Origin of the sequence: Halomonas sp. 72, from assembly GCF_052379785.1 — a bacterium.
GTDB classification, from domain to species: domain Bacteria; phylum Pseudomonadota; class Gammaproteobacteria; order Pseudomonadales; family Halomonadaceae; genus Vreelandella; species Vreelandella citrativorans.
Genome location: NZ_JBQSYY010000002.1, coordinates 341830 through 398711 on the forward strand (window position 1 = coordinate 341830; position 56882 = coordinate 398711).

At 56.1% G+C, this 56882-nt stretch carries 48 protein-coding genes and 1 pseudogene (1 of these 49 running past the window's edge); 19 read left to right on the plus strand and 30 right to left on the minus strand.

Features of this window, described 5'->3' with window-relative positions; genetic code table 11:
* On the minus strand, positions 1–316 hold the 5' portion of the coding sequence (locus tag ACT3T6_RS03495) for an AraC family transcriptional regulator (RefSeq protein ID WP_087108063.1). It extends 470 nt beyond the left edge of the window; 316 of the gene's 786 nt are visible here — the first part of the coding sequence; its start codon is at positions 314–316; its stop codon lies off the left edge, out of view.
* A 107-nt stretch (positions 317–423) separates the two neighbouring features.
* On the opposite strand from ACT3T6_RS03495, the gene ACT3T6_RS03500 reads away from it, so the two are divergent.
* A complete protein-coding gene (locus ACT3T6_RS03500; RefSeq protein ID WP_193055382.1) occupies positions 424–1233 on the plus strand; it encodes a sulfite exporter TauE/SafE family protein in 810 nt (269 codons plus the stop codon).
* Positions 1234–1528: 295 nt separating this feature from the next.
* Here ACT3T6_RS03500 and ACT3T6_RS03505 read toward each other — a convergent pair whose 3' ends face one another.
* Genes ACT3T6_RS03505 through ACT3T6_RS03520 form a run of 4 tightly spaced genes read right to left on the minus strand, consistent with a single transcriptional unit; the run spans position 1529 to position 3737 of the window.
* Entirely contained in the window at positions 1529–1825 is a 297-nt protein-coding gene (locus ACT3T6_RS03505; protein ID WP_172118158.1) for a DUF1330 domain-containing protein, read from the minus strand.
* Between the two features lie 21 nt (positions 1826–1846).
* On the minus strand, positions 1847–2524 hold the full coding sequence (locus ACT3T6_RS03510) for a type 1 glutamine amidotransferase domain-containing protein (protein ID WP_193055383.1): 678 nt from the start codon (positions 2522–2524) through the stop codon (positions 1847–1849).
* Positions 2521–3165 carry a TetR/AcrR family transcriptional regulator gene (locus ACT3T6_RS03515; RefSeq protein WP_226912038.1) on the minus strand — a complete coding sequence of 215 codons (645 nt, stop codon included), beginning with the start codon at positions 3163–3165 and terminating at the stop codon, positions 2521–2523. Before ACT3T6_RS03515 ends, ACT3T6_RS03510 begins: the two co-directional genes overlap by 4 nt.
* A gap of 53 nt (positions 3166–3218) precedes the next feature.
* Positions 3219–3737 (minus strand): cupin domain-containing protein, encoded by a 519-nt coding sequence (locus tag ACT3T6_RS03520; RefSeq protein WP_193055384.1) that lies wholly within the window; start codon positions 3735–3737, stop codon positions 3219–3221.
* A gap of 486 nt (positions 3738–4223) precedes the next feature.
* Here ACT3T6_RS03520 and lldD point away from each other — a divergent pair, with 486 nt between their 5' ends.
* Both lldD and ACT3T6_RS03530 read left to right on the plus strand, forming a co-directional pair.
* Entirely contained in the window at positions 4224–5384 is a 1161-nt protein-coding gene (lldD, locus tag ACT3T6_RS03525) for an FMN-dependent L-lactate dehydrogenase LldD (protein ID WP_193055385.1), read from the plus strand.
* A gap of 133 nt (positions 5385–5517) precedes the next feature.
* Complete coding sequence (locus ACT3T6_RS03530; RefSeq protein ID WP_193055386.1) at positions 5518–6714, plus strand: Bcr/CflA family efflux MFS transporter; 1197 nt, start codon at positions 5518–5520, stop codon at positions 6712–6714.
* Between the two features lie 60 nt (positions 6715–6774).
* On the opposite strand, the gene ACT3T6_RS03535 is transcribed toward ACT3T6_RS03530, so the two are convergent.
* Entirely contained in the window at positions 6775–7338 is a 564-nt protein-coding gene (locus tag ACT3T6_RS03535; RefSeq protein ID WP_193055387.1) for a TetR/AcrR family transcriptional regulator, read from the minus strand.
* Between the two features lie 135 nt (positions 7339–7473).
* On the opposite strand from ACT3T6_RS03535, the gene ACT3T6_RS03540 reads away from it, so the two are divergent.
* From ACT3T6_RS03540 to ACT3T6_RS03550, 3 genes are read left to right on the plus strand one after another with little or no spacing between them, the layout of a single operon-like run.
* Positions 7474–8703 (plus strand): MFS transporter, encoded by a 1230-nt coding sequence (locus tag ACT3T6_RS03540; protein WP_226912039.1) that lies wholly within the window; start codon positions 7474–7476, stop codon positions 8701–8703.
* On the plus strand, positions 8700–8915 hold the full coding sequence (locus ACT3T6_RS03545) for a hypothetical protein (RefSeq protein WP_193055388.1): 216 nt from the start codon (positions 8700–8702) through the stop codon (positions 8913–8915). The genes ACT3T6_RS03540 and ACT3T6_RS03545 overlap by 4 nt, the downstream gene beginning before the upstream one ends.
* Positions 8909–10282, plus strand: a complete 1374-nt coding sequence (locus ACT3T6_RS03550) for an amidase (protein ID WP_193055389.1) — start codon at positions 8909–8911, stop codon at positions 10280–10282. Before ACT3T6_RS03545 ends, ACT3T6_RS03550 begins: the two co-directional genes overlap by 7 nt.
* On the opposite strand, the gene ACT3T6_RS03555 is transcribed toward ACT3T6_RS03550, so the two are convergent.
* From ACT3T6_RS03555 to ACT3T6_RS03585, 7 genes are all read right to left on the minus strand, one after another.
* Positions 10279–11121, minus strand: coding sequence for an ABC transporter ATP-binding protein (locus ACT3T6_RS03555; protein ID WP_193055390.1), 843 nt, complete (start codon positions 11119–11121; stop codon positions 10279–10281). The two genes, ACT3T6_RS03550 and ACT3T6_RS03555, sit on opposite strands and share 4 nt — an antisense overlap.
* Positions 11118–12191: a FecCD family ABC transporter permease gene (locus ACT3T6_RS03560; protein WP_193055391.1), complete on the minus strand. Its 1074-nt coding sequence runs from the start codon at positions 12189–12191 to the stop codon at positions 11118–11120. Before ACT3T6_RS03560 ends, ACT3T6_RS03555 begins: the two co-directional genes overlap by 4 nt.
* Positions 12188–13264, minus strand: coding sequence for a FecCD family ABC transporter permease (locus ACT3T6_RS03565; RefSeq protein ID WP_193055392.1), 1077 nt, complete (start codon positions 13262–13264; stop codon positions 12188–12190). Before ACT3T6_RS03565 ends, ACT3T6_RS03560 begins: the two co-directional genes overlap by 4 nt.
* Positions 13224–14216: an iron-siderophore ABC transporter substrate-binding protein gene (locus ACT3T6_RS03570; RefSeq protein WP_193055393.1), complete on the minus strand. Its 993-nt coding sequence runs from the start codon at positions 14214–14216 to the stop codon at positions 13224–13226. The genes ACT3T6_RS03565 and ACT3T6_RS03570 overlap by 41 nt, the downstream gene beginning before the upstream one ends.
* A 97-nt stretch (positions 14217–14313) precedes the next feature.
* A complete protein-coding gene (gene fhuE / locus ACT3T6_RS03575) occupies positions 14314–16542 on the minus strand; it encodes a ferric-rhodotorulic acid/ferric-coprogen receptor FhuE (RefSeq protein WP_193055394.1) in 2229 nt (742 codons plus the stop codon).
* A 192-nt stretch (positions 16543–16734) separates the two neighbouring features.
* Positions 16735–17241, minus strand: coding sequence for a hypothetical protein (locus ACT3T6_RS03580; protein WP_193055395.1), 507 nt, complete (start codon positions 17239–17241; stop codon positions 16735–16737).
* A 98-nt stretch (positions 17242–17339) separates the two neighbouring features.
* Positions 17340–17771, minus strand: coding sequence for a MerR family transcriptional regulator (locus ACT3T6_RS03585; RefSeq protein WP_193055396.1), 432 nt, complete (start codon positions 17769–17771; stop codon positions 17340–17342).
* A 71-nt stretch (positions 17772–17842) separates the two neighbouring features.
* On the opposite strand from ACT3T6_RS03585, the gene ACT3T6_RS03590 reads away from it, so the two are divergent.
* Complete coding sequence (locus tag ACT3T6_RS03590; protein ID WP_193055397.1) at positions 17843–18865, plus strand: SO_0444 family Cu/Zn efflux transporter; 1023 nt, start codon at positions 17843–17845, stop codon at positions 18863–18865.
* A 68-nt stretch (positions 18866–18933) separates the two neighbouring features.
* Here ACT3T6_RS03590 and ACT3T6_RS03595 read toward each other — a convergent pair whose 3' ends face one another.
* Positions 18934–20340 (minus strand): PQQ-dependent sugar dehydrogenase, encoded by a 1407-nt coding sequence (locus ACT3T6_RS03595; RefSeq protein ID WP_193055398.1) that lies wholly within the window; start codon positions 20338–20340, stop codon positions 18934–18936.
* Complete coding sequence (locus ACT3T6_RS03600) at positions 20337–20765, minus strand: DUF2231 domain-containing protein (RefSeq protein ID WP_193055399.1); 429 nt, start codon at positions 20763–20765, stop codon at positions 20337–20339. Before ACT3T6_RS03600 ends, ACT3T6_RS03595 begins: the two co-directional genes overlap by 4 nt.
* Before the next feature lie 461 nt (positions 20766–21226).
* On the opposite strand from ACT3T6_RS03600, the gene ACT3T6_RS03605 reads away from it, so the two are divergent.
* From ACT3T6_RS03605 to ACT3T6_RS03615, 3 genes are all read left to right on the plus strand, one after another.
* Positions 21227–21949 (plus strand): MIP/aquaporin family protein, encoded by a 723-nt coding sequence (locus ACT3T6_RS03605; RefSeq protein WP_193055400.1) that lies wholly within the window; start codon positions 21227–21229, stop codon positions 21947–21949.
* 113 nt (positions 21950–22062) lie between these two features.
* Positions 22063–23568, plus strand: a complete 1506-nt coding sequence (glpK, locus tag ACT3T6_RS03610) for a glycerol kinase GlpK (protein ID WP_193055401.1) — start codon at positions 22063–22065, stop codon at positions 23566–23568.
* Between the two features lie 286 nt (positions 23569–23854).
* Positions 23855–24607 carry a potassium channel family protein gene (locus ACT3T6_RS03615; RefSeq protein ID WP_018917951.1) on the plus strand — a complete coding sequence of 251 codons (753 nt, stop codon included), beginning with the start codon at positions 23855–23857 and terminating at the stop codon, positions 24605–24607.
* Between the two features lie 63 nt (positions 24608–24670).
* Here ACT3T6_RS03615 and ACT3T6_RS03620 read toward each other — a convergent pair whose 3' ends face one another.
* Positions 24671–25573: a LysR substrate-binding domain-containing protein gene (locus ACT3T6_RS03620; protein ID WP_193055402.1), complete on the minus strand. Its 903-nt coding sequence runs from the start codon at positions 25571–25573 to the stop codon at positions 24671–24673.
* 182 nt (positions 25574–25755) lie between these two features.
* Between ACT3T6_RS03620 and ACT3T6_RS03625 the strand changes: the two genes are divergently transcribed.
* Positions 25756–26334, plus strand: a complete 579-nt coding sequence (locus ACT3T6_RS03625; RefSeq protein ID WP_193055403.1) for an NAD(P)H-dependent oxidoreductase — start codon at positions 25756–25758, stop codon at positions 26332–26334.
* A gap of 47 nt (positions 26335–26381) precedes the next feature.
* On the opposite strand, the gene ACT3T6_RS03630 is transcribed toward ACT3T6_RS03625, so the two are convergent.
* The 5 genes from ACT3T6_RS03630 to ACT3T6_RS03650 all read right to left on the minus strand — a co-directional run bounded on the left by ACT3T6_RS03630 (position 26382) and on the right by ACT3T6_RS03650 (position 32843).
* Positions 26382–27518 carry an MFS transporter gene (locus ACT3T6_RS03630; protein WP_193055404.1) on the minus strand — a complete coding sequence of 379 codons (1137 nt, stop codon included), beginning with the start codon at positions 27516–27518 and terminating at the stop codon, positions 26382–26384.
* A gap of 104 nt (positions 27519–27622) precedes the next feature.
* Complete coding sequence (locus tag ACT3T6_RS03635; protein ID WP_193055405.1) at positions 27623–29704, minus strand: FUSC family protein; 2082 nt, start codon at positions 29702–29704, stop codon at positions 27623–27625.
* Between the two features lie 3 nt (positions 29705–29707).
* Positions 29708–30616, minus strand: coding sequence for an efflux RND transporter periplasmic adaptor subunit (locus ACT3T6_RS03640; protein ID WP_193055406.1), 909 nt, complete (start codon positions 30614–30616; stop codon positions 29708–29710).
* Positions 30617–30628: 12 nt separating this feature from the next.
* Positions 30629–30847 carry a DUF1656 domain-containing protein gene (locus ACT3T6_RS03645; RefSeq protein WP_193055407.1) on the minus strand — a complete coding sequence of 73 codons (219 nt, stop codon included), beginning with the start codon at positions 30845–30847 and terminating at the stop codon, positions 30629–30631.
* 208 nt (positions 30848–31055) lie between these two features.
* The gene (locus ACT3T6_RS03650; protein ID WP_193055408.1) at positions 31056–32843 is read right to left on the minus strand and encodes a S8/S53 family peptidase; all 1788 of its coding nucleotides are present in this window, start codon (positions 32841–32843) and stop codon (positions 31056–31058) included.
* 229 nt (positions 32844–33072) lie between these two features.
* Between ACT3T6_RS03650 and ACT3T6_RS03655 the strand changes: the two genes are divergently transcribed.
* Together ACT3T6_RS03655 and ACT3T6_RS03660 are read left to right on the plus strand one after the other, a co-directional pair.
* Positions 33073–34728: an FMN-binding glutamate synthase family protein gene (locus ACT3T6_RS03655; protein WP_193055409.1), complete on the plus strand. Its 1656-nt coding sequence runs from the start codon at positions 33073–33075 to the stop codon at positions 34726–34728.
* Between the two features lie 195 nt (positions 34729–34923).
* Positions 34924–36819, plus strand: a complete 1896-nt coding sequence (locus ACT3T6_RS03660) for a mechanosensitive ion channel family protein (protein WP_226912040.1) — start codon at positions 34924–34926, stop codon at positions 36817–36819.
* Positions 36820–36931: 112 nt separating this feature from the next.
* On the opposite strand, the gene ACT3T6_RS03665 is transcribed toward ACT3T6_RS03660, so the two are convergent.
* Both ACT3T6_RS03665 and ACT3T6_RS03670 read right to left on the minus strand, forming a co-directional pair.
* Positions 36932–37531 carry a nitroreductase family protein gene (locus ACT3T6_RS03665; protein WP_192537554.1) on the minus strand — a complete coding sequence of 200 codons (600 nt, stop codon included), beginning with the start codon at positions 37529–37531 and terminating at the stop codon, positions 36932–36934.
* A gap of 247 nt (positions 37532–37778) precedes the next feature.
* Entirely contained in the window at positions 37779–41261 is a 3483-nt protein-coding gene (locus tag ACT3T6_RS03670; RefSeq protein WP_193055410.1) for an acyl-[ACP]--phospholipid O-acyltransferase, read from the minus strand.
* Between the two features lie 137 nt (positions 41262–41398).
* Here ACT3T6_RS03670 and ACT3T6_RS03675 point away from each other — a divergent pair, with 137 nt between their 5' ends.
* Positions 41399–42145, plus strand: a complete 747-nt coding sequence (locus tag ACT3T6_RS03675; RefSeq protein ID WP_192537552.1) for a helix-turn-helix domain-containing protein — start codon at positions 41399–41401, stop codon at positions 42143–42145.
* A 145-nt stretch (positions 42146–42290) separates the two neighbouring features.
* Positions 42291–43166, plus strand: coding sequence for a putative RNA methyltransferase (locus ACT3T6_RS03680; protein WP_192537551.1), 876 nt, complete (start codon positions 42291–42293; stop codon positions 43164–43166).
* A gap of 137 nt (positions 43167–43303) precedes the next feature.
* On the opposite strand, the gene ACT3T6_RS03685 is transcribed toward ACT3T6_RS03680, so the two are convergent.
* Entirely contained in the window at positions 43304–43510 is a 207-nt protein-coding gene (locus ACT3T6_RS03685) for a cold-shock protein (protein WP_018917934.1), read from the minus strand.
* A 272-nt stretch (positions 43511–43782) separates the two neighbouring features.
* On the minus strand, positions 43783–44946 hold the full coding sequence (locus tag ACT3T6_RS03690; RefSeq protein WP_192537550.1) for an MFS transporter: 1164 nt from the start codon (positions 44944–44946) through the stop codon (positions 43783–43785).
* A gap of 136 nt (positions 44947–45082) precedes the next feature.
* Here ACT3T6_RS03690 and ACT3T6_RS03695 point away from each other — a divergent pair.
* Positions 45083–45937 (plus strand): annotated as a pseudogene (locus ACT3T6_RS03695) (helix-turn-helix transcriptional regulator).
* On the opposite strand, the gene ACT3T6_RS03700 reads toward ACT3T6_RS03695, so the two are convergent.
* The gene (locus tag ACT3T6_RS03700; RefSeq protein ID WP_192537548.1) at positions 45938–47548 is read right to left on the minus strand and encodes an ABC-F family ATP-binding cassette domain-containing protein; all 1611 of its coding nucleotides are present in this window, start codon (positions 47546–47548) and stop codon (positions 45938–45940) included.
* A 320-nt stretch (positions 47549–47868) separates the two neighbouring features.
* On the opposite strand from ACT3T6_RS03700, the gene ACT3T6_RS03705 reads away from it, so the two are divergent.
* Both ACT3T6_RS03705 and ACT3T6_RS03710 read left to right on the plus strand, forming a co-directional pair.
* Entirely contained in the window at positions 47869–49143 is a 1275-nt protein-coding gene (locus tag ACT3T6_RS03705; RefSeq protein WP_192537547.1) for a dicarboxylate/amino acid:cation symporter, read from the plus strand.
* A 26-nt stretch (positions 49144–49169) separates the two neighbouring features.
* The gene (locus tag ACT3T6_RS03710) at positions 49170–49643 is read left to right on the plus strand and encodes a nucleoside deaminase (protein ID WP_192537546.1); all 474 of its coding nucleotides are present in this window, start codon (positions 49170–49172) and stop codon (positions 49641–49643) included.
* 140 nt (positions 49644–49783) lie between these two features.
* Here ACT3T6_RS03710 and ACT3T6_RS03715 read toward each other — a convergent pair whose 3' ends face one another.
* Positions 49784–49957: a YqaE/Pmp3 family membrane protein gene (locus tag ACT3T6_RS03715; protein ID WP_192537545.1), complete on the minus strand. Its 174-nt coding sequence runs from the start codon at positions 49955–49957 to the stop codon at positions 49784–49786.
* A gap of 182 nt (positions 49958–50139) precedes the next feature.
* On the opposite strand from ACT3T6_RS03715, the gene ACT3T6_RS03720 reads away from it, so the two are divergent.
* Positions 50140–52188, plus strand: coding sequence for a TonB-dependent receptor family protein (locus ACT3T6_RS03720; RefSeq protein WP_192537544.1), 2049 nt, complete (start codon positions 50140–50142; stop codon positions 52186–52188).
* 102 nt (positions 52189–52290) lie between these two features.
* Here ACT3T6_RS03720 and ACT3T6_RS03725 read toward each other — a convergent pair whose 3' ends face one another.
* From ACT3T6_RS03725 to ACT3T6_RS03735, 3 genes are all read right to left on the minus strand, one after another.
* Positions 52291–54816 carry a glucose/quinate/shikimate family membrane-bound PQQ-dependent dehydrogenase gene (locus tag ACT3T6_RS03725; RefSeq protein WP_192537543.1) on the minus strand — a complete coding sequence of 842 codons (2526 nt, stop codon included), beginning with the start codon at positions 54814–54816 and terminating at the stop codon, positions 52291–52293.
* A gap of 253 nt (positions 54817–55069) precedes the next feature.
* Positions 55070–56074: an NADP-dependent oxidoreductase gene (locus ACT3T6_RS03730; RefSeq protein WP_018917924.1), complete on the minus strand. Its 1005-nt coding sequence runs from the start codon at positions 56072–56074 to the stop codon at positions 55070–55072.
* Positions 56075–56287: 213 nt separating this feature from the next.
* Complete coding sequence (locus ACT3T6_RS03735) at positions 56288–56668, minus strand: septal ring lytic transglycosylase RlpA family protein (protein ID WP_192537542.1); 381 nt, start codon at positions 56666–56668, stop codon at positions 56288–56290.
* Between the last annotated feature and the right edge of the window lie 214 nt (positions 56669–56882).

Below are 56882 nucleotides of genomic sequence, written 5' to 3' on the forward strand. Positions count from 1 at the left end.
GGGGCGTCACGACCAGCACCTCACAACTGCAAGTCGTGCGTGGCGAGACACGGGGCTCGATATACAGGCTTCGGGTGCTCACCCCGTTCATACGTACTTGGTGGCGCTTGCCCGCAGGCAGCCAGACTCCGCTATAGGGCGGCACCATCCAGGTGCCGTCATCCGTATTGACTTCCATCACGCCTGTCATGCCATAGAGAAACTGGGCGCGGCGATGGGCATGAAAGTCAAGAAGCGTACCGGGGCTGTAATCAGTGCCGATGGCCACCATGGGCCGTGCCACGTGATCCACGTCGGATAAAAGAGTATTGAGCATAATCGTTATTCTGGCCGAAATGCGATGATTGTTGTCCAAAAATCGAAGGTCAGCCAGTTCTAGTCGGCATATTCTCCCTGCTGTTGAATTTCATCAGGAGAGTGGCGGTGTATAGCGTATTACTTCTTTGTGGCGGTTTGGCGGGCGTCACCACCGTGTTGTTCGGTTTCGGTGGTGGGTTTGTAGTGGTTCCCTTGCTGTATACCTTGCTGATTGCCGTCCATGGGCCAGATAGCGTGGCGGGTATGGCAGCCATGCATATCGCGGTGGCTACCTCGACGGCGCTGATGATCTTCGCGGCTTCAATGGCAACATGGCGTCATCATCGGCGACAGACCGTGCAGTGGCATCTAGTGCGTCCGCTGGTTGGTTATATCGCCATGGGCGCTGTGTTGGGCGCGGCGGTTGCCGTGTCGTTGAGCGGGGAGTGGGTACGCTGGGCGTTTATCGGCTATCTGGGTATTACGATTGCGGATGCTATTCTGCGGCCCGGTTTTCTGCGTCAGTCAGGGAGTGATGTGCGCCCTATGGGGCGTGGGGTAACGGCAATGGTGGGTACACTGATTGGTGCGGTGGCTGCTTTGCTGGGCGTGGGTGGCAGTGTAATGACCGTACCGCTTATGCGGCGAAGAGGCGCGAGCATGACGGCGGCCACCGCCATGGCCAATCCGTTGTCGTTGCCCATGGCAGTGAGTGGCACCGCGACATATGTGTTGCTGTCGGCAAATCACTCAGCGTTAGGAAACTGGTATGCCGGTTATGTGGATCTGCGTGCCTTGCTGGTACTTGCGGTAGGCTCATGGCTCGGTATCCGCTTGGCGTCAGTCTGGATCGGGCGCATTCCTGACCGTATTCATGCCAAGGTGTACCTGTTATTGCTGACAATGGTGCTGGTGGTGATGGTTTTTATGCATTGAATTGAGTCAGGCTGTGGCGATGAACTGTTTTATCCCAATGTGGTGACTCGGACAGCGCATCTGCTTTACTTCGTGATTAAAGGCCGATGGTAACAGTGGCGCTGGCGCTCTTAGTCGCACCACCTCAAAGGAAAAACTCCGCTATTGGCCGTTAGAGCAGTTCATTGGTGAATAAGCCAAGAGTGATATTGCTATTCAGCCATTAGGCACAGATATGCTGGTCTTTAAAAAGATAAAAGGGCCGTTCGTAACCACGAACGGCCCTTTGTGCGTCTATGCGTAATTGCAAAAAGGCTTACGTCTCTTCAACCCCATCCACAATAAACACGCGGTAGTCGGCACCCTGGAAACGATGCTGGCGAGCTTCTTGGTAGGCGTCGCTTTGGTACCAGGCGCGGGCGGCGGCCATGTCGGGGAAGCGCAGAATTACCGCGCCTTCCATGTCGCTGCCTTCCATTACTTCAAAGTCACCGTAGAAGGCGAGTGGCTTCGGGTCGTGGCCTTCGCGGGCGGCTTTGGCCTTGGTGGCGTATTGCTCCATTTCTTTCGCGTCGTGGGTGCGTTCACGCGTCAGTACAACATAAGCCGGCATTCCATTCTCCTTGGGTAATTATCAGGAAAGCTTCTTTAACAGCGCTTGGGCGGTGGCTTCGGATGAGCCGGGGTTTTGTCCGGTAATCAGCAGGCCGTCGACGAGCACGTAAGAACTCCAGTCATCGCCTTTACTGTACTCACCGCCGCTCTCTTTGAGCATATCTTCGACCAAAAACGGTACCACGTTTGTCAGGCCAACGGCGTCTTCTTCGCTGTTGCTGAAACCGGTCACTTTACGGCCAGCGACCAGCGGCTTGCCGTCGCTGCCTTTCACATGACGCAGCACACCGGGGGCGTGGCATACCGTAGCAACAGGCTTGTTGGCGGCAATGGCGTCTTCAATCAGGCGCACAGATGTAGCGCTCTCGGCCAGGTCCCACAGCGGGCCGTGGCCGCCGGGGTAAAATATGGCGTCGAACTCAGCAATATCGATATCGGCAAGCTGATGGGTGTTAGCCAGCGCCGCTTGGGCGTCGAGGTCCACTTGGAAGCGGTTAGTAGCCTCAGTTTGAGCATCCGGTACGTTGCTGTTGGGGTCGAGCGGCGGCTGGCCACCAGCGGGCGAGGCCAGGGTTAGCTCGGCACCTGCATCTTTACACGCATAGTAAGGCGCGGCCAGCTCTTCGAGCCAGAAGCCGGTTTTATTGCCGGTATCGCCAAGCTTGTCGTGTGAGGTAACCACTACGAGAATTTTCATGATTGAGTCCTTTGCAGGCTGAGAGGGCGGCTGGGGTCGAGGTTTAACAAAGCGTAGGTGGCTTTAAAGGCGGCATCCAGCGGCACCCGGTCGCGGGTAATTTTAGCGCGCAGGCTGGCACCCAGCCATAGCTGGTAAAGGGTGGTGGCTAGTTCCAGGGCACTGCTTTGAGCGCTAACGGATTGAGGCAGCGAGCCATCGGCAGCGGCGGCTTCGATTGACTGGGCTAACCTGGCAATAATGCGCTCAGTACCGTGTTGCAGCACGCGGCGCATGCGCTCGGAAAGATCGCTGACTTCGGCGGCAAGCTTCACCGCCAGGCATTTTCCGCTGGGGTCGCAATGGTGCTGGGTATCCCGCCAGTGCGCCCAGTAGCTGAGAAAACGCTCAGCGTGAGAAGCACCCGGCTGGGCAAGGCGTTCTTCAATTTGCGCGAGATAACCACTGAAGTAGTCTTCCAGCAGTGCTTCGCCAAACGCTTCTTTGGAGCTGAAGTAGTGATAAAAGGAGCCTTTAGGCACCTCGGCGGCTTTGAGAATCTCGTTAAGACCTACCGCCGAGAACCCCTTACCACCGATGATGACCTGGCCGGTGTTAAGAATGCGCTGCCGGACATCGCCGGTGACGGGTGTCATGTTCATAGCGACTAGCTTACGCCTGATTAGACCAGTCGTCTAGATAGGGCTCGCCGTTTCTACGACGATGGTTTCCACAGAGGCTGGAGTGGCCCGCCCACCGGGGCAGTCTCCGGCACGGTTACGGAAGCCACCCGCGCTTGTGCTGCCGAAAGCTCGGCCGGGTCGCCGCGCTCGTTCTCCGGGTTTTGCCCCGGCGGGTAGGCGCCGACCATGCAAAAATCGTCGTCCGCCTCTACGCAGGCATGACCCACTCCGGCGGGCAGTACCAGTATATCCCCCGCGTAAAGCATCACTTCTTGGCCATTGGGGCCGCCCAGCCGCGCTCTGGCTTGGCCCTGAAAAATGCCTAGCGCCTCGTGGGCGGTGGAGTGAAAGTGGTCAAAATCATATAAGTAGTAACGCCATGCGGGCGGCCAGCCGTGCTGTTTGAACATGTTTTCAAAGGTATCGGCCCGCGCTTCTGCGCTACTGAGGTCGAGAACCTTGCGGTATATCAGTACGGGTAGTGGGGAGTTGGGATAGCCGCTCTTTTCATCGCTATCAAAAGTGAGTGTTTCGGGCTGTGGGATGCTCACCGTGGCCTCCTTGCCTATGCCTTTTTGAGCTCGGTATGAAGTTTCAAGATTCTGTTTTCAAAGCTTTGTTTTCAAAACTCTGCTTCCAAGACTCTGTTTTCAAAGCTGTGCTTTCAAGACTGTGCTGCCGTTCTCTTGTTTGATCAGATACGCAGGGTGGGGCTTCTCGCTATCTTTGTGGGCCACCTAGCCTTTTGCTCAGTGATCAGCCCATTTCATTTCACCCACCCGCGTTGCTTGAAGTCCGCCATTGCAAAACTCCGTTGCTACACACACTGTTCAAGCATTGTTCGTTTTAGGCGTTTCTGCAATGTCGGGCTCGATGGGGGCGGAGGCATTCCGCGTGGGAGAAACGCTCATAGACTAAAGTTCAGCGCAGCGAATGGCTATAGAGGCGGCGTAACATGTTACGCTAGTTGGAGTTAGCACCAAGGTTTCTAACATACGGTCACTTCTCCGTTTCCCGTGTCGAGTTAAGGCGAATTCATGATCATTTCAAGCCCTTCTGATTACCGGCAAGCCGCCAAGCGGCGTGTTCCTCGTTTTTTGTTTGATTACCTTGATGGCGGCTCGGTCACGGAAAGCACGCTGCGCAGCAATGTGGAGGCGTTGCAGGCTATTCCTTTACGTCAGCGCGTGCTGCAGGGGGGCGGTACGCCGTCGCTTGAAACTGAAATTTTAGGCAGCCAGTGGAAAATGCCGGTTGCGCTGGCACCGGTGGGCGCCACGGGCATGTATGCTCGGCGCGGCGAAGTGCAGGCTGCGCGCGCGGCAGAAAAGGCGGGGATTCCTTATACACTCTCCACCGTTTCGGTTTGCTCGATCGAGGAAGTGGCGAAAAATGCCTACGGCGAGCAGTGGTCGCAGCTTTACGTGCTGAAAGATCGCGGCTTTATGAAAAACGCCCTGGAGCGCGCCTGGGAAGCAGGCATGAAAACGCTGGTGTTTACCGTGGATATGCCGCTGCCGGGGTCGCGCTACCGTGACCGTCGCTCGGGTATGTCAGGCCCCAATGCCAAGCTGCGCCAGTACGCTCAGGCAATCACCCACCCGCAGTGGGCGTTTGATGTAGGGCTTAAAGGCAAGCCACTGTCGTTCGGTAACATCGAGGCCTACACCGGGCGCGAAATGAACATGGACGACTACATGGGCTTTCTGGCGAAAAACTTTGACCCCTCCATTAGCTGGAGCGAGCTTGAGTGGATTCGTGAGAGCTGGAAGGGCAAGCTGATCATCAAAGGGTTGTTGGATAAAGAGGATGCGCGAGATGCGGTACGCATGGGGGCCGACGGTATCGTGGTGTCCAACCACGGTGGGCGCCAATTAGATGGGGCTATTTCTACCGCCCAAGCGCTACCGCATATTGCCGAGGCCGTGGGCGATGAACTGACGGTACTGGCGGATTCCGGCGTGCGCTCTGGGCTTGATGTGGTGCGTATGCTGGCGCTAGGCGCCCAGGGCGTTCTACTGGGCCGTGCTTACGTTTACGCCTTGGCCGCACGGGGCGAGCAGGGCGTTTCCCATCTGTTGGATCTAATCGCCGCCGATATGCGTGTCACCATGACGTTGATCGGCGCCAACTCGCCCGCCGAGATCAACTCAAGCCACTTGGATGCTGTGGTTAAAGAGATGAAAAGGAGCGAGTAGCACACGCGGACTGTTGGATGGCCCAACGTGGTGGCTTGGTAGCCACTTCCAGGCGAATGTTGGCTGATGATGGCGTCAATCGGTATCATATTACGAATGCTGCTATCATTAAGCCATCTTACCGCGAGCTTCTATGACCCAATCTAAAACGCCCTTCATTGTGGTACTGAGCCTGGCATTGACCATGATGCTGGGTCCGTTTTCCATGGATACGTACTTGCCGGCCTTTCCGGTCATTGGCGAGTCGCTGGGGATATCTCAGCAGGCCGTATCGTTAAGCGTTTCGGTGTATGTGTTCGCGATGGCTGTGGGGCAGCTCATTGGCGGGGCGCTTTCGGACCGCTTCGGTCGCCAGCGTGTATTGATGAGCGGGCTGGCAATTTTTGCGCTCGCAAGCATTGTCATCGGCATGGCGGAATCCTTGAACACTCTGCTTAGCGGGCGGGCCGTTCAAGCCATTGGCGCGGGGTTAACGCTGGTGTCGGTACCGGCACTGGTGCGCGACCGGGTGGCGGGCCGTGATGCCGCGAAGCTGTTCTCGATGATGGGTTTTATCATGGTGCTGGCGCCGGGTATCGCCCCGAGCGTTGGTAGTGCGATTTTGGCGGTGGGTTCCTGGCACAATATTTTCTTTGCCTTGGCGATTTACGCGGTGCTGCTGGTGCCGTTACTGGTGCGGGTGCTTTTTTCCGGGAAGGGTAAAGTGTCGCGATCGAAAAGCCCCAAAATGAGCCTGCTGGCGCGTTACAAGCTGGTGCTGTCGACGAAACCAGCTTTACCGTTTATCGCTTGGCAGGCCGCCTCCTTCTCCACCCTGATGATGTTCATTACCTACGCTTCCTTTATCTATCAGGGGCATTTTGGCCAGTCGCCCTCAAGCTTTTCGATGCTGTTTGCGGCTAACATCGTCGCGATGCTTTTCTTCAATATTTGCAACCGTGTACTGCTTTCCAGAATATCGTCGCTGCGTATTCTGCAGTTGGCAACGGGCTGCCAAGCGGTCGGCATTGTATTGTTAGTGATGGCTGCCTTTATGGAGTGGCCAATGTACGCTTTCCTGTTCGCCATGATGCTGACCATCGGCACAGTAGGGGCGATCTCGCCCAATATACAGGCCTGCTTTTTGGAGTTTTTCCCCACTAGCAGTGGTACCGCCGCCGCGCTTTTGGGCGCCGCCCAGTTCGGTATCGCCGGGATTTTGAGTGCCCTGTCTGCCATGCTGCCGCATACGCTTGAAGCGGTGGTGTTGGCCATGGCCGCCTGTGGCTCGGTCGCGTATCTGCTGCTTGCCCGCTCAATGATCAAAGGGCGTGCCGCGGTCGAGGCGTAATAAGCCCAACAGCGCCCCTTGCCAAAAGCCCCGTGTTATCCAGAACACGGGGCTTTTTTATTAAGCATCTGCTGAGCTTACTAATTGTTCGAAAAGTGCTTCTATGGCCTGCGTAGTCGGTGTTTCGTTGGCAAACAGGATGCGGTACATCAGAGGCGCTACCACTATTTGAGTGACCCGCCCTATATCCATCGGCTGCTCTCCTCTGGCAAGGCCGCGTTCGTTGATTACTTCGATCTGCTGACGCAAGAAGCCATCACATTTACCCGCGCTGGTATGGCCTTCTGTGCCTAGAACATCGCGGAGCATCGCCCTCCCTGGGGCTGATGACATCTCCTCAAAGTACTCAACAAGCCAGGCTAACAAGTCGCTACGCACACTTCCCGTATCGGCTGGCGGCTGCTCTGGCTGTAGTTGCTCGACGGCAACGTCGGCCAGTAACTGGGTAAGGTCACCCCAGCGACGGTAGATCGTCGAGGGGGTGACGTCAGCGCGTGTGGCGATGGCGGGTACCGTAAGCCCGGCCCGGCCTTGTTCTTGTTGCAGATCTCGAACGGCTTGATGAACGGCAGCCTGAATACGAGCGCTGCGGCCCCCTGGACGAGGAGTGGGTTTGTTGGTCATGTGTCCCTTCAGTACCTATTCGTCGGCACGGTTTCGTCGGTACGGTGCAATAAATCACTAAAGCAAAATATTTGCGTTAGCGATTTATTGAGTTTATGCTCTTTAAAGCTAATATTTTGCCTTTTGGGAGAGGTCATGTCCATCAACGTTTCTGATACTGTCCGCCGTTCCTCTAGCTGGAGTTTGTCTCCCGCCCGTACCGTTTTCCTGCACACAGCGATAATGATTGCCTTTTTAGCAGCATCGAGTGCGCCTACCCCGCTGTACCAACTTTATCAGCGGCAGTGGAGCTTTAGCGCAACACTGCTGACGGTGGTTTTTGCCACTTACGCGCTGGCTTTGCTTTTGGCACTGCTGGTGACGGGGAGGCTGTCCGATCATATTGGTCGACGTCCGGTTATTGCCATGGCGTTGTCGCTACAGATCATCGCTATGGTGGTTTTTTTGGGTGCGGCCGGGCCGGGTTGGCTGGTTGGTGCGCGCGCTCTGCAAGGCTTTGCCACGGGTATGGCCACTGCGGCAGTTGGCGCGGCGATACTCGATGTTAGTCGGGAGAGGGGGGCTGTGATTAACAGCATCTCACCGCTGCTTGGTATGGCAGCTGGCGCGCTAGGCAGTACCTCGTTGGTCGTGTTGGCGCCTGATCCGCTGCACATGGTGTACGTGTTGCTGCTGGCTATTTTTCTGGTGATGCTGGGCTTGATTTGGCTGGCACCAGAGACGGTGACATATCGCCCGGGTGCATGGGCAAGCCTGAAACCACGCATTACCGTGCCGCTGCAAGCGCGAAAAACGCTGTTATCTGTCACTCCTGCAAACGTGGCTGTGTGGATGCTAGGTGGTTTTTATCTATCGCTTATGCCATCGCTGATCGTTGACGTTACGCATGTGAGCACGCCATGGCTGGGTGGTCTTGTCGTCGCAGCGCTAACGCTCACCGGCGCCACAGCGGTTCTGGCGGCTCGCAAGCTGAGCTCTTTTACAACCCTCTTGTCTGGCGAACTTGCCTTGGTCGCAGGGCTGGTTGTCATTTTGGTCGGGGCTAACCAGGGAAACGCTGTCTTGCTGTTGGCCGGGTCGGTCATTGCGGGGTTTGGGTTTGGCGCGAGCTTCCTCGGGGCTGTACGCAGTGTCCTGCCGTTGGCTGAGCCCCATGAACGTGCCGCGCTGATGGGCGTGTTCTATATCGAAAGTTATCTGGCCCATAGCGTGCCCACGATGGCTGTCGGCTTCCTGGCGCAGAAGGCCGGTTTGCTGGCCGCAGTCAATATCTATGGTGCGGTGATCACAGCACTGGCCTTGCTCGCCATTATCCTGCTGCTTATGCAAGCGCGCACTTCAATGAAGAAAGGAAATCAAGCATGACTGCTCAAAATGTCTCTCCTATGTCTGCCGAGGAAATCCAGGCTCTGGCTACCAGCCTGGGGCTGCCCCTGAACTCTGAACGTGCGCCACTGATTGCGGGTGTACTGCATCACATACACACGGTCATTGCCCGGCTTGACGAATTACCTATCGATGAATCATGCACTCCTTCATTTGCCTTTGATGCTAGCCAGGGGAACCAACCATGCTAAATCCATTGAACCTGACACTGGCCCAAGCCAGTGCCGCCATCGCGGCACGCGAACTGTCGCCAGTAGAATTGTTGGATGCGGCCTTGGCGCGTATTGGTGCGCGAGAGCCAGAGATCAACGCTTTTGTATCTGTATGGGAAGAAGCCGCCCGTCAGCAGGCACTTGAGGCCGAGCGAGACATTCAACATGGCCGTTACCGTGGGCCGCTGCATGGCATTCCTATCGCGCTGAAAGACCTGTTCGATGTTGCTGGCCAACCCACCACTGCCAGCTCCCGTATTCGGGACGGACACCTGGCCGAGGCCAACAGCGCGGTAACGGATGCCTTGCTGCGTGGCGGCGCCATACTCTTGGGCAAGACCCATTTGCATGAGTTCGCTTTCGGCCTGACCACACCTCAAACGCGCAATCCGCTTGATCCACAGCGCACGTCGGGGGGCTCCAGTGGGGGCTCTGCCGCAGCGGTTGCTTACGGCGGCGCCTGGGCAGCCATGGGGACCGATACCGGTGGCTCGATTCGGGTGCCCGCAGCACTTTGCGGGCTGGTCGGGTTCAAGCCTACGTATGGCTTGGTCTCTCGCCACGGCACTATGCCCCTGGCCTGGTCGCTCGATCATGCGGGCCCTATGGCACGCACGGTAGAGGATGTTGGCCTGTTATTGCAGGCAGTGATGGGCTTTGATGCGCGCGACCCCGCTAGCCGTACTCCTCCTGCCGCTTTTGATACCAACGCACAGTCGAGTGTGCATGGGCTGCGTGTTGGTATCCCACGCAACTACTATTTTGACCACGTTGCGGAGCCAGTCGCCGCGGCTGTTAGGCGTGCGGCAGCGCATCTGGAACAACAGGGCGCCGTGCTGGTGGAGGTGGATATTCCGCTGGCTGACTACCTTATTCCGACTCAGTGGGGCTTGATGGTGGCCGAGGCAGCAACCGTACACGCCAAGGACATACGCCAATCAGCATCGCTATACGGTGATGATGTACGCACCTTGCTCGAAGCCGGACAACTGCTGCCAGCAGGCGATTACCTGAAGGCGCAGCGTGCCCGAGGCCTCATCGCTAAGCGCTGGGGTTCCCTGTTTTCAGACATCGACGTTCTACTGACACCCACCGTGCCCCAGACAGCAGCACGCTTGGAGCAGGAGACGTTTGATTGGGAAGACGGCAGCCAAGAGAGTGTCTCCGAAGCGTATGTGCGCTTATGCGCACCCGCCAATGTGACCGGACTACCTGCGCTGACGGTGCCATTTGGTAAAGATCATCAAGGGCTGCCCGTAGGCGTCCAGATTATGGGCAAGGCATTTGATGACGCCAAAGTGCTACAGGTTGGGCGTGCCATTGAGCAGCCTCTTTCCCCCATTTAACCGGCCTGTGTCTCTCCCTCGGCAGTGGGTGCGTGCTTACGCTTGCATGCCCCATGCCGCCCCAGCGGTATCATCATGGGTTTTCCCGTGACCGGGTCGTCGATAACGCGGCTTTCCAGGCCAAATACGTCGCGTACCATCTGTTCGGTAAATACGTCTTCCGATGGGCCAACGGCGTAGATGTTGCCGTTCGCCATGGCGACTAGCTTGTCGGCGTAACGGGCGGCCAGGTTCAGCTCGTGAAGCACCATCACAATGGTGGTGCCGCGCGTTTGGTTTAAGTCGGTGAGCAGGTCGAGCACTTCGATCTGGTGGTTGATATCCAGAAAGGTCGTGGGCTCATCCAGCAGTAACACATCAGTTTGCTGAGCAAGGGCCATGGCGATCCACGCCCGCTGGCGCTGCCCGCCGGAGAGTTCTTCTACGGCGCTGTCGGCCAGGTTAGCCATGTGAGTCGCGCTTAAAGCATCGGCCACGGCGGCTTCATCGGTAGCGCTCCAGCGTTGGAAAAGCCCTTGATGCGGGTGGCGGCCGCGGCTCACCAGCTCCAGCACAGTGATGCCTTCCGGCGCGATAGGCGACTGAGGCAGAAACCCCAGCTGTTGCGCCAGGCGGCGGGCGGGGAGCTTATGAATGGCGTTACCATCCAGCAACACGTTGCCTTGCTCCGGTGTCATGAGACGCGAAAGCACGCGCAACAGCGTCGATTTTCCACAGGCGTTAGCGCCCACAATAGCGGTTGTTTGCCCCGCTTGAACGGTTAGGCTCACGTCATTAAGAATGGTCCGTTCGCCGTAACCTGCGGTCAGGTGTTGGGCGAGAAGCGACGAAGCGCTCATAGGGTGCCTCTGCTTTTATTGTCGCGAGTAATCAGGTAAACGAGATAGGGGGCGCCTAATACGCCGGTCACAATGCCGACCGGATAGCGGGCAGGTAGTAAAAACTGGCCCGCGTAGTCTGCCAGAAGCACCAGCAGCGCGCCTACCAGTGCAGAAGGAATCAGCAGCGAGCCGTTGCGCCCCACCAAACGTGCCGCAATGGGGCCGGAAAGAAACGCCACAAACGCAATCGGGCCGGTCACCGCAGTGGCAAAGGCGACAAGTGCCACGGCGGTAACTACCACAGTAATTCGCGTGAGGGCTAAACGAACACCCAGCCCCACCGCGATATCGTCACCCATGCGCAGGGTTTCCAGGTCACGGTGGCGGCTTAACAACAGCCCGCCAAACAGTAGCAGGGCGATAAACAGCGGCAGTGCTTGGTCAAGCTGCATACCGTTAAGGCTACCCGCCATCCAGCGCAGTGCTTCCTGCAGTGACCAACTGGGCGCACGCATTAGAAGATACGCCGTGACGCTTTGTAGCATCGCGGCCAGGCCAATGCCGATGAGAATTAATCGAGTGCCAGTTACGCCTTGCTGCCAGGAGAGCCCGTAGATTAACAGCGCCACGCCTAGCCCAGCCGCAATCGCAATGATTGAAACCGCCGTGCCGCTGAGTGATAGCACTACAATGGCAAACACCGCGCCGGTGCTCGCGCCGGTACTAATACCGATAATGTCGGGGCTTGCCAGCGGGTTACGCAATAGGGTTTGAAAAGCGACACCGCCCAGTCCAAAACAGGCGCCTGCCAGCACCGCAACCACGGCCCTTGGTAAGCGTAATTCTCGCACGGTAAAACTGGCCCCGGGTACCTCAGCGCCACCCAGAATGCGCAGCACCGTGGTGAGTGGCGTAAAGGATTGTCCCAGCATCAAGGTCAACACTACGCCTGCCAGTAAACAGGCGGCCAATACCGCAAGTATCCGCCCCCGGCGCTTGGCGTGTGCCCGCCGCATCTGCCCGTAAGAACGGTGCCCATGGCGTTGAGAGGGGGATGAAGGCGTGGCGTTATAAGAGGGCGGGTTCATAGCGCGCCTACTTTGCGGTTGCGTACAATCCAGATAAACACGGGAGCACCGATAAAGGCGGTAACGATGCTCGCATCAAGCTCTGCAGGATGCGCTACCAGCCGGCCCACCACATCTGAAAACGTTAACAGCACGGCGCCACCCAAGGCGGAAAACGGCAATAGCCAGCGGTAGTCACCACCGACTAATAGGCGGCAGGCATGCGGCACCACCAGCCCGACAAAGCCGATGGGGCCACAGATAGCCGTAACCGGGCCGCATAGCAGTACTGCGCCCAACGCCGACATGGCTCTGGCGATGGCGACTTTTTCGCCCAGGCCCGCAGCGGCATCGTCGCCCAGTGCCAGCAGGTTGAGCTTGCGTGCGGCGAGTAACGTGATCACAAAACCTGCGAGCAGAAAAGGCAGCACGGGCATGATCTGGTCGTACGTCGCGCCGCCAATACCGCCCACCAGCCACGACTGCGCCAGCCCCGCAATATCGCCGCGTGGCAGTATAACGGCCGTCGCCAACGAGCTTAGCGCCGCCGTCGTAGCGGCCCCGGCCAACGCCAACCTGAGCGGTGTAGCGCCCCCGCGGGTCAGGCTGGCAATAGCGTAAACCGCCACAGCGGCAAGCCCGGCACCCAGAATAGCTGTCCAGATGTAGGTCGTGGTTTCATCCATCCCAAACCACGCGATTCCTATGACAATGGCCAGCGCCGCCCCGGCGTTAACGCCTAACAGGCCGGGGTCGGCAAGCGGATTACGGGTAAGCCCTTGCATAACGCCTCCTGATACGGCGAGCGCGGCGCCTGCCAGCACTGCCAGTAGAGTACGCGGCAAGCGGCTCGCCACGGCGGCATCACCAATGTTTTCTACCTGCCCGCTTAGCGCCGCCATTACCTCTGGCCAACCCACCGTGCGAGCGCCAAACGCCACAGAAAGCGTTAGCGCCAACGCAAGCAGCGCCAGCAGCAGTAGGCCTCCAGCAAGGCGCGTGCCTCGCTTATTACGTTGCCGGGTAACGCTAGCGGCTGGCGCAGCAACAACGTTACTCTGCGTGGCGTGCGGCTTCTGAGAGCAGGTCAGCATAATCGTCTAATAACCATGAAATCGACATGGGTGTCGGATTGGCCGCAGTACCCAGCGGACTATTGTCGAGCAGCACAATGGCGCCGTTTTCAACGACGGGCAGCCGAGAGGTCAACGGATGGGCTTCGAGCTGTTCAATCAGCGCTTGTCCGCCGTAGGTGACCAGAATATCCACGTCTGCCAGTTGGTCGATTAGCTCAGCGCTGATTTCGCCTGAAAACGTGCCCGGTGCCGAGTTGGCTTGAACGATCGCTGGCGAGACCAGCCCCAAGTCATGGAAGAATCGCACTCGCGCATCGTTATCGGTGTAGAAAGAGATGCGCCCCAGGTTGGTGGGGTCGAGGTGCGTCACGAACATGGCTGTTTTGCCTTCTAGTTCGGCATGCGCCTGGGCAGTTTCAGCAATTTGGCGTTCAAGGCGTTCAATCAGTGCCTGGCCTTCGTCGGCCATGCCCATGCCAGCGCTATTGAGAAGAATCATATCGCGCCAGTCTGTCGCCCACGGGCCTTCGGAGTAACCGATGACGGGGGCAATTTGGCTCAAGGTGGTGTAGTCCGCTTGGCTAAGCCCTGAATAGGCCGCAAGGATTACATCAGGCTGGCTGGCCGCAACGGCTTCAAAATCAATGCCGTCACCTTCATCGAACAGGGCGGGGGGCGTTACTTCAAGTTCTTCAAGCCGGGCTTCCACCCAAGGCAGCAAACCGTTGCCGTTGGTATCGCCAAAGTTGGCGGCAGCAAAGCCGACCGGTACAACGCCTAACGCCAGCGGCACCTCATGGTTCGCCCACGCCACGGTCGCGATTCGTTCCGGTTTTTCCTGAAGGATGGTGGTGCCAAGGGCGTGTTCGATTTCTAGCGGGTACTCTTGGGCACCCGCGAGGGTTGACCCTAAAGTAAGCGTTGCAACGGCCGCAAGGCCTAGTGCTTTACTGCTACGTAGCCAGGTCATTATGCTCTCCGGTTCAATTATGCAATCGCCTCCATTCGGGCAGGGCGAATGGAGGCGGTGGTATCAAGGCGACGCCATCATTGCTAACGCCTGTGCATTAGAACGAATAGCGCAGCGTCGAGGAGATGCTGGCTGGTTCGCCATAGACGCCGTAGCCACCGACATTGCTGTAGTACTTTTCGTCGAACAGGTTCTTGATGTTGACCTGAAGTGATAGGTCTTGATTGAACTGGTAGCGGCCAAAAAGATTGGCAAGCGTATAGCTGCCTTGCTCATACTCGGTAGGTATACCGGCGGGGGTGGTGAGGTCGCTAGCCAACAGGCTGCTCTGCCAGTTAACGCCGCCGCCAATCGTTAGCTCACGCTTTTGTGGCACGTTATAGCTGGCAAAAAGATTGAACAGCGAGCGTGGCTGATTGGTATTGAACGTGCCTTCTTTGGCTTTCGCGGTGAAGTGGGAGTAGCCGATCGTCATATCAAGATCATCAGTGACCGCACCACTTAGTTCCACTTCAAAGCCCTCACTCACTACGCCGCTAGCGGCGGAGTAGTACGTCTCGGTTTGCCCAGGAAGCCCCGGGTCTGCCGTGGCAACGTTGTCTTGCTCTATTCGGAAGACTGAGAAAGAGCCGTTAACCAGGCCATTAAGCCAGGCCGCCTTGAGGCCGGTCTCATAGTTTTTGCCTACCACCGGGTCCAGGTAGGCGCCACTCGCATCGCGGTAGTTTTGCGGCTCGAAAATCTCGGTGTAGCTGGCAAAGGCTGAATAGGTATCGTTGAGGTCGTATACGATTCCACCGTAAGGTGTTACTTCGTGCTTGCTCTGGCTATCCAGGCTACGGAATAGCGTCATTCCATCCCATTCGGTATAGCGTGCGCCGAGAATCAGCGTTAACGGATCAGCAAGTGAGAATCGTGAAGCGGTATAGACGGCTTTCTGACGAGTGCTTGATGCTTCAGAAGGGGTAAATTCGGACCAGCCCTCGTTAGGTGCCGAGCCACCCCAGTTGTTGAAGTCATCAACCGTGAAGAGACCATCAATGAAGCTGTTTTCGTAGTTGTTCTTCTGGTCGCTGTAGCTACCGCCTACGACCAGTTCGTGTTCGCGTCCCAATAGCTCGAATGGCCCGCTGACCTGGGCATCTACAGAGTTAACTTTCCGATGCCCCTTGTTCCATCCGGTATAGAAGCCGACGCCACTGCCATCCATTTGGTCTGGCAGCATTCCTTCCACGTAGGGATACGCCAGCTTGCCATCCATATCGGTTTTTTCGTGGGTGCCCACTACACGAGCCTGCCAGTCATTAGCAAACCGATGGTTGATTTCCGCGAAGACTTTTTCAGATTTGAAGTCGTAGTAGGACCAATCCGGCGCCACGCTGAACGAGCGTGAGTAATTGGTTGGCGTGCCGTCGCTGAACCACAGCGGTAGACCGCCCCATGTGGGTGAAGAGGTGTGGCTGTCCTGGTAATCAAAGCCCAACGAAAGCGTGGTGGCGTCGGTTACGTCTGCATCAATAACGCCGTAGCCGAACATGCTTCGCTTATCCTGACGGTCAAGGTGGGCACCCCCTTCTTCATAACCGCCGATAAAGCGCGCCCGCACATTGCCCGAGGCGGTTAGCGGTGTGGTTATGTCAACAGTGCTACCGCGTTTATCCCAACTGCCCAGCGTGCCAGAAACGGAGCCAGTAAATTCCCGGCTCTCAGCATGCTTGCGCACAAAATTAACCGAAGCGCCTGGGTTGCCCGATCCACTAACCAGCCCGTTGGCGCCACGTATTACTTCAACGCGGTCATAAATAGCCGTATTGAGCCGACCTTCACCAAAATACCAACGGTTATCCGTGTTTAGCGTAGGGATGCCGTCGTACTGAAAGCTGTTAATACGAAAACCACGGGAGGAAAAGCCGACACGATCACTATCGACATTACGCGTTGAAATACCCGTGACGTTACTTAATACCGCCTCGACGGTATCCAGGTTTTGGTCCTGCATTCGTTGTTCAGTAACGATGCTGATGGCTTGTGGCAGCTCTTTTTGGCTTAGTGTTAAACCGGTACCCGCGCTGGTGGTGCGGCGCGTATAGCCAACGTTGTCATAAAGGTTTTCGCCCGTGACCGTCACGGTTTCCAGCGCTTCTGGGCTAGCGGCGTCAGTGGTTTGCGCCGCAACACCTGTTGAAGCCAGCAGCGACGTAGACAAAATGGCGGTAAAGGTGACTTCTCGAAAGGATAGTGCGCTTTTAGTGAAGAGTTGGGTGGGCCTGGAGATAGAGCCAGCGAAGCGTGTCGTGTTTAAGGCATGGAGTAAAGGCGTTTTCATATAATCCCTTGCATCGCGCCTATGGGCGCTTGCTCGTTAGTATTATCAGTAATACAGAGGGATCATATAAAAACAGTTCTCATATGTAAATGATCATGAGAACGCTTATTGTTTGAGATGCTGACCTGTTAGACAATACTGAAGATACAATAATGCAAAGCGCAGCAAGCCAGCACCTTTCGCTAGTATGCTCTATTTGGGTTCTATCGAACCCGTTACTGGCTGTAAGTCGGCGCGGTTACTCTCCAGTGTCGCCAGCGCAATTTTATAGCAATCCTCAACATGGCTATTGCCCATATACTTCATCGCCGTAAAGCTGATGCCCCCCGCCACGGCGCTGCCGACAAAGGGTACATATTTAGCCACACCGGTGGCGGCTACTTTGACGCCCATCTTTTGAAGCAGCGATACCACCAGTTTTTTGGTGATGTACTTCCCGGCCATCTTGCTGCCGACATTGGAAATAGCGGTCATCACCATCACTTTTGATTCGGTATCCAGACCTTCGATTTGCTCGGGCGTTAAGCCGAATTTATCGTTTATTTTAGGAATGAGCCTTAGCAATATGGCAACGTCTGACCCGATATCCACGCCGGGAATGGGGATGATCGCTGTGCCAGCAGAGAGACTCGAGCTTCTTGTCACCATTGAATGGCATGTTTTTCTGATGGCTTCTAGCTCTTCGCGTGATTCGATCATTTAAAAGTCCTTTTTACGATGCGCTAACACCATTGTAGTCGATAGCTACTTGAGGAAGAGGGGCGCCTCGCCACGCTTCTACGCATCGTCGCCTCTATTTATCCACAGCCGTGCTCGCTGCAGGCAAGCGTGTGGTCGTATAGCGTTTGGATGATCTGGCAGTCGGCGGTTTTGCCACCCCGGCATTGCTGTACTACCTGGCGTAGCTCAGTAGCGAGCGCTTGCAACTTGGCAATGCGCGCTTCCAGATGCTGAAGGTGCCGAGTGGCGATGTCGTCAGCCGCGCCGCAGTCGGTGTCCGGGTGGTCTGAAAGTGCCAGTAATTCCTGAATGCTAGGTAGGTCGAGACCGAGGCTGCGGCCGTGACGAATAAAACCGATACGCGCAAGCGCTGCTTGGTCGTAATGCCGGTAGCCTTGCTCGCTGCGTTTGGCGGGTGGCAGTAACCCGAGCTTTTCGTAATGACGAATGCTTTCCGGTGAGCAGCCTGTGCGGGTAGCCACTTCACCAATGCGATACGTGTTTTTCATCGGCTTGACCCTGTAACGATTACAGGGTTTAGGCTAGCCCCTATTCCCTCTGTGGACAAGCAGGTGATGACATGACGCTGGTTATAGAGCTATTGCAAATTGCGTTAACGGCGGCCCCGTGGCTGCTGTTGGGGTTGGTAATTGCTGGGCTAATTAAAGCATGGCTGCCGGAACACGTGCTGCAGCGCTGGATGGGAGGGCGTGGCTTGGGCAGCATTGTGCGGGCGGCCGTCATTGGTATGCCCCTGCCGCTGTGTTCGTGTGGCGCGATTCCTACCGCTATTGCTTTGCATCGGAGTGGTGCAGGGCGTGGGCCCACGACGTCTTTTTTAATCAGCACGCCGGGGGTGGGCGTTGATTCCATTCTACTGACCAGCGTACTGCTTGGTCCGTTGATGGCCGTCGTGCGCGTCATCGGTGCCTTGGTAACGGCCATTGTCACCGGGCTGCTAGTCGGATTAACGCGTGAACCTGCAACTCCCGCCCCTGCCACGCTTGGCGGCTGCTGCGCTTCCTCCGGCTGTCATACGCCCACCACGAAAGCCGACGAACCCAGCGGTTTGAAGGCCGGGCTGCGTTATGCGTTTAGTGATCTGTTGGATGATATCAGCGCATGGGTGTTTGCCGGACTGTTGCTGGCGGGCGTGCTGGTAACGCTGGTGCCGCCTGATACGCTGGCCCATTACTCAGGTGGGCTGCTGGCGCTTGCGCTGATGGCCGTGGTGGGCATCCCACTCTACATTTGTGCGGCAGCGGCCACGCCGGTTGCCGCTGGGCTGCTGTTAGCGGGGATTTCACCGGGTATGGCGCTGGTTTTCCTGCTGGCGGGGCCGATCACCAGTCTGGCGACGTTAGCGATATTGCGTCGCGAACTGGGCAATGCAGCGTTGGCGGTTTATCTCGCCAGCGTGCTTGTCGTTACTGTGCTCGTAGGTTGGACAGTAGATAGCGTGCTGGGAGTGACGGGCTGGAACGTGGTCGATCAGGCAAGCGAGGTTCAGGAACTACTGCCTGTTTGGCTGGAGTGGTTGGCGCTGGCAGTGCTGGCTTTGGTGGCTATTCGCCCCGTGCGTAAGCGCTTGCTGGGGTTTTAAGCATTCACCGTTTGAGACAGCGTGATGAAGCAGCGACGGGCAGGGAGTACCTGCCCGACGCTTGGTGGTTAGTCAGCCTCTTGGGGCGTTGATGGCTGCTCGGGTGGTTCGGTGGATGTTGGCTCGGGCTCCTCTGGCTCAGAAGCGTTTGCTTCAGGCTCCTGCTCCGGTGGGGCGGGCGGATTATCCGGCGTAACCCGCCAAATCGCATTGGTCAGGTCATCGGCAATAATAAGCGCGCCATCCGGATCAATAGTGACACCGACCGGGCGGCCAAGTGCTCTGCCATCATCGGTAAGAAACCCACTGGCAAAATCAATCGGGTCGCTGTCAGCAAGTTGGCCGTTGCTAAAGGGGATGAAGCTTACCTTGTAGCCAACCGGGTCCGCGCGGTTCCAACTGCCGTGCTCACCTACAAAAACGCCCTCGGCGTACTCTTCGCCCATGGCGGGCGTAGAAAAAGCCAGGCCAAGCGGGGCTACGTGAGAGCCAAGGCTGTAGTCCGGTGCAATAGCGGATGCCACTTTTTCAGGATCTTCCGGGCGTACGCGAGGGTCAACATGCTGCCCCCAGTAGCTGTAGGGCCAGCCATAAAAACCGCCTTCCTGAACCGAGGTAATATAATCAGGTACCAGGTCCGGACCGAGTTCGTCACGTTCGTTAACCGCTGCCCAAAGCGTGCCGGTATCGGGTTGGGTGGCTAGCGCTGAGGGGTTGCGCAGGCCGGTGGCATAGGGGCGGTGCGCGCCCGTGTCGACATTGATCTCCCACACTTCGGCGCGATTAACCTCCGCCTCCATGCCCCGCTCGGTAATATTGCTGTTCGAGCCGATACCGACATAAACAAACTGCCCATCGGCGCTGGCGGTCATCGCCTTGGTCCAGTGGTGATTGATCGCTGAGGGCAGTTGCGCAATGACCTCTGGCGGCCCGCTGGCCTCTGTTTGGCCCTCGTCATAATCAAAGCGCACCAGCGCATCCTGGTTGGCCACATAGAGGTTGTTGTCTATCAGAGCCAGCCCATAAGGCGCGTTAAGGTCTTGGGCGAAAATCATCTGTTCGTAGCTGCCGTCGCCATTGTCATCGCGTAGCAGGGTTAAGCGGTCGCCGCCCTCTACAGCGGTGTTGCCTTGGTCCTTGATATACCCAGCGATCACATCCTTGGGCTTTAATGCCGGTGCATTACCGCCGCTACCTTCCGCCACCAGAATATCGCCATTGGGTAGCATGATGGTTTGCCGGGGCACCTTGAGATCAGAAGCGATCCTGGTGATGGTATAGCCCTCGGGCACTGTAGGCAGCTGGCCGCCCCATTCGGCGGGTTCGGGAACCGTCATGTCTGGCAGCAGCCCGCGCTGCGGTTCGGGAAGCGTGGGGTTAGGGCCGAAAGGCTGTTCTACATCAAAAGCATTAGCGCCGCTGGCAGCCAGCAGCAGTGCCAAAGGCGTTGTATAACGAAGTGCGAAATATTTCATGACGTTGCTCCGACGGTGCGCCGAGAAAAACCGATCCAGATCGCCGCGACGGTCAGTACGGTAACGATGATCGAAAGAATAAGGCCGGTGGGCATCATGGCCCAGGCATCACGGGCATGAACGAGCGCATTGATAAAGCCGAGTACCCAGATGACCAGCAAGAGCAATGGATAAACCAGCATAAGCCCGCGGCGATGCTCGGCACGAAACAGGCCGATAATCGCACATAGAAAAGCTAGGCCTGCGAAAACAAGCCCTCCAGCAATTAACCAGGAAGAAAACGTGCTCCACTGGATATGAAAGCTTTTCGAGTAAGCGTAATCACTTAATGTGGCGCCAAGAAAAAGTGGAAAAGTACTCGCAAGTAATAGGGCATGGAGCGGATGGATTCCGCTTAGATAGGCCGTCGGTGTAGACCTCGACATAGCACGTTCCTCCTTGATAAGTGACCCCAAAAAAAGCGTGGTCAGGCCCGTTTTCAATACGGACTTGGGGTGGGCAGCTTAATCGCTGCCAACCTGAGTATAGGTCACGTTTTACGAACCCAAAACTAACGGCGTTTACGCTTTCATAAACATACGTACAGAAGTCCACTATTCGATAACTGTCCAGTCTTAAATGTTCGTTAATTGACAATGTTGGCGTTATCGATGAACAAGATCATGGTGATTTCGTTCAATAATTGCGTCTTAAACTAATGTCTATATTTATTAAAAATATATTTATAATCAACTGGATATGGTTGTTATCTGATTGTGTTCGTTTTTTTATATTGTTTTTTTAAATACCCGCTATAGGATGCCAAAAAAGAAAACGAATTTTCAAAATAGAACATCCGGCTGCTTCAAAGAGTGACGAGTCGGTCAAACGGGGTAGCTGAGTGGCAATGCTTGAAACAATTTTTCTACACGAAATAGCCGGTACGGCCGTATTAACGCTGCTGGGGTGTGGAGTAGTCGCTAACGTACTGTTGAACAAAACCAACGCTAACAGTAGCGATAGTGTCGTTATCTTTTTTGGTTGGGGGCTAGCGGTTTTTTGCGCGGTTTATGTCGCCTACGACACCGGCGCGCATATAAATCCCGCCGTTACGCTTGCGTTGCTGGTAGGTCCAGCGAATGAGTATGCCCCCGGTATTCCTATCAACAGTGTGACCACCAGCGCCTACTTTACCGCTGAAGTTATCGGTGCCTGGTTGGGTGCAACCGTTTGCTACCTGGCCTATAAAAAGCATTACGATGCTACCGAAAACGCTTCAAGTATATTGGCAACGTTCTCTACAGGCCCGGCCATCCCGGCTTATGGATGGAATTTGGTCACTGAGATCATCGGCACGTTTGTGCTGGTGTTTGTCATTATCATGTTTGGTCATACGCCGTCTGGGCTTGGCCCGCTGGCAGTGGCTCTGCTGGTAGTATCGATCGGTGCTTCGCTAGGGGGGCCAACAGGCTACGCGATTAATCCTGCTCGGGATTTGGGGCCGCGTATCGCCCACGCGCTTCTCCCCATCAAGCATAAAGGGACGAGTAACTGGTCCTACGCTTGGGTGCCCGTGCTCGGGCCCGCTATCGGCAGTGTGCTTGCCGGGCTTGCCGCCTATGTTTATTAAAATCGCCGGGGTTATTAAATCGCCGGGGTTATTAAATCGCTCGGGTTTATTAAATCAGCCTGCTGATTTGATTTTAAAATAATCGTTTAACGTTAACGCTTGAGAGGCATTTCATGAGCCAGAAAAACTACGTCCTCGCTATTGATCAAGGTACCACCAGCTCGCGGGCGATGCTATTTGACCATGAAGGCCGGATAGCCAGCGTAGCGCAGCACGAGTTCGAACAGATTTTTACTCGCCCTGGCTGGGTCGAGCATTGCCCCCGCGAAATCATGACCAGCGTGCTGACCACCTTGACCGAGGTGATTAATAACAGCGGCGTCGATGTCTCCGAAATTGCTTCCATCGGTATTACCAACCAGCGTGAAACCACCGTGGTATGGGACAAACATACTGGTCAGGCCGTGCATAACGCCATTGTCTGGCAGTCGCGTCACTCCGCCGAAATCTGTGATGATCTGCGTGAAGCTGGCCACGCCGATATGATTCGCGATAAAACCGGCCTGGTGATTGACGCTTACTTCTCTGCTACCAAGTTGAAGTGGATTTTCGAGAACGTAGCGGGCGTTAAAGAGAAAGCCGAAAAGGGCGACCTGCTATTCGGTACCATCGATTCATGGCTGGTGTGGAACCTGACCGGCGGTGCCGTGCATGCGACCGATGTCAGCAACGCATCCCGCACGATGCTGTTTAATATCCGTGATCGACAGTGGGACCCGGAGCTGCTAGCGCTCTTCGGCGTGCCGGAGTCGATGCTGCCCGAGATTAAATCTAGCAGTGAAATCTACGGCAATGTGCTGCCTAAGTTTCTGATGGGCCAGGAGGTGCCGATTGCCGGTATCGCTGGCGACCAAAACGCCGCACTGTTCGGCCAGGCCTGCTTTAAACCGGGTATGGCGAAAAACACCTATGGCACCGGCTGTTTTACGCTAATGAACACCGGCACCCACGCCACGCCCTCCAAGAACGGCCTTCTTACTACGGTTGCTTGGGAAGTGGACGGCACGCTGGAATATGCACTGGAAGGCAGCGTGTTTGTGGCGGGCTCCGTTATCCAGTGGCTGCGTGATGGCCTGAGAATGCTGGGCAAGGCGTCTGATTCTGAAGCGTACGCCACGCGCGCTAAAGACAATGACGGCGTTTATATGGTGCCTGCCTTTACTGGCCTGGGCGCACCTTACTGGAATTCCAACGTGCGCGGCGCCATGTTTGGGCTTTCGCGAGGCACCCAAAAAGAGCACTTTGTGCGCGCGGCGGTAGAATCGCTTGCCTATCAAAGCGCCGATGTTCTCAAAGCCATGCAGGCGGATGCCGATATTGCGCTGACCGAGCTGCGCACCGATGGCGGGGCGATATCCAATAATTTTCTTGCTCAGTTCCAGGCCGACATACTGGGGGTGGACGTACTGCGCTGCGAAGTGAGCGAGACCACCGCGCTGGGTGCGGCTTATCTCGCCGGGCTCGCCGTCGGGTTTTGGAAATCACGCGATGAAATCGTCGAACAGTGGGCGTTAGAGCGGCGCTTTACGCCACAGATGAAAGATGCAAAGCGCGACGAACTCTATGCGGGTTGGAAAAAAGCCGTCAACGCGACCATGGCGTTTCACGTAGAGTCCTAAGCTCGACGCTGCAAGCTCAGATGTTTGACAAGCCCCCGGCCCAGGCCGGGGCTTTGCGTTAAAGGCATCGATAGCGCGTCGCTAATCACCGGCAAGTCGCCATGCCTTTTTCTTTACAATCGATTGTGCCTTCGGGTTTACTTGGATGTAGTTAATAATAAAGTGGTTATAACCATTAAAAAGCCCAAAGCTCGAGATGACCAAGGGAAGAAGCGCCTGAATATTTATGCCACCGTGGCAGTACATCGATTGATTTGCGTCAACCAGCGCCCGCTGGAGCGAGGGCATGAATAAAGCCGAACTCTATCACCAGTTAGCACCTGAAGCCTGGCATGAGAAGGGGTTGTCGAAACTCAATCAGCTTATCTGTGTGTTAATTCTGCTTGCCTCCCTTACCGCTATACTGGAAACCGAGTCGGCACTTCGAGCGATGGCGCCAGGGCTATTTACAGTACTGGAGGCTGTGTTTGTCGGTGCATTTACGATTGAATATCTGCTGCGGCTGTATGCGATAGGTGAAGACCCGCGTTATCGCGGTGTTACAGGGCGTATTCGCTATATTTTCTCGTTTTGGGCGCTGGTGGATTTGCTCGCCATTCTGCCTTTCTTCCTGGGTTTCATATCTCATAACAACGCCTTTCTACTGCGGCTGCTGCGTTTGGCGCGCATATTACGCTTGGCGCGATTGGGGCGGTTTAGTCAGGCGTGGTCGGCCTTGGCGAGCGCTCTTAAATCGCGCACCCATGAGCTGTTGCTAAGTGCCGGAGTGGCAGGTTTGTTACTGCTGTTTTCATCCTGCTGCCTATATGTGGTGGAAGCCGCCGCCCAGCCGGAAGCCTTTGGCAGCGTACCACGCGCGTTATGGTGGAGCATCGCTACCCTGACCACCGTGGGCTATGGCGATGTCACGCCGATTACCGCACTGGGTAAGTTTTTTGCAGGCCTAACCGCAGTGGCAGGCATCGGGATTATCGCCATGCCCACAGGCATTCTAGCCGCCGCATTTAGCGATGCGCTGCAAAATAAGCACAGTTCTTAAAGGGAATATCGGGCGTCAGGTTCAGAATGGCTGGATACTTTAGTTAATTCACTACTGACAGTTTTAGCCCTGCAAATACTCCCCCGGCAGGCGTTCGGCCAGAAAATCCATAAACAGCCGGGCGCGCTGGGATAGCGTGGCCTGACGGTAGTAGACGGCATTGACGGCCTGCATTTGACGTTCGGTATGATTGGGCAGTACATCGACCAATGCACCTGCCTTGCGGGGCGTGATGGTCATGAAGTCGGCTAGACAGACGATCCCTTCGCCTTTAAGCGCGAGCTCAATCAGCGTGCTGCCGCTGGAGGCGGAGAGGGCGGGCGTAATGCGTAAGTATTCACCATCGGCACGGCGCAGCGGCCAGCGATTAAGGTGGTCAAGCTGGCTGAAGCCGAGCAGGCTGTGGCGCTCAAGGTCTTCAATGCTTTGTGGAGTGCCCGCGCGCTTAAGGTAAGCGGGGCTTGCTAGAATACGAAGCGGGCTATGGCCCAGGCGCCGTGCATGCAGCGATGAGTCGTCAAGCTCTCCAATACGAATGGCTAAATCCACACGCTGTTCCAGCAGGTCTACAAAACGGTCGTGGGTGTCCAGCTGTAGCGTTATGCCTGGGTAGCGGGCGCGAAACTCACCAAGCACTGGCACAATGACGAACTGCATGAAGCTGGGCGCGGCGTTCACCCGCAGCCGCCCTTGAGGCTGGCCGTGGTGATCCTGAACCGACTCTTCCGCGGCCTCTACTGCGGTTAAAATGCGCCGGCAGTGATCTAAAAACGTTTCGCCCTCTTCGGTTAGCTCCAGGCGCCGCGTGGTTCGGCGCAGCAGAGTAGCGCCAAGCTTGCGTTCCAGGCGATTAAGCGCCCGGCTGACGCCTGACACCGTAATGCCCAACCGTTCGGCGGCGCCGGTGATCGAGCCGCTGTCCACCACGGTGATAAATGCCTGCTGCTCTTCAAGCGTGGTTTTCATGAGCGTTACTCGCACCTGTTCGGTTAACACATGTTTGTTGATTTTATATCAAAAGTCTCTTGCCAGGGGGCGGGTTTTTCCATGTCGGTGAGCATCCCATAATAGCCAACATTCAAGCCATGCAGGTGGGACTATCGCCCATCGACAGGTAAGGTCATCTATTGGGTAAGAGGTTTTTAACGATGAAGATTTTGTTAATCAATGGCGGTAAGCCGTTCGCCCATTCTGGCGGTGAACTCAACAATACTCTGCATGATGTCGCGTGGCGTACGTTAGCCGAGCAGGGCCATGAGGTTCGCGAAACGGTGATTGAACAGGGTTACGAGGTAGAGGCCGAGGTGGAAAAATTCCTCTGGGCGGACACCATCGTCTATCAGATGCCGGGCTGGTGGATGGGCGCGCCCTGGAGCGTTAAACGCTACATTGATGAAGTCTTCACCGCCGGGCACGGCTCGCTCTACGCAAGCGACGGCCGCTCACGCCAGGACCCTACCAAGCAGTACGGCAGCGGCGGCTTATTACAAGGGCGGCGCTATATGCTTTCGCTCACCTGGAACGCGCCGCTGGCCGCCTTTGATGAAGCGGATAACTTCTTTGAAGGGCGCGGTGTCGATGGCGTTTACTTCCCGTTCCACAAGTCTCAGGAGTTTGTTGGCCTGGAAGCGCTGCCCACGTTTATCGCCAACGATGTCATCAAGGCGCCGGACGTTGAGCGTGATATGGCGGCCTATGCCGATCACCTAGCGCGCCTGTTCAGCTAAACAATCTGCCCCGGCCTAGGTGGCATCTGCGCGTGTAGAAACAGGCGCTAGAAGCGCTCAAGCGATGAAGCAATAAACACGATGCACAGTGCCAGCAGGCCAAGTATTCCAAATGCATAGTGCAGCGAGATGAAGTGGGCGGTAAAGCCGATCAACGGCGGCCCGAGCAGCATGCCGCCATAGCCTAGCGTCGCTACGCTTGCGATGGCGACACCAGGTGGCGTATCGGGGTCATTGGCCGCGCGCGAAAATGCCAGCGGCATGATGAGCGCGTAGCCGATACCCAGAAAGAAGAAGCCAAGCAGCGCTGCCATGAAAGTGGCGGGAATGACGGCGAGAAGCACGCCGATGGTGGCTGAGCACCCGGCAAAGCGTGCCGCGTTGGTCGGGCCTAGCCAAGAGATCACGCTGCCACCGATCAAACGCATGATGACCATTGCCAGCGAGAATACGGCGTATCCTATCGCCCCTTGGGCGGTGGTCGCCGAGGTAACGGTGACCAGAAACAGCGCGCTCCAATCGGCGATGGCGCCTTCGCCGAGCGAGGCGCACAGGGCAATAATCCCGACCCAGAGGAGAACGCCATGAGGCAAAGGGAAGCGTTTTGCACCCGCCTGACGTGGCCGCGTTTCAGATTGCCAGCCGATACTCGCAAGCCAGATCATGCTCACATACATCACGATGCCGATAAGTAAAAAGTGGGTAAGCAGCGACAGTTCCAGGCTGATCGTCATATAGCCTGCCGCGGCACCGACACCCGCGCCCAGGCTCCACATGGCATGTAACGATGACATGACCGGCTTTTCGATAAAGCGCTCTGCCTCGCCCGCCCAGCTGTTCATGGTGACATCCATGGCGCCGTGGCCAGCACCGAACAGAAACAGCGCCGCCGCCGTTAGCCAGAGGTCGAAAGCGCAAGCGATCAACACGAGAGCAAGGGTATAGGCGGCTGCAATCGCGAGTGTGGCGCGCGCAGCACCGAAAGTATCCGAGGCTCTGCCCGCCAACGGAAACGAGATCAGCGCGCCGGAGGCCAGCACGAGCAGCAGCAGGCCGAGCCGCCCGCCATCCAGGTCGTGCTGCAATGCCACCGTAGGAATGCGCGAAGCCCAGGTGCCGAACAGCCCGCCATTGAGAAAGAACATGGCGGCTACCGCAAGCCAGACCCTGCGTGGACGAGACATGCAGCACCTCCTTTGCCAAGTGACCAACTTCCGTCGCGTCTTCCGAATTAGAACCAGCGGTTTTGCTTGCATCCCTACTGAATAAGCCGCTTTCTATCACTTGTTTAGTGGTCTTTTACTTCTTGAGTAAAGGGCTTGGCCGGCGGTTGAGGCTCACGCTGCGGGCGCTCGGCCATAATGCGCGCCAAGCGCTCAAGCGAGAGTTCCAGACGCTCAATCAGGCCTTCCAGCAAGACGCGGCGGTCGGCGGGGATATCGCCGTGGGTGGCAATGGCATCTTCCAGCCGTTTTCCCGCTTCACGAATGCCTTGCGGCGCATGGCCGGTCGCGCTGTCTTCAAAGCCGACCGCTAACGCGCGCAGCACATCTTGATGCGCTTCACGAATAAGTGGATGCGGCGCATCGTCAAGCCGGTCGCGCAGGCGCAGGGTGGCGGTGCCTAAATCAAGCCCGGTCAGGCCAAGAATAAACAGATGGCGCTGTTCTTCGGGCAGCATATCGTCGTGCTGAGCCAGGTGCAGCAGGCGGTCGGCCATATGGCCGCTGAACCGGGTTTCGGCGTCGCGAATGGAGCGCCGTCTAAGCTCGTGAATATCGTTGGATATTGCCTTGATCAGGCGCCGCCGCCTAAGCCGAGTTCCCAGCCCCGGCAGCAGGCGAAAGCCCATGACGACGCAGCTCAGGCCGATTACCACTGCAACGACCCGGTTGGCAAAGCTATCGAAAGCGAAGTCCATGCCGTTGCCGGGCATCGTCAGCAGGATATTGAAGATGGTAAAGGCCAGACAGTAGCCCATCGTGGCCGGGTTGGTCGCACCTAACAGGCCTAAAAATAGCGGTGTCCCGAAAATCAGCGCCAGTAGTGGAAAGCCGTTGGCCTGAGAAAGCAGCACATGGCCGAACAAAAACGCGCTGGGAATGGCCGCCAGCATGCCTTTGTAGAACATCATGGTAATCGCTATGGGGTTGTCACGGCTGGCAAAGAAGGCCGAAAACAGAGTGCCCAGCATCATGGCGATCATGGCACTCTGCCAGGCGGTCACAATCCAGAAAACCGCGAGCAGCGAGAACACAATCCCTGAGCGTAACGCATTGATACCCGCCGCCAGGTGGTCGCGATGCCAGGCCAGCGGAGACGAGCGCAATTGATAGCGCCCCGGGGAGGCGATCGCTTCGCGGGCATCAAGCATCACCATGGCGTGGCCAATGGACTCACGTAGCCCCAGACGCAGGCGGCGATCCAGCGGTGCCAAGCTGGTCTCGTCGTTATTTTCATGTACCCGATGGCGTAGCGCTTGAAGCGTTTTTCTGGCTTCTGCAACGCCTTTGTCGTGCTCGGCCTCACGAAACCCCTGAGCCACCTGACAGGCAAGCTCAAGGCTTTGTGGATCAAGCCGGTCGGCATGGTCGTGCATGAGTTGATGCAGCGCCTGCAAATTAGCCAAAAAGCGCAGCGTGCGCCGGGTGAGTACATGGGTTGCGCGCACGCGGCCAGGGCCTACCGGGCCTTCAAAGCGGGCCGCCTGACTATCGGATTCAAGAAGGGTTAACGGCCCTAGGCTGCCGCGCAGGGCCTTCTGCATGGCAGGAATGTCGTCGCTTGCCTCTAAGCGCAGGGCGGCATGCTCGAAGGCTTCGTTGATCACGCTGTCTGCTTGGGTCGCCAGGTGGGTTCCCACGTGGGATGGCCATAGCAGCGAGCTGACCAGCATTGCGCAAACCGCGCCCAGCCCCAGTTCAGCAAGGCGCGCCACTGCGATATCGAAAATCCCCGCAGGCGTGCTGCCGCTGGAAATGACCACAATCAGCATGGCGGTTACCGCAGCCATCAGGCAGCCGTAGGTGTAGTTGTTACGCCACAGCGAGCCGACATAGGTGCACAGCATGATCCAGCCGGTCAGAGTAATCAGCGCGGGTATACGCGCCTGAGCGAACAGAGCCATGATAACGATGCCCGCCACGGCACCGATAAAGGTGCCGCCCAGCTGGCAGATGCCTTTTTCAATCACCATGCCGCTCATCGGACGGATCTGGAGAAACGCCGCCGACATTAGCGCCCAGTAGGGGCGCTCCAGATCAAAAAAAAGCGCCACATAAAGCGCGAGCATCATCGCCAGGGTGGTCTTGATGGCAAATTTGACCGCCGTGGCGTTGGGCATTAGATACGTTTGAACGAACGGCGACATGGGTTACTCAGGCCGTTCATTTTGGGTTTCGGGAGAGCGCTCGGCAGGGCGCTTTGCAGGGCGGACATTAACCGTAGCCGTCATGCCTACGCTCAGCAGCGTTTCATCGGGAATGTCATCCAGGGCGATGCGCACCGGGATGCGCTGCGCCAGGCGCACCCAGTTGAACGTAGGCGAGACCTGGGGCAGCAACTGCTGGTTCAGGTTGGTGTTGCTGTCGGCAATGCCTCGGCCTATTCCCGCTACATGGCCATTGAGGTGCGTGTCGCCGTTCATTAAAACGACGTCCACCGGATCGCCGACGTTAATCGTGGCCATTTTGGTTTCTTCGAAATAGCCCACTATGTAGTAGGAGTTGGCGGCGATCAGCGCCAGCACCGAATTGCCACGATTGACGTAATTACCGGCCGAAAACTGCACGTTAAGTACATGCCCACTGACCGGCGCGGTAATCTGGGTTCTCTCCAGATCTAGCTGGGCGCTTGCTAGATCAGCCTCCGCCTGCTGAAGGTCGGCGGCGGCAATGCGCGAATTCACCTGGGCAACCTGCTGGTCTTCGGCGCTGATCGCGCGGCTGTTGCGCAACTGATTGCGGCGACCTTCTTCGGCCCGATTGAGCTCAAGGGTTGCCTGGCGGTGTTCCACCGTTGCCTGGGCTTTATCTACTGCCGCTTGATAGCGCGCATCGTCGATTTCGAACAGCGTATCGCCCTGGGCAACGTAATCGGTATCGGCCACATTAAGGGTGCGTACCCAGCCGGAGACATCGGGGGCAATGGTGACGACTTCAGCATGCACGCGGGCGTCGCGTGTCCAAGGCGTATAAAGGTAGTAGCGCCATAGCCAGGCACCGGCGGCAATGGCAATCGCGACAATAACAAGGGTGATCAGAATACGTAGCGAAGGGCGCATTAAGGGTCTCTCTTAAGGGCTTTCAAGCAAAATGGTGAAAATAAAGGTGGTGGCGGCTGTGAAGATGACAAAAAGAGAGATGTCGAACCATGCCTCGTACCACAGCGGAGTCTGCCCGACTATCCAATGAAGCAAGGAGCGAGTCACTAAAGTCGCGACAAACCCAATCAATGCGTAAATCAGTAAGGGGCTGAGATAAATGCCGCCAAAGGCGATTTCTTGAAGACCCATAACATCCTTGATGTGGCGTTAAGTCATGTAAAGAGACAAGCGCTGGGTGAGTTATCTGATCGATGCCAGATGGTTTACTCTTATAGCATAGAGAGCTTACGTTGATTTTGCCTGACGGCGATAGGTCGAGAAGCGCCTTCGCGATGATCGCCCACCCCCGGGGAGTGGGCTTTTCTGAGTCGTTCTAGTCTAAGTCGTTCTAGATAGCCTAGCGGTCTCGTTCCAGACTCTGCACCGTTAGATCCAGCGTCTTGTACATATTCAGCCGAGCGGAAAGGCCAATATCCGGATGATTCAGGTCATTGGCGCGTTCTGACGGTAAAATTGGTGCGGTCAGATCATCGGCATCAGTCGGCTCGAAATCGTACTCTTCTCCGATGGTCATGGCGCCGCGGCGGAGCAGGATGCGTAACTGCGCTGGCGTGAGTTCTGGATCTATCGACATCATTGCGGCCAACAGGCCGGCCACCACTGGGGTTGCGTAGGAGGTTCCACAGTGGGCTTCGCCTTGCTCGCCCTCTATCAGGGAAGATCCGCGCACACAGGCCGCCGCAGTGATATCCACGCGCATATCGATATTCGATGCTTCACGTTTGATCACGTAACGGGGATCTTCCACCGGGACGTCCTCATCACTGCGCTCATGCCCACCCACCACGAACAGCTGCTCGGTCACGAACGAGGAGGGCAGCCGATAATCATCACTCCCAGAAAATGATGATGCGTTGCCCGCTGAGTTCACGACCACCACATCTGGATGTTCTCGGCGCAGCCATAAGAAGAACTCTTCAAGCAGTTCCTCGTAACCGCTCATGGCGATGCCTGAGCGCACTAATGAATCAACCTCGTCGCCGTTAATGTCGGTAGCGCCTACCCGGTGGATGCCCCAGCTCCAGTTGAGCACTCGGACACCGTCTTCCACAAGGTTCACCGAGGCGGCGACATTGGCGGTAATGCCTGCATCTGAATTGCGGTCCACAATCACATCAAAGCCAGGGCCTACCTCGTCCAAGCCGCGTAGAAAACCACTGTTGCCGCCTTCATTCCAGGCCGCGGCCAAAACGCCGGCAACCGTGGTGCCGTGCCCATCGGGCGTGGCGGCATCGCGTGCATAAACACAGGTTCTTGACGAATCTTTACGGCAGTTGCCCAGGTAATCGGCAAAATCCGGCGCATCAAAGTCGACTTCTCGTTCAATGACGCCGATGCGTATGGGCTGCGTCTCGATATCCCCGTTCTGGCGCGGTAGACGCCGCTGGTAATAGTTCACTGCATCCAGAAAGCGATTGGATGCCCACTCCTGGTCATCCGCCGCAGGTGGGCTGTTCGCCTCACTCTCATTGCTTTCTTCTGCGCCGGATTCTTCGACGACGACCGCATCGATGCTGACCTCGCTGCCTAACCTGAGTACTAACGCATCGCGCTCCTCCAGGTTGTCGACGGGTAAGCGCAATTGATAGGTATTGAGCGGCGGGATCATGCCGACGACTTCAGCGCCGTATTTTTCTGCCAGCCGCTGGGCCTCCTCAGCACCGTCGTAGTCTTCTTCAATGATCAGACTGATCAGATCCACGTAGGTGGTAATGTCATCCATGTTCTTGGCGGTCTCTTGATCCGTGGCCGCCAGCACATGGCTGCCTCTGAGGCTGACCCAAACCGGATTGCTGGACTGTTCGTGCTGCTCGAACCACAGAGGACCGCTTTGCACATCGGCGCTATTGATGCGCACCCGCACTCGATCTCCATCGTGGTCAAGGCCTTCTGCGTGAAGTGGGGTGCCGTTGAGCTTCACTTGAAAATCGGTGTCATGCAGCCCGCTGACACGCAGGCAGAATTCTTGAATATCCATCGCCAGCAGATTGCCACAGCGTTGCAGTTGTTCAACTCGTAAAGGTTGCTCACCCTGTGAAGGCTGCTCAGCAGCTGCGCTAGTCGCTATTAACACCAATGTCAGCGCAGCAACCAGGCGGCCCGCGCCACAATATTTTACTGTCATACTCATGCTCCAGACGGCATTCAACACAATGGCATTCAACCCAATGGGTATTCGATTGGCTGCACGTAGCATAAACGTATTCGCTGAATGGAACATGAATACGCTGTCCTCCCAGCAGCTGCATTCGTACGACACTTAATGCTCAACTTACCTTTATGGTTGCCGCGTACGTTATGCTAGTCATTACTTTGCTAATGATTAATCCGCCCCCCAAGGAGTTTTAGCGCACATGATTGAAGCAAGAGGACTCACCCGCCTGCCACTGCGTAACGTTGCCTTTGTTGCCTGCTGGTGTCTGTTGGCTATTTCACTCATAGGGCTGTCCTTCTCGCTTATATGGTTATTGGGTGTAGTGGTGTTTGGTGGCCTTGTATTGCTTGGGTTACATGACGTGCGCCAGCGTAAGCGCACGGTGAGCCGTAACTATCCTGTGCTGGCGCATATTCGGTATTTTCTGGAGTCGATTGGCCCGGAAATACGCCAGTACTTTATTCAGTCGGATTTGGATGAACGGCCCTTTTCCCGCGAGCAGCGTGCCGTGGTCTATCAGCGCGCTAAAAACGAGAGCGACAAGAAGCCCTTTGGTTCGCTTCGGGATATGTATCAGCCGGGCCATGAGTGGATTAATCACTCGCTGCTTCCCCATACCATTGAAGACGCTGACTTTCGCGTTCAGGTGGGCGATCGTCGCTGTAGCCAGCCCTACTTTGCCAGCGTGTTTAATATTTCGGCGATGAGCTTTGGCTCGCTCTCCGGTAATGCCATCGAGGCGCTGAATGCCGGCGCTTACAAGGGTGGCTTTTATCACGACACGGGCGAAGGCTCGATCTCTCGCTACCACCGCTTGCATGGCGGTGATTTGGTCTGGGAAATAGGCTCCGGCTACTTCGGCTGTCGCCATGAGGACGGCACGTTTAACGCCGAGCGCTTTGCCGCCAACGCAGCGGATGATCAGGTTAAGATGATCGAGATCAAGCTTTCTCAGGGCGCCAAGCCAGGCCACGGGGGCATATTGCCCGCAGCCAAGGTAACCGCCGAGATTGCTGAGGCAAGAGAAGTGCCTATGGGCCAGGATGTGATTTCTCCTGCCGCCCATTCAGCGTTCGCAACCCCGCTGGAGTTAATGAGCTTTATTGGCCAGCTGCGCACGCTTTCCGGCGGCAAACCGGTTGGCTTCAAGCTGGCGATTGGTCACCCCTGGGAGTGGTTTGCGATCGTTAAAGCCATGCTGGAAAGCGGTGAAAGGCCGGATTTTATTGTGGTGGATGGCGGTGAAGGCGGAACCGGCGCTGCGCCGCTTGAGTTTATCAACCGTATGGGGGTGCCGCTCACCGAAGCTGTAACGCTGGTGCACAACACGCTGGTGGGCGCTGGGCTTCGCGAGGAGATTCGAATTGGCGCGGCAGGCAAGATTACCTCCGGCTTTAATATTGCCCGCACCATGGCGCTGGGGGCCGATTGGTGTAATGCGGGCAGGGGGTTCATGTTTTCTCTAGGGTGTATCCAGGCGCTCAACTGCCACTCCGATAAGTGCCCAAGCGGCGTGGCTACTCAGGATCCCAACCGCAGCCGCCATTTGGATGTTGCCGACAAAACAGACCGCGTATACAACTTTCACCGCAATACCTTAAAAGCGTTGGCGGAAATGCTGGGTGCCGCCGGGCTTAGCCATCCTAGTGAGCTGGGGCCTGAGCATATTATTCGCCGGGTGTCAGAAAATGAGATTCAGTCGTACGACCAGATGTTTACTTTTTTAAAGCCTGATGAGCTGCTCACTGGAAAATGCGAACACACGGTTTTTAAGCAGTACTGGGAAGATGCCCGGTCAGACTCATTTTTGCCCTCTTCCAGAATTGCCCGACTGCGGCTTACCAAGCTGGAGTAAAGCTTAGGCGTAAGGCACGTTAGCGCCGCCTGGGTAGGACTAAAGCCTGACTAAGCTGATAAGACGGTCAGGCTTTGGCTTGCTTGATCCACATAGGTAGGCTGTAATTCGTTTCACCACTGACACGGATAAAACAGTGTTACCTACTGAACGTTGGTGGACAAACGTCGGCTCACCTCAATGGATAAAGTAATTATGAAAGCACACGGCTCGTGGCCTACATGGATAGTGCTGGTAATAGCATTGGTATTTTCCAGCCTCTGCACGGCGCAATCTCAGGGAGAAGAAGACCAGGATAGCCGTTGGTTCGCGATTAGTACGCTAAATGAAGGGTTGGATGAGACGCCTGACGACGTTCGACGCGCAACCCCGCGTGAGTCGATACGCAGTTTTTTGAGGTTAACCAACGAGGAAAAGTTTGCCGAAGCGGCACACGTATTGAATCTTAATGACCTGTCAGCGGAAGAGCAGCAGAGCCAAGGCGCGTTGTTGACCCGTCAGTTAGCCGAAGTATTGCGGCGCGGTGAGTGGATGAATGCCTCAAACCTTTCCGGTCGTCAGGACGCCGCTGTTGAAGACCCTACCGGGCAAAACCCCCTGGCGGGCCAGCCGCGCCGAGATATTGAGCTTGCGTCGCTGAAAATAGAAGGCCAGGACTACGATATTCGCCTGGGGCGCTACCGGTTAGATGACCAGGATCCGGTCTGGCTGATCATGCCAGACAGCATCACCTATATCCCGGATCTTTATGAAGAATACGGTCCTTCAATGCTGGAAGAGTATGTTCCCAGCAGCTTAAAGGCATCGTTTGGGATGCTCAAGATATGGGAATGGATCGCCATTCCGATTTTTCTGTTGGTGATTACCTTCGTGGGTTGGGGAAGCTACCACTTGGTTGAGCTGATGGCACGCTTGCTGCCGAGCGGGGCACGAAGCATCTTCGCTGCGCGAATTAAAGGTCCGATGGCCTTGATCATGATGTCGTTGGTGACCCAAACGCTGCTCGACTACGTCGTATCGTTTTCCGCTGTCGCCACAACCACTTTTCGGATTGTATTGATCGCCATACTGGCCTGGAGCCTCGGTACCATTGCGCTTCGCCTGATAGATACCATTATGCTGCGCATGACGCGCCGCCTGGTGGGGGAAATTGACGACACCAAACCCAAGGATGAGCGTAAGCTTTTAACCTCGTTATACGCCTTACGCCGGGGCATCATTCTGCTTACGGTAATCAGCGTTTCGATTTATGTTTTAAGCAAGATCCAGCTCTTTGAAACGTTGGGGTTATCGATTTTAGCCTCGGCGAGCGTCTTGGCGGTACTCGTGGGTATTGCCGGGCAAACGGTGCTGGGCAATATCCTGTCTTCCTTTCAGCTGTCGCTTGCTAAACCGATTCGTATCGGCGACCTGGTGATGTTCGAAGGGCAGTGGTGCTATGTAGAGGGCATTTTCTATACGTTTATCCGTTTGAGGGTATGGGATGATCGGCGGCTGATCGTGCCGGTCACCTACTTTACCTCCAAACCCTTTGAAAACCTCTCGGTTAAAAGCGCCAAAATATACCGCGGCCTGGAGCTGATTCTTCACTTAAGCGCCGATATTTCAGTGATCAGAGAAAAGTTTCTGGCTGTTGCCAAGGAAGAGGACAGTGTGGTCGAGCACCATAAGCTGCTCTGCTATGTCACGGGGCAGACTGCCACGGCCCAGACCATTACCTGCTATTTGATGACGTCTGACCCGCTTTCCGGCTGGACCGCGGAAATGAATGTTCGAGAAAAGCTGATGACATTTATTCGCGATCAACATCCAGAGTGGTGGCCTCGCGAAGTTATGGTGATCAGCCATAACGATGTGGCCAAAGGTGAAAGGCCCAAGAAGGCTGCGTCAAAGGCAGATGCCGAGCAGAAAGAGCATTCAGACGAGGACCAGTCTGAGCATGAAGAAAGCGCGGATGCAGCATCCGATTCATCAGACGAAGAACGTTCCGACGAATCAGAAAGCTCGGGCGAGACAGAAAGCGCGCGCTATACAGATGAGTCGGAAAGTTCTAACGATACGGACAGCTCAAATAAAAAGCCCGCTTCGTAAGGTCAGGGGCGGCTAACGTCTTGGTATAAATGCCGTATTTAAACGTTACCGCCCGCTGGTTTGAATACGCCAGCGGGCGGTAAGGCGCTTCTATACGGGGAGGCTTTGCTGCTTAGGAGAAGACGCGGAAGCGTTCTTCGTCATTCATATAGGTCTTTTCACCGAACGGCGCTTCATGAGAGCCGAAAGGCATCTGGGCACGCAGCTTCCAGGAAGACGGTAGATCCCACGCTTCAAATACGGCGTCGTCGATGATGGGATTATAGTGCTGCAGGCTGGCGCCGATATCGGCTTCTGAAAGCGCTGTCCACACGGCAAATTGGGCGATACCCGTAGCGTGCTCTGACCAAACAGGGAAATTGTCAGCGTAGAGCGGGAATTTGTCTTGCAGCCCTTTGATCACATCCTGGTCTTCAAAAAACAGGACGGTGCCCGCGCCGGCGGCAAAGCTATTAATTTTTTTCTCGGTAGGCTCAAAAGAGTCAGCCGGTACGATCTTGCGCAGCGTATCCATGACTAGCTGCCAGAACTTGTCGTGCTGTTCATTGAACAAAATCACCGCACGCGAGCTTTGTGAGTTGAACGAGGTAGGCGCCTGCTTGACGGCTTCCTTGATCAGCGCGGTTACTACAGTCTGGCTAATGGGGATATCTTTACCGATGACATATTGACTGCGGCGCTGCTTGTAAATATTGATCGCGGGGTTGGGCATAACGCGTTCCTTAGTTTCGGGTATGGGGCTTCGAGGAAACACCCTACCTCGAAATAGCCAGTAGCAATCTAATACACAATCAATTTAGAAACCATGGATAAAACTCAGCGCTTTCAGTGAATAAAATCTACTAATTTACACCGAGGTTCAGCCGATAAGATCAGGTAGCGCCTCAAGGCTGAAGCGCTGTCTGTGTTCGGGGTGAACACGTGCTACTTCTTAAACTGCCGACACACGGTTGCCTGGGCTAAGGCGCTGGCTGCTTCTCATTTTCGGCTAGTTTTTCCTGTGCCAAGCGCTTGGCTCCAGCGATATCCTGCTTGCCAGAACCCAGGCGGGGAAGGGTATCTACCGTTAGCCAGTAGCTGGGTAACATCATGGGCGATATGCTATTTTCCAGCATCGCGGCCCTGACCGTTTTAGCATCCAGCGGTGTCTCGGATAGCAGCACAATTCGCTCGCCTTTACTTGCATCCGGTATGTTGACCGCCATGATGGCCGTGTCCGGGTCGTTCAGCGTGGCTTTCACGGCCTGTTCTACTGCGGCAAGGCCGACAATTTCGCCGCCGATTTTGGCAAACCGCGAGTAGCGGTCAACGATGGTTAAAAAGCCATCCTCGTCTAGATAGCCTTTATCGTTAGTCACGTACCACTGCTGATGGTCAATTTCGCACAGCGCAGCGTGGGTGCGTGCCGGGTCATTCAAATAGCCCTGCATGACCTGGGGACCGCTGATCAGAATCATGCCCGCATCACCCGTGGAGAGCTCTGCAAAGCTTTCCGGGTCAACAATCTTGAAGCTCGTGCCGGGCAAGGGCATGCCCACACTTCCTACCTTGGCGCCACGCTGAACCTGCAGATAGTTGATATCCAGTGCGTCGGGCAGGTTGACCGCCGCCACGGGGGAGGTTTCCGTTGCGCCGTATCCCTCGTAAATCAGCTTATGAAACTTAAGCTGGAACGCGCTGCGTACGCTGTCGTCGACCTTTTCCGCCCCGGCCACCACCACTCTTATGCTATCCAGCATCAGCGGATGAACCTTGGAGCTACGCGTAAACAGGCGCAGGAACGTGGATGTGCCGCACATGATGGTCGCTTGATACTTGGCTGCTGCTTTTGCGATACCCACGGCATCGGTCGGGTCGGGATGACACACCAGCGGTAGACCTTCAATCAAGGGCAAGAACTGGGTAACCGTTAGGCCAAAGGCGTGAAACAGCGGGAGTGAGGCCAGCATGACGTCGTTATGTTCAGTGTTCAACGCGTCGGAGGTCTGCTTCACGTTGGCCATCAGGTTACGGTGGCTGAGCATTACCCCTTTCGGCTGCCCCTCGCTGCCGCTGGAAAAAAGAATGGCTGCGGTGGCTTCGGCGTCATGCGCTCGGCAATAAAGCAGGCGCAATAGCCCCGTAGGTAGTAGGCGCACTGAAAGCCAGGTAAACAGGCGCTCACCCCGACCCATTGAGGCTTGCAGCGCTTCCAGGTAGACAACATTCTGCTTGGCAAGCAGCTCGGCAATATTCAGCCCGCGCTGTTCAAGCTTTTCGACAAAGCGCTGCGAGGTATAAACGGTTTCAATCTCCGCTTGTGCCAAGGCAGACGCCAGCGCCTCCTGGCTTGCGGTGTAGTTGAGGTTAACTACCGTTTTACCCGCCAGTAGTGACGCCATATTGGCAAGTACGCCAGCGCTGCTGGTGGGCAGCAGCAGGCCAACGTTTTGCGCTTTGCTTTGCTTGCGAATACGTTTGGCCATCAGAATGCTGGCGGTTAACGCCTTCGCGGCACTCAGCGGGCGACTGATGGTGTCAGCCAGGGCTAGTTGGCCGGGGCGGCGCTTGACGCTGCGTATCCAGGCATCCGGCAGGGTATGCAGGTTTTCCATCGAAAGCTGCCAGGAGCGGGTAGCCTGCTCGAAAATGCGCCGTTTAAGCACGTCCGCCGGGGTCTCTTTAGGTAGCGTGCGGCCAAACACCACAACGATTGAGCGGTGCAGCGGCGCATAGCGCAGCTCTTTCAATTTGCTGGAGGAGTGCGAGAACTGGCTGCCCCATAGTCCGCGCAGATAAAACGGAACGATTTTGACGTCGGGGTTGGCCATCTTGCAGGCGCGCTCATAGCCTTTGCGGAATTCGCCCAGTTGTCCCGTGCGGCTGATGGCGCCTTCCGGAAACAGACACACCACTTCACCGGCGTTGAGCTGATCGGCGACCGCTGTCAGCGCCTGCTCGGCACCAACGCCGCGTTCAATCGGAATACAGCCCAGCGCTTTAAAGAACCAGCGTAGATACCAGCGTTGATAAATGCTTTTAAGCATCACAAAGCGTACCGGCCGGGGGCTGGCGATCTGCACCATGGCCCAATCCACCCAACTGATATGGTTGCCCAGTAGCAGCACGCCACCCTGGGCGGGCATGTTTTCCAGGCCGTGAACATCCACCCGGTAGCGTCGGGTAAGCAGAAAACCGAGTAAAAAGCGCACCAGGCTCTGGGGCAGCTTAACGATGGTGTAGCCGCCACCGATCATCGCTACGCTGGCAATCAATAGCAGTAGATAGTGGCTATCCACGCCCGCTAAAGCGAATAGCGCCGTGAGCACCAAAAAGCCCAGCATGGCGAGGTTTTGAATCCAGTTATTGGCGGCCAGCACGGTACCCAGCTCATTGTCAGCGGCATGGAACTGGATTAGCGCATTGAGCGGCACGATAAATAGCCCACCCATCAAGCCGATAAACACAAAGTTCAGCGCCTGACCAAGCGGCGACGTGAGGAGCGGCAGGCACCACAAGCCAACGGCCACGCCCAGGGCACCAACGGGAATCAAACCCGTTTCAATCCGATTGCGGGAAAGCTTGCTGGCGAGTACCGAGCCCAGTGCGATGCCGATACCGCTGGCCGCGAGAATACCTTGAAGCACCAGCGTGTTACCGATGTCTAGAGCACCTTTGGCATAGGCGGGGAAAGCCGCCAGCAGCACCTGGCCGACCGACCAGAACGTGGCCAGACCAATAATCGAAAGCTTTAATACGGGCTGCGATGCCACCAGGCGTAGATTGTCTTTTAGAGCGCTGCCTTTAATGTAGCGCTGCCAGGTAAGCGGCGTGCCTGGCGTGGGTGGGGCATCCAGTGACAAGCGGTAAAGAGCCAGCACCTGAATCACACTATTAACCACCAGCAACCAGCCTAGCGGGGCAATTTGGCGCAACAGTTGGTCAGGGGATTGGTTCGCAAGAGGTGTCCAGGTTTCGAAGAAGGCGGTGAAAATCACTGTGCCGGCCAGAATAGCGCCGATGGTAAGCGCCTGGATAAGGCCATTGGCTTCTGCCAGACGCGGCTTACCAAACAGGGTTCTGACCATGCCGTATTTGGCCGGGGAGTAGAAAGCTGACTGAATCGCCAGAAGTAGCGTCATGGCGAAGGCGAGCCAGAACCAGCCTTGGTAGTAAGCGGCGGTAATACCCAGTGAAATGGCCACCGCTGCCCACGCCGAAAAGCGTAGAATGCGCACTTTGGGGTAGGTATCGGCGACATGACCGGCAGGGCTGAACAGCATGATAAAGGGCAGCAGAATCAGCCCGTTCACCAGCGCCGTCAAGACTATCTGGACGGTGCCATCGTAGCTTTTGAAGATTGTATTTTGAATCACAATCTTATGCCCTAAATCCATAAAGGCATTGAGAAAGATAGCGATGAGATAAGGCCAGGCACCTGGCGTGCGGAGCAGTCGTTGCATGGTTCGTTAGCCTTGTTTGCGTCTCGAAGTCATCGGACTTTCCTTTATAGCTCTGGTTTACGCAACCTTTTAAAGATGAGTTGCGTTATTTGTGCGGTAAAGTATCGTTATTCGATACTTTACGCCAGGAGGTCGCTGTGTCTCAAACCGACTCACTGCTTAATACTTTAAAGCGCCAACTGCGAATGCAGGGAAAAACCTACGCCGATGTGGCTCAGTGGCTTGGATTAAGCGAAGCCTCAGTTAAGCGGCTTTTTGCTGAACGCAATATCACGTTAGCACGCCTTGAATGCATCTGTGAGCAGCTCAACCTTGAATTTGCCGAGCTGGTGCAGACCATGCAAACCGAAGAGCGCCGCCTGCAAGAGCTTACCCAGGCACAAGAGCAGAGTATTGCTGACGACCCCAAGCTATTCTTGATTGCCGTTTGCGTAATCAATGGTTATAGCTTTGCTGAGATTCATCATCAGTATCAGCTAAGCGAAGCGGAATGCACCCAGCAACTGCTTAAGCTTGAACGGCTTGCCCTTATCCAGCTGTTGCCGGGTAACCGAATTAAACGCAGAGTAGCGCCTAATTTTCGCTGGCGGCCTGGCGGCCCTATTCAGCAGTTCTTCCAGCAACATATTGCCAACGACTTTTTTCGCTCACGTTTTGACAGCGAAAGCGAAAAGCTGCTGGTCCTCAACGGCCTGCTCTCCCGGGCGGGTAACGACGAGTGGCAACAGATCATGCAGCGGCTGGCCAAGGAGTTCCATGAACTCTGTGAACGGGAAAGCAGCCTGCCCATCACTCAGCGCTTTGGTACTACCTCGGTGCTCGCGGTGCGCCAGTGGCAGCATGGGTTGTTCAAGGGCTATGCGCGTAAGCTTCCGCAACAATAGAGTGATGAAGGCGAGTGGGCAACAAGCAACGACGGCGTGTTAGTACGTACTGACGCGGTCAGGTAAACTGCCCACCTTTTATCGTTGCCTTGTTCGCAGAGACTCATCATGACCCGTTATCTTTTCAGCAACCGTAGCTTTCTTTATGAATAGAACCGCGTTTAAAGCCCTGGCCTGCCCGCTTGATGGCGACCCGCTGACTCAAGCCGAAGGCGCTTGGCGCTGCGCGGCCGGGCACAGTTTTGATATTGCCAAACAGGGCTATGTGAACCTTTTGCCGGTTCAAAACAAGCGTTCAAACGACCCAGGCGATAGCAAGGCCATGGTGTCTGCCCGACAGCGTTTTCTGAATGCCGGGTATTATCAGCCCATTGCAGACGCTATCAATCACGCTGCCTTGAGCGGCGCGCCGGAAGATATGCCGCTTAGCTGTCTGGATGCCGGTTGTGGTGAGGGCTATTACTTGCGCCAGCTGGCCCAGGCGGCATCTGATAATACCCAGCTTGAGCTGATTGGCCTGGATATTTCCAAATGGGCGGCCATGGCCTCGGCCAAACAGAGTTTTCATAAAGAGCAGGGTCGTCAAAAAGACCCGTCTGCCACTTGGGTAGTAGGCAGTAACGCTAACTTGCCTGTGCAATCTGCCTCGCTGGATAGGCTGCTATGCATGTTCGGCTTTCACGTGATGAGCGAGTTTGCCAGGGTGCTCAAGCCGGGGGGGATACTGTTACAGGTAGAAGCAGGCGCAAATCATTTGCGCGAGCTGCGCGAAATCATTTATCCAACGCTCAAGCCTGAGCGCAGTGGTGAGCAGTTAGTGCCGGAAGGATTCACTGCGCAAGTAGCTGAAACGGTCAGTTACTCGCTCACACTGAATGGTAAAGAGTCCATTGCGGATCTGCTGGCCATGACCCCGCATCTTTATCGGGCAAGCGCTGAGGGCCGCGAAAGAGCGGCAGCACTGGAGACACTCACCGTGAGTGTTGATGTGCGAGTGAATAAATGGATTAAAAACGCATAGAAGAAGGGCAGGCAAGCCGTGGTTGGCGGCTTGTTTGGTTTGGTTACAACTTTACTGAACCCAAACGCAACAAGGCCCGCCGAAGCGGGCCTTGTCAGTCAGACCCTAAGGTCTGAACAAACACTTAATAATAAATATTAAGAAGTTTGCTTGATGTTAGAAGCCTGAAGGCCTTTTTTACCCTGGGTAACGTCAAAAGAAACGCTAGCGCCTTCTTGAAGGGTTTTGAAGCCGTCAGACTGAATTTCGGAGAAGTGTGCAAACAGGTCGTCGCTGCCGTCAGAAGGAGCGATGAAACCGAAGCCTTTAGTGTCGTTGAACCATTTAACTGTGCCAGTTGCCATGATTAAATCCTTTCGCGCATATGCGCTGTAATGATGTTCCTGGTATTACCCAGATTAAGTAGCGGGTGAAACAAGGAATACAATATCAGGCTTGCCGAAAAAGATCGTACACTTCTGAAACCATGCTGCTTGCTAACCAACTGACGCTACAGTGTCACGATTGGCGTCGCGCGTCAAAGGCTTTTTGTATTTATTTTCCAGGCCGAGGCAATATTTCCTTCTTTCTTATCCGCTGACGGCTTGCCGTGCGCTAAGTATTTAATACTAATTGCTTAATGACTCCGCGGGCCCATGGTGAGCTGCACTAGTGCCCCAGCGGCTGCTAGCGCACTGGCGCTTACAGCAAGTATCCAGACAGGTAGCGCGCTGGAAAGCATAAGCCCACCAGCTGCCGCCCCAATAGCGCTACCCAGGTATAGGGCTGATTCATTCAGCGCCACCGCGAGATTACCATCGCCATGCTGTTGGCGAACGCGCATTAGCGCATTATTTTGCGGTACCTGTAACGCCCAGCCAACGGCTCCCCATAAGCTGATAGGCACAAGCGCAAGCCATGGGTGCAGGGAGGCGGCGACTGGCAGGCTAATCAGAGAAACTGCCAATAACAGCATAATCACCAGCACAACCCTGGAGCCTTGGCTTTTATCCACAATCGGGCCAATTAAAAAGCTGCCCAGAATCCCGCCGACGCCCCAAACCCATAGGTAGAGCGCGATAGACGCGGTTTCGCCGGAAGGGGATGCCGCCATAAACGGAGCAATAAAGGTATACATGCCAAGGCTTGCTATGGCACCCAAGAGCGAGACGGCCAAAATGGTCAGCGTGGCGGGGTGCTTCAAAATAGGCAGCTTGCGCCACAGTGAAACATAAGGCGCAGCGGGAATGTCGGGTAGCTTAAGGTAAAGGCCTGCCAGGGAAGTCGCGCCGAGCAGTGCAATCAGCCACATGGCTGATGTCCAGCCCAGTTGCTCGGCGAGTAACAGACTAAGCGGCACGCCAAGTACCGTGCCGCTTGCCATGCCGCCCATAATGACCGCGATGGCTTTGCCGCGCTGCGCTTCAGGCGCCAGCGTCGCTGAGGCCGCAATTCCCAATGCCAGATAAACCCCGGCTCCCACGCCCGCCAGCGCTCGCCAAGCCACTAGCATTGCAAAGCTTGCGGCCAGCGCACTTGCCACATTCGCCACAACGAAAAGTGCTAGCGCGATAATTAACCCCGTTCGCTGCTGATTGCCTGGGAGCAGCGCAACTGCGATGGGCGAAATCAGGCCATATGCCAGCGTAAACGCCGTCACTAACTGTGCCGCCATCGCATCCGAGACTAGAAATGCAGAGGTGATCAGGGGAATAAGCCCTGCGGTGACATAGGACGCCATACCTAATGAAAAGGCGCCCAAGGCAATAAGATAAATCGATAGTCGAGAAGAAAACGCCATCAGGCTCTCCAGTCAGGCTCATTATGTACTTGTTAGCGTGTGTTGCTGACCGCTACCAAGTGGTGAAGGCGCTATTCTGGAGAGGCTTTAAAGGGGGTACAATTTAACTATTTATACTATTACTAAAGGCAATAAGATGGCGCTGGAACGTTCGTTAAAACGCACCCGCACAGAGCTAGGGGAGTTTTTACGCAGCCGACGTGAGCAGGTAACACCGGAAGAGGTTGGCTTGCCCGTGGGCAAGCGGCGCCGCACGCCGGGGTTACGCCGTGAGGAGGTGGCAGCACTCGCAGGGGTAGGCTTGACCTGGTACACCTGGCTGGAGCAGGGTCGAGATATTCGCGCCTCGGCGGATTTTCTCGACCGTCTTGCGCGCACGCTAAAGCTCGATGCCATTGAGCGACGTCATCTTTTTTTACTGGCGCATCAGCGTCTTCCCGCTGAACCGGGGAAAACCTGGTGCAGTGTACCGCCGCTGGTACATCGCCTGATGAACGACTTGCCCACGCGGCCTGCGTACGTGTTGAATTTACGTTGGGATGTGCTGGCCTGGAACCACGCCGCAGCTCGTCTGTTTGGCTTCTCCGAGCATCCTCCGGAGCAGCGTAACCTGCTATGGCTACTGTTTATGGATACGGCTACGCGCGCTCTTTTCGACCCCTGGTAAGCGCAGGCACGGCAACTGCTTGCCAGCTTCAAACGTGATGCGGCCCGTGCGCCTGAAGACCCGGCAATCAATCAACTGATCAAGACCTTGGTGAAAGTGGATCCGGATTTTAAAGCGTGGTGGGCAGGGCAGGATATCCACGGGCCTTGTCATGGCATTCGCCATTTTCATCTAAAGCCGTTAGGAGCGATCGATTTTGAACATACCTCGCTGATCGTCGATGAAGACCGCCATCTACGGCTGGTCTACTACGCCGCTCGCGACACCGTTCAAGACGAGGCGTTTGACCACTGGCTTCAGGAAGGCCAAACGCCAGTGGCATGATTAGCGGTTCGTGGCTGGCTCCAGTACCCAGCCGTCTGATGTGGCGCGCAGATAATCGGTCAGTGCCAGGTGGCGTAAGAAATCCTGGTCATGAGAGACCACTACCAGCGCGCCAGGGTAGCCTCTCAGCATACTTTCGAGTGCCTGTAGCGAGGGCAGGTCGAGGTGGTTGCTGGGTTCATCCAGCAGCAATAGCTGCGCGGGCGGGTCGGCATAAAGCGCGCACGCCAGCGCTACCTTGAGCTGTTCACCGCCGCTTAGCTTTGCGCAGGCAACGCTAATTTTCTCAGCCGTAAGCCCAAGGTGTACCAGCCGGGTTCGCAGCAGGCTGACAGGTGCCGCTCGGTTGGCCGCTTTTAACTGCTCTATAGCGCTCTGGGTTTTATCCAGTTGGGCCAGGTGTTGATCGAGATAGGCGCTTTTGACATGAATACGGCTTTCGCCTGTTTGGGGTAGAAGTTGCCCCGCCAGGAGTTTAAGCAGTGTGGATTTACCCGAGCCGTTGGAACCAACAATGCCTAAACGCTGCTGTCCTTGCAGGCTGAGGTTAAGCTTTCCTGCAACGTAAGAAAGCGTGATATCGGTTAGTTCAGCAATCATCCGCTTGGCAGGCTGCACGGCAATGTCATGTAGCGCGATATTAGCATCTTCAGCAAGCTGCTCCCGCGCTTGCTGGATAGCGCTTAGGTGCTGGCTGTGTGTTTCTGCCTGCTGGCGGGCGAGGCGGCCGACGGAAAGTTCGCTGCGCGCCTTTTGGCGATCCAGCAGGATTTTTGCCTGATTGGCATCGCGCCGCTGGCGGTTGCCACGTGCCTGACGCCTTTCCTGACGTTCCTGCTGCTGATTCAGTGCGCGCTCTGCACGTTTTTTGTCTTTTTGATGGTGTTCAAGGTTCGTTTGAGCCGCTGCCTGTTCACTCGCCTTTTGTTCGGCGTAAAAGGAATAATTACCGCCGTAACTGCGTAGTCCAAGCGGCGACAGCTCCACGATACGCGGCAGGTGAGCAAGCAGTTGTCGGTCATGGCTGACAACCAGCAGCCCTTTGGGCCAATGGGTCAACTGCTCGATAAGCGCTTCCCTGCTCGGGCCGTCCAGGTGATTACTGGGCTCATCCAGAATAAGAAAGTCCGCCCTGGATAACAGCACGCCGATCAGGGCAACGCGCATGGCTTGGCCGCCGCTCAATGTCGCGGCCGGGGCTGTCGCGTCAAGGTGTGCAAGGCCACTGTGCTCTAGCTCTCGCTGTAAGGTCTGGCGGATATCCCAACGATCACCCAGCGCATCAAAGTCGTCTGGATGTGGGCTGCCCGCCTCAATACGGGCAAGTGCTGCTAAAGTGGTGCCTACGCCTGCCAGGTCGGCTAGCGTGCCGGAGGCTTCTTGGGTAACGCGTTGCGATAAATAGCGCACTTCGCCAGTGCTCATGCAGCGCCCCGTTGAAGGTGCGATTTCGCCCGCCATTAGCCTGGCCAGCAGCGTTTTACCCATGCCGTTACGCCCTACCAGGCCCGTGGGCGTGGTGTCGAAGGTTTCCGTTAACTCGGAAAACAGAAGGCGACCGTGGGGTAGCGTATAAGAAACGCGATCGAGCGAGATAAACGTCTTCGTCATCGGATGTACCTATCAATGCCTGACATTCCCCTTTTAATAAGGGACGGAGAACGTGGCCGTCGAAAACAGGACGGCGGCATTAATAGCGCATTGGACGAATACCTTTAATAAGAGAGAGGGCCTCTAGCCTAGTCAACTTATGTTGCTTTTCCAAGCCTTTCGCCGCGCTGCAGTGGGTTCAGGTTCGGCGTAAGCTGGCTCTTCTTTAAACAAGCTTCCATGGTTCTGTTGTATATAGAGGTTGTATTTTAGCTCCGGCTACTTAGAGTGACGTTTTCAGTTGACGGGCTCTATTGAGCCCTTTTGGTAAAGGTGAATGCATGACGGCACTGTTGAAAGGGTATATGCGTTCTTCGTTGATCTTACGGGTCACGATTGCACTGTTACTGGGGCTGGTCGTTGGTTTGTTTGGCGGTGACGCAGTCGCCACCTGGCTTGGCCCGGTGGGTGATCTGCTGCTGCGCCTACTGACGTTTCTTATCGTGCCTATCGTGCTGTTTACCCTGATGGTGGGTATCAATCGGTCGCGCGAGGGGAGCGTAGGGCGCGTGGGAGGCAAGGTGTTTGCCTACTATCTCGTCTCCACGGCGCTGGCAATTGTCGTGGGGCTGAGTGTGGCCTCGCTGTTCAGCCCAGGAAGCGGCATGACGCTGGATGAAAACGCCAGCTTCACGGCACCGGAAAACCCGGGCCTGGTCGATGTCGTTCTCGGTATCGTGCCGAGCAACATTATCGGCGCCTTTGCCGAACAGAATCTGCTGGGCATCATTTTTACTGCGCTGGTGTTCGGGTTTGCGCTGTTGAAACTTCGCCAGCAAGCCACCCAGCCAGGCAGTGCCGAGCGCTTGTATGAAGTAATCGAAGGATTGAACGACGTCACGCTCAAGGTCATGGCCGGCGTGCTGCACGTGGTGCCCATCGGTGTGTTCGCCATTGTGGCCGAGACGGTCAGCCAGCAGGGCCTGGAAACGCTGCTGTCGTTGGGCGATATGGTGATGGTGTTGTATATCGCGCTGGCCCTGCAGCTTTTAATCTACTGCGTGATCATGCGCCTGTTCGGGGTAAAGCTTCGGACCTTCTTTCGTGAAGCGCGCACGCCCATGGCCACTGCGTTTGCCACCCAGAGCAGCTCCGGCACCTTGCCGTTGACCATCAATGCGGCACGGCGGCTGGGGATTTCGCGCAGCGTGTACGGGTTCAGCCTGCCGCTGGGAGCCACTCTCAATATGGACGGCGCGGCGATTCGCATCGCGATTTCCGCCGTTTTCGCCGCCAATGTGATCGGCGCGCCGCTCGATTTTGTCAGCATGGTGCAGATCGTGCTGGTCGGCACGCTGGTTTCGGTAGGTACCGCTGGCGTGCCCGGGGCGGGGATCATCATGATCGCCACGGTGTTTGCCCAGGTGGGGCTGCCCATCGAAACCGTGGTGCTGCTGACCGCCATTGATGCTCTGGTAGGCATGGGCGCCACGGCGTTGAACGTGACCGGCGATTTGGTAGGCACCACGGTGATCGCCCGAAGTGAAGGTGAGCAGCTCAGCGAGACGCCTGTTGAAACAGACGAGACTTCCGCCACGGTCATCAGCAAGGCGTGAGCGGCTAACCTACAGGAGTATCCGCGATGAAGGCACACGAGCAGATCTATCTGAACCGGGCCCTGGCGCTTGCAGAAGAGGCGCTTGAGGCGGGCGATGAGCCCTTTGGCAGTGTACTGGTCAGCGCCGAGGGAGAAATTCTAGCGGAAGACCGCAACCGCATTGCAAGCGGTGATGCCACTCAGCACCCCGAGTTCACGCTGGCGCGCTGGGCGGCCCAGCACATGACGCCCGAGGCGCGTGCCAACGCAACGGTTTACACCACCGGCGAGCACTGCCCCATGTGCGCGGCCGCTCACGGATGGGCCGGGCTTGGTCGCATCGTTTATATCAGTTCATCCGAGCAGTTAGGACGCTGGCTGGCGGCTCTGGGGGTGGCACCGTCGCCGATCAAGGCCTTGCCTATCGGTCAGATAGTACCGGCGCTTGAAGTAGAAGGCCCCATCGCCGGTCTGGATGAAAAGGTTCATGTCCTGCATCAGCGCCGCCACGCAGGCTAAGCTTTCGCAGGCTAGGCTTTACGAGAAAGTGGCTTACGCTCGCCTAGTGGTTTTTTCGTGCAACCCCTAGTAATTAAATACCGCCCAAACGAAACAGCCCGAGCCATTGGCTCGGGCTGTGGGTAACGGGGTAAGCGTTCCTAATGCTTCAGAATGACATAAAACGCGTGAATGACGCCTGGAATAAAACCAAACAGTGTCAAAATGATGTTGAGCCAGAAATGTCCCTTTAGGCCAACTTCAAAAAAGACGCCTAATGGCGGCAAAATAATCGCGAAAATCATCTTGATAGGATCTGTTGCAGTAAACGCCATAAAGCCTCCTTTGCTTAATCGATACGTTACTCCTTGCAAGTGTAGACGCAGGGTTCACACTTAGCGAATGCGTCCACGTTAGTTAGACTTAACGTTTAGGTTGTGGTTCATCCAGAGTTACGCCGAATTATCAAAAAACCGATTATCAAAAAAACGATTATCAAAAAAAGGGAAGGGAATCCATGTATAAACTGTTGCCGCCGTCGCTAATGCTGACGGGTCTCGCGGTCTCAAGCCCCCTTTGGGCGCAAAACGAGCCAGCATCGGTACAGGCATTGCCTACGGTTGAAGTAAGCGCACCGCGTTTGGCGCGTGAGCTTTACGCAACGCCGGCGGCGGTTTCCACCGTGGACCAGGAAACCATCGCCCAGGGCCAGCAGCGTGTTCGGCTGGATGAAACGCTGGTCGGTGTGCCCGGCGTTTTCATTCAGAATCGCGACAACTTTGCCCAGGGCCAGCGGATTGCCATTCGGGGCTTTGGTGCCCGCGCCCCGTTTGGGGTGCGTGGGATTACGGTGATGGTCGATGGCATTCCCTATACCTTGCCCGATGGTCAGGCGCAGCTGGACGCGATTGATCTGGATAGCGCCGAGCGTATCGAAGTCATTCGTGGGCCTTCGTCGGTGCTTTACGGCAACGCCGCGGGCGGGGTGATCGATGTGACCACCGCCGATGGGCGCGAAAACCCGGGTACGCGCCTGCGGGTGGAGGCGGGCAGCGACGGGTATCGTAAGGCGTCCCTGCAAACCGGTGGTTCGCAGGGCGACTGGTCGCACAACGTCAGTTTTTCAGCGCTCAATGTGGATGGCTACCGCGATCAAAGCTCAACCGAGAAATACCTGCTCAATGCCAAGCTGCGTCGCGAGCTGGGTAGCGAGCGGGCGCTGACGGCGATTGTGAATCTTCTGGAAAACCCTCGCTCGGAAGACCCCGGCGCGCTGAATGCTGGTGAAGTGGCAAGCGGTCGGCATCAGGCCGCGCCGAATTCGCTGGCGCTGGACGCCGGGCAGAATGTCGATCAGCAACTTATCGGCTTGCAGTACGAGGATTTGTCCGCAGGGCCAGGTGAGTTCTACCTGAAAGGCTTTATCGCTCGGCGTGATTTTGAACAGCAACTGCCCTATGTGGGCGATAGCCGTATCGGCTACCAGCGTGACTATATGGGCGCGAGTGCCGAGTATCATCATGAAATCGCCCTGGGCGAGCTGCCGTTAAGCTATGTGGCGGGGGTGGACGTGGCCCGTCAGGACGATGATCGCTTCCGGCGCGACGTCAATGCTCAGGGCGGCGTAGGTGAGCAGGTGGCGGATGAAACCCAAACGGCAACCTCTACCGGGGTATTTGCTCAGGGTGATTTGGGACTCACCGAGCAAGTAACGCTTTCCCTGGGCGCGCGCTTTGATCGTGTTGATCTGGATGTGGATGATCGGTACTTGGCCGATGGTGATCAAAGCGGCGAGCGTACCTTTAATGAGTGGAGCGGCTCCGCCGGGCTAAGCTATCGCTATCGCCCTCAGCATCAGGTGTATATCAACACCGGCACTGCGTTTGAAACGCCGACGTTCTCCGAGTTCGCCAACCCGGCTGGCGGTGGGTTCAACCCGTCCATTGAGCCGCAAAAAGCCTGGAATCGTGAGGTGGGTACGCGGGGATATATCGAGCCGCTGGCCATGGATTACGACCTCGCCCTGTTCTCGGTGCGCGTACGCGATGAGCTGGTACCTTTTGATGAAGGTGGGCGTACCTTCTACCGGAATGCGGGCGATACCAACCGCGATGGCCTGGAACTTTCCCTTGGCTGGCAGTTAGCGGACCAGTGGCGTTTGAACAGCGCGTTAACCCTGGCTCGCTATGAGTTTGACGAGTTTGCCACGCCCAGCGAGCGCTTTGACGGCAATCGCATCCCCGGCTTACCCGAGCAGACCTGGGTCAATCAGCTAACTTGGGAGGGGCTGTCACACCGCTTTGCCACGCTTGAAACCCAGTACGTGGGTGACATGGTGGCCGACAATGCCAATGAAACGGAGATTGACAGCTATTGGCTGGTCAACCTGCGGGTAGGCGATGGCTGGCAACTGGGTGGCGATACGTTGTTAAACGCTTACGTGGGCGTGCGTAATCTGTTTGATGAAGACCACTATGCCAACGTGCGCTTGAACGGCACCTTTGGGCGTTTTTATGAGCCGGCGCCGGGGCGCAGTGTTTACGGCGGTTTGGAAGTACGCTTTTAAGCTTTCAGAAAATAGTTTTCAGAAAATAAAAGTGGCAATAAAAACGGGCAGCCTTTGGGTCTGCCCGTTTTCGTGTCGGTCGACTATATCGGTCGGTAAGCCTTACTCGGGTAAGGCATAACCGATCACGTAGTCACCCATCAAGGTACCAAAGGTTCCGTGACCACCGGCCGTTACCACAACGTACTGACGGCCATCGGCGCCGGTATAGGTCATGGGCGTGGCCTGGCCACCTGCAGGCAGGCGAGCTTTATAAAGCTCTTCACCGGTGGTGATATCGTAACCCCGCAGGTACTGATCCAGCGTGCCCGACATAAAGGTAACACCGCCTGCGGTGGTCAGCGGGCCGCCGAGTGCCGGAACACCCACGGGCAGGCCAATCGGCAAGCCAAGGGGCATGCTGTCGCGGGTGGTGCCGTTACGATGTTTCCAGACGACTTCCGCACTTTGCAGATCGATACCCGTTACATCGCCCCAAGACGGTGATTGGCAGGGCAGATCAAAAATCGACAGCAGCGGGCCTAGCTCAACAGCATAAGGTGCGCCGGCGTTGGGCTGAAGGCCCTGTTCGCTGGCCGAGCCCTGGCCCTCTTCCACTTCGTCACGCGGAATCAAACGTGAAACAAAGGCGAGGTACTTGGCGCCGGTGAACAGTGCCTGACGTTCAGGATCGACCGCGACGCCGCCCCAGTTCATTACGCCGACGTTACCCGGGTAAATAATGCTGCCTTCCAGCGACGGCGGCGTGTACTGGCCTTCATAGCGCAATGAATTGAACTGAATACGGCACATCATCTGATCAAAGGGCGATGCGCCCCACATATCGCGCTCGGTAAGCGGCGGTGGCAATAGGTTCAGCGCTGAGCGTGGCTGTGTTTCTGCCGTCCAGTCACCCTCTACTGCGCCTTGAGGAACGGGGATTTCTTCAATCGGGACAATGGCTTCACCGGTTTCACGGTTGAGGACATACAGGCTGCCTTGCTTGGTCGGCTGAATCACCGCAGGCTGGGTGCCTTCATCGGTTGCCAGGTCAATCAGCACGGGCTGGGCTGGCATATCCATATCCCAAAGGTCGTGATGAACAAACTGATAGACCCAAGCCACCTGGCCTGTTTCGAGCTCAAGCGCGACCAAGCCCGCACTATAGGTTTCATCGTTTTCGGTACGATCCGCGCCGTACTGGTCGGGCGTGGCGTTACCCATGGGCAGATAAACCAGGCCTAGCTCTTCATCAACGCTGATCGGCGGCCAGACATTAGGCGAGTTGCGGGTATAGGTTTCCCCGTCTTCGATAGGCGTGGTGTCATCCGGGTTACCGCTATCCCAGTTCCAGACCAGCTCGCCGGTGCGTACGTCAAAGGCACGGATAACGCCAGACGGCTCATCGGTTGAGCTGTTATCGGTGACGTGACCACCTAGAATTACCAGGTTTTCAGTCACGGTGGCAGGCGAGGTGGAGTAGTAGCCGCCCGGATCAAAACCGCCGATATTGCGCGTTAGCTCCACCTCACCGTTTTCACCAAACCCTTCGCAGCGTTCGCCGGTATCCGCATTAAGCGCGATCAGGCGGGCATCGGCGGTAGGCAGGTAAAGGCGACGCGGACACATGACGTCAGTCTGGCTGATGATCGCCGAGGGAGCATTTTCACCCTCATTCGCAGCGGTGGTTTCAAAGCCACCCAGCAGCGAAACATCGATGTCAAAAGCATCGCTGTCGGCAAACAGCGCGGAAAGCTCGTCGGTAGTATCTGTGTCAATGGCAGCGTCGGCGCTTTCACCACTGGTGGCGTAGTTGGCTGCATCATAATAGGCCAGGCCGCGGCAGGTCATGTGCGCCCAGCCGGAGAAGTCGTCGGCGCCCTGGGTGCTGATTTGTGGGTCGAATTCCCAGATCGTTTCACCGGTTTCCGGGGAAAGCGCCATGGCGCGGCTGTGTGATGTGCAGATATACAGGCTGTCGTTAACCTTCAGCGGCGTATTCTGGTTAGTGATTTCAGGCGGAGCGTTGGAGCCGGGCTCATCGCCGGTTTGAATACGCCATACTTCTTCGAGTTCACCGATATTGTCTGGGGTAATCTGGCTAAGCGAGGAGTAGTGCGTGCCTGCATTGGTGCCGCCATAGGCAGGCCAGTCGTCACCGGCTACCTGGGCCGGGTTCACATCGCCACTTGTGCGGTTCTCTGCGAGGGTGCCCTCTATCTGGGCCGGGTCATCCATCAAACTGGCAATGGCCACCACGATGGCGGCGGCAATGCTGGCCGTCAGCGCAAGACTTCCGCCGCGTGAGTGGAGCGGTTTGCGCCACCAGGGCAGCAGCATGATAATGCCGATGAGGGCAAGAATGGCGACCCGAGGCACCAGTTGCCACCAATCCAAACCGACTTCCCACAATGCCCAAAGCAGTGTGGCAATTAAAATCAGGGCGTAAAGCCAAAGCGCAGCGCCGCGGCGCATGGCAAGCAGCATGCCGCTAGCCGCAATGCCAATGCCGGCAATCAGGTAATAGGCGCTGCCGCCTAAGCTAAGCAGCTTGCCGCCGCCGATGGCGAGTGCCAAGCCAGCAACAATAAGCAAAAGACCTAGCAGCAAGGCAGGCCATTTACCGCGAGTTCGCTTGTTTTCATCCATGAGAGTTCCCCTGTTAGCAACGTATTAAGGGTTAGCAGGCGATGGCGCCAGCTAACCGCTGGCAACGTGCGCTAACCCATCAGTCGGTGCAAACGATGGGTTAAAACACATTGGCTTGACGGTTATTTTAATTATCAATTCGCTTTTGGTCGAACTGATTTGAGAATTAATCTTGGCCAAAAAAAACAGGGCCGTCCCTCAAGAGGGCGGCCCTGCACATTACTCAAGCAGCGTACGCTTAGAAACAGCGGTATTAATCTGTCAATTTAACCAGCATCTTGCCTGTATTGCCGCCTTGGAACAGTTCCAGAAACGCATCGGGTGTCTGTTCCAGACCCTCTTTAACCGTCTCTTTATAATCGATATCGCCTGCGGCTACCTGCGGTGCCACTTCTTTAAGAAACTCGGGGTAATGCTCCCAGTGATCTGCCACGATGAACCCTTGCATCCTGGCTTTACGCACAACCATCTGCGACAGATTGCTGGGCCCCGGCGTGGGTTTTTCAGCATTATAGGTATCGATCATGCCGCACACGGCAATGCGAGCGCCTTCATTTAGCTGGCTTAACGCCGCTTCCAGGCAAATGCCGCCGACATTTTCGTAATACACATCGATGCCTTCCGGGCTTGCAAGCTGTATAGCGTCGCTGAGCTCTTGGGCGCCCCGATCCTTATAGGTAACCGGCTCCACGCCCAGCGATTCAAGCCAGGCGAGCTTATGTGCGGCGCCGGCAATGCCCACTACATGACAACCTTTAGCCTTGGCCAGTTGAACTACCAATGAGCCAACGGCACCGCTTGCCGCACTTACCAGAACGTTGTCACCGGGGCGGCATTCGGCAATAAGATTAAGGCCGGTCCAGGCCGTCATGCCCGGCATGCCCAGCACTCCAAGGTACGCTTGCTCGGGCACCTTGGCATCAGGCAGTGGATAAACGCCTGCCGAAGAAATCTGTGCAATATCGCGCCAGCCGCCCATGTGGCTCACGATGTCGCCCTCTTTCAGGCGCTCATCGTTTGAGGCGATCACTTCACCAATCGCACCGCCTTCCATGGGCTGGCCAAGACGAAAGGGCGCAACGTATGTGTGCTGACCGCTCATGCGGCCGCGCATGTAGGGATCCACGGAAAGCCAGCGGTTGCGAATGCGCACTTCGCCCGGATTGAGCTCAGGGAGTTCCTGGGTTTTTAGAGTAAACAGCTCGCGCTCGGGCAGGCCGTTGGGATAGTCGGTAAGCGTAAAATAACGCGATTGCATGGGTGCCTCCTGCAAAGCCATGTCGGATCAATGTACTTGCAGCATAGAGATCATTAACCTGCTTGCAAGTTCGTTATTTTTTTACAGTGTCGTTTTTTTTGGCAAAAAAATAGGGCGCTCTGTTGAGAGCGCCCTATACGATATTACGAACAGCGTGACTAGAATTGCGTTGAGCGGCTAAGGGGTACCACACACTTACGGGTATGTTATCCGTTAATCCAGCAACGTGACCATAACAGGGGCCGTACCACGGCGCAGCATACCTAATGCACGGGCTGCCCGCTTTGAGAGATCAATAATGCGTCCTTGAACAAACGGACCGCGATCATTGATCAGTACCTCTACTTCTTGCCCGGTATCAGGGCGGGTCACCAGCACTTTCGATCCAAACGGCAGGCTTGGGTGAGCGGCCGTTAGTGCCTGCTGGTCAAAGGCTTCTCCGCTGGCAGTGAGAGCGCCTTGAAAGCGGTCACTGTAGTAGGAGGCAACGCCTTCTTGTCCATCTATATCGTTTGCGAACGCGCTATTTGCTGTAATAGCTAAAAGCAATACAGCTAAACAACTCGTTCGGAGTAGTCGTGTAGGGGCTCCCATTGGAGTACCTCAGTTATTCGTGTCGAGAGTCTCGCAAGTTTCAATGAGGTGCCGGATCGGCGAAGCGATGGTAACGCGCCTGGATAAGCTCGGCAAGCTTTAAGACGTTCGACGCAATTGGCCCCAAAATTACGTTTTTTCTGCTGCTTGCGTTATGCCCTTTTATTTCAGCGGTTTAAAGAGATAGGTCAAAATATAAGTAAAGTTGTTTTGG

What these genes read in the sequence shown, in the direction of transcription:
- ACT3T6_RS03505 (WP_172118158.1), bottom strand. Translation starts at nt 1,825, where the DNA reads ATGCCGGCTTATGTTGTACTGACGCGTGAACGCACCCACGACGCGAAA.
- ACT3T6_RS03510 (WP_193055383.1), bottom strand. Translation starts at nt 2,524, where the DNA reads ATGAAAATTCTCGTAGTGGTTACCTCACACGACAAGCTTGGCGATACC.
- ACT3T6_RS03515 (WP_226912038.1), bottom strand. Translation starts at nt 3,165, where the DNA reads ATGAACATGACACCCGTCACCGGCGATGTCCGGCAGCGCATTCTTAAC.
- lldD (WP_193055385.1), top strand. Translation starts at nt 4,224, where the DNA reads ATGATCATTTCAAGCCCTTCTGATTACCGGCAAGCCGCCAAGCGGCGT.
- ACT3T6_RS03530 (WP_193055386.1), top strand. Translation starts at nt 5,518, where the DNA reads ATGACCCAATCTAAAACGCCCTTCATTGTGGTACTGAGCCTGGCATTG.
- ACT3T6_RS03535 (WP_193055387.1), bottom strand. Translation starts at nt 7,338, where the DNA reads ATGACCAACAAACCCACTCCTCGTCCAGGGGGCCGCAGCGCTCGTATT.
- ACT3T6_RS03540 (WP_226912039.1), top strand. Translation starts at nt 7,474, where the DNA reads ATGTCCATCAACGTTTCTGATACTGTCCGCCGTTCCTCTAGCTGGAGT.
- ACT3T6_RS03545 (WP_193055388.1), top strand. Translation starts at nt 8,700, where the DNA reads ATGACTGCTCAAAATGTCTCTCCTATGTCTGCCGAGGAAATCCAGGCT.
- ACT3T6_RS03550 (WP_193055389.1), top strand. Translation starts at nt 8,909, where the DNA reads ATGCTAAATCCATTGAACCTGACACTGGCCCAAGCCAGTGCCGCCATC.
- ACT3T6_RS03555 (WP_193055390.1), bottom strand. Translation starts at nt 11,121, where the DNA reads ATGAGCGCTTCGTCGCTTCTCGCCCAACACCTGACCGCAGGTTACGGC.
- ACT3T6_RS03560 (WP_193055391.1), bottom strand. Translation starts at nt 12,191, where the DNA reads ATGAACCCGCCCTCTTATAACGCCACGCCTTCATCCCCCTCTCAACGC.
- ACT3T6_RS03565 (WP_193055392.1), bottom strand. Translation starts at nt 13,264, where the DNA reads ATGCTGACCTGCTCTCAGAAGCCGCACGCCACGCAGAGTAACGTTGTT.
- ACT3T6_RS03570 (WP_193055393.1), bottom strand. Translation starts at nt 14,216, where the DNA reads ATGACCTGGCTACGTAGCAGTAAAGCACTAGGCCTTGCGGCCGTTGCA.
- fhuE (WP_193055394.1), bottom strand. Translation starts at nt 16,542, where the DNA reads ATGAAAACGCCTTTACTCCATGCCTTAAACACGACACGCTTCGCTGGC.
- ACT3T6_RS03580 (WP_193055395.1), bottom strand. Translation starts at nt 17,241, where the DNA reads ATGATCGAATCACGCGAAGAGCTAGAAGCCATCAGAAAAACATGCCAT.
- ACT3T6_RS03585 (WP_193055396.1), bottom strand. Translation starts at nt 17,771, where the DNA reads ATGAAAAACACGTATCGCATTGGTGAAGTGGCTACCCGCACAGGCTGC.
- ACT3T6_RS03590 (WP_193055397.1), top strand. Translation starts at nt 17,843, where the DNA reads ATGACGCTGGTTATAGAGCTATTGCAAATTGCGTTAACGGCGGCCCCG.
- ACT3T6_RS03595 (WP_193055398.1), bottom strand. Translation starts at nt 20,340, where the DNA reads ATGAAATATTTCGCACTTCGTTATACAACGCCTTTGGCACTGCTGCTG.
- ACT3T6_RS03600 (WP_193055399.1), bottom strand. Translation starts at nt 20,765, where the DNA reads ATGTCGAGGTCTACACCGACGGCCTATCTAAGCGGAATCCATCCGCTC.
- ACT3T6_RS03605 (WP_193055400.1), top strand. Translation starts at nt 21,227, where the DNA reads ATGCTTGAAACAATTTTTCTACACGAAATAGCCGGTACGGCCGTATTA.
- glpK (WP_193055401.1), top strand. Translation starts at nt 22,063, where the DNA reads ATGAGCCAGAAAAACTACGTCCTCGCTATTGATCAAGGTACCACCAGC.
- ACT3T6_RS03615 (WP_018917951.1), top strand. Translation starts at nt 23,855, where the DNA reads ATGAATAAAGCCGAACTCTATCACCAGTTAGCACCTGAAGCCTGGCAT.
- ACT3T6_RS03620 (WP_193055402.1), bottom strand. Translation starts at nt 25,573, where the DNA reads ATGAAAACCACGCTTGAAGAGCAGCAGGCATTTATCACCGTGGTGGAC.
- ACT3T6_RS03625 (WP_193055403.1), top strand. Translation starts at nt 25,756, where the DNA reads ATGAAGATTTTGTTAATCAATGGCGGTAAGCCGTTCGCCCATTCTGGC.
- ACT3T6_RS03630 (WP_193055404.1), bottom strand. Translation starts at nt 27,518, where the DNA reads ATGTCTCGTCCACGCAGGGTCTGGCTTGCGGTAGCCGCCATGTTCTTT.
- ACT3T6_RS03635 (WP_193055405.1), bottom strand. Translation starts at nt 29,704, where the DNA reads ATGTCGCCGTTCGTTCAAACGTATCTAATGCCCAACGCCACGGCGGTC.
- ACT3T6_RS03640 (WP_193055406.1), bottom strand. Translation starts at nt 30,616, where the DNA reads ATGCGCCCTTCGCTACGTATTCTGATCACCCTTGTTATTGTCGCGATT.
- ACT3T6_RS03645 (WP_193055407.1), bottom strand. Translation starts at nt 30,847, where the DNA reads ATGGGTCTTCAAGAAATCGCCTTTGGCGGCATTTATCTCAGCCCCTTA.
- ACT3T6_RS03650 (WP_193055408.1), bottom strand. Translation starts at nt 32,843, where the DNA reads ATGACAGTAAAATATTGTGGCGCGGGCCGCCTGGTTGCTGCGCTGACA.
- ACT3T6_RS03655 (WP_193055409.1), top strand. Translation starts at nt 33,073, where the DNA reads ATGATTGAAGCAAGAGGACTCACCCGCCTGCCACTGCGTAACGTTGCC.
- ACT3T6_RS03660 (WP_226912040.1), top strand. Translation starts at nt 34,924, where the DNA reads ATGAAAGCACACGGCTCGTGGCCTACATGGATAGTGCTGGTAATAGCA.
- ACT3T6_RS03665 (WP_192537554.1), bottom strand. Translation starts at nt 37,531, where the DNA reads ATGCCCAACCCCGCGATCAATATTTACAAGCAGCGCCGCAGTCAATAT.
- ACT3T6_RS03670 (WP_193055410.1), bottom strand. Translation starts at nt 41,261, where the DNA reads ATGCAACGACTGCTCCGCACGCCAGGTGCCTGGCCTTATCTCATCGCT.
- ACT3T6_RS03680 (WP_192537551.1), top strand. Translation starts at nt 42,291, where the DNA reads ATGAATAGAACCGCGTTTAAAGCCCTGGCCTGCCCGCTTGATGGCGAC.
- ACT3T6_RS03685 (WP_018917934.1), bottom strand. Translation starts at nt 43,510, where the DNA reads ATGGCAACTGGCACAGTTAAATGGTTCAACGACACTAAAGGCTTCGGT.
- ACT3T6_RS03690 (WP_192537550.1), bottom strand. Translation starts at nt 44,946, where the DNA reads ATGGCGTTTTCTTCTCGACTATCGATTTATCTTATTGCCTTGGGCGCC.
- ACT3T6_RS03700 (WP_192537548.1), bottom strand. Translation starts at nt 47,548, where the DNA reads ATGACGAAGACGTTTATCTCGCTCGATCGCGTTTCTTATACGCTACCC.
- ACT3T6_RS03705 (WP_192537547.1), top strand. Translation starts at nt 47,869, where the DNA reads ATGACGGCACTGTTGAAAGGGTATATGCGTTCTTCGTTGATCTTACGG.
- ACT3T6_RS03710 (WP_192537546.1), top strand. Translation starts at nt 49,170, where the DNA reads ATGAAGGCACACGAGCAGATCTATCTGAACCGGGCCCTGGCGCTTGCA.
- ACT3T6_RS03715 (WP_192537545.1), bottom strand. Translation starts at nt 49,957, where the DNA reads ATGGCGTTTACTGCAACAGATCCTATCAAGATGATTTTCGCGATTATT.
- ACT3T6_RS03720 (WP_192537544.1), top strand. Translation starts at nt 50,140, where the DNA reads ATGTATAAACTGTTGCCGCCGTCGCTAATGCTGACGGGTCTCGCGGTC.
- ACT3T6_RS03725 (WP_192537543.1), bottom strand. Translation starts at nt 54,816, where the DNA reads ATGGATGAAAACAAGCGAACTCGCGGTAAATGGCCTGCCTTGCTGCTA.
- ACT3T6_RS03730 (WP_018917924.1), bottom strand. Translation starts at nt 56,074, where the DNA reads ATGCAATCGCGTTATTTTACGCTTACCGACTATCCCAACGGCCTGCCC.
- ACT3T6_RS03735 (WP_192537542.1), bottom strand. Translation starts at nt 56,668, where the DNA reads ATGGGAGCCCCTACACGACTACTCCGAACGAGTTGTTTAGCTGTATTG.